Here is a 57671-nt window from a genome sequence, read left to right as displayed (position 1 = left end):
GTTGCTGATAGTAGCCTTAATCATCATTATTCCCCCATCTCACCCAGCTGCTTGCGGATTGAAACGCTTTCCGCACGGAGTTCATCTTGTTTTGCCAGCAGGAAACGTTTTACAAGCGCCATCGCGTCCAGAAATTCAGTGGGCTCACATTCAACCCGTTCGCACACGCTCTGAACGGCTTCCGTCACCAGCGGCATTACGTCCAGCGCTGTCTGCATTTCCGAAATCACAGAGGAGTTGCCTGCGTAACGGGTTGCCAGTGACAGAGTCTCTTTGCTCATGGATCGCTCCTTATGCCGAGACCGGACGGACAAACAAGTCATGCGCCCCATCTGCCAGCGGCTCGCAGTAATCACCGAAACCGTCTGGCACAATGCTGCCATCGGCCACGATGCAGGAAGCCACCGGTTTCTGTGCCCGGTACGCTGCCAGTTCGGCTGCGTCGACTTTCGCGCCATCGGTCAGGTCAAAATGCAGATCGTCATACGCAGAGCCGTTCAGCTCTTCTTCCAGACTGATAGCCGCATTCAAGGTAGCCAGCGCATCAGCGACGTCACGTGAGTTGATTTTTGCGTCGCGCAGCTCTAGCTCAAAGGCCAGTTGCAGGCGGCGTACAGCGACGATGTGGGACTTATGCTGGGACAGACGAATGAGGGTGTCGATATCGTGGGTCATGATGCTTACCTTATGCCCGGAAACGCCGGGGCGTTGGTGCGGATGCCGCGCCATGGGATTACTATGATCTTCTGAACTTCTATTGTCAATACAATAGAAAACAACGTTTTGAGGATTTTTTATACAGGACGGATGCTGCGGTAAATTCAGTTGCACACAGTCATTAGCCCCTGCATTTACAGAAGATGGAGGCGGTTTAATCCAGGAGCTGACATCTTGATATGGACGCCAGCCGTCACAGCATGATTCTGCCCGGGGACACCGCGCCGAGTGTGACCTCCCGCAGACGGAAGAAGAGCGGGGGAGAATGTGCCCCTTCTCCCTGCGGTGGTCGCTGGGTTCAATATAGGATTGAAATTCCCCGCTTATCGACCAGATGTGGCATGCGAACAGGGTAGAATACTATTCCGGATTCACGAATTATCAGCGCCAGCCGGTGACCCGCTGACGTACCCGCTGCAACCTGTGCCGAAGGTGTCGACATGATTAAAAAGGAATGTATGAAAGAACGTACACAATCCCCGGGTGAGTCGTTTGCTCACGCTGAGTTTATGGAGAAAGTCTTTACCAACTTACGGATGTTTTGTGACGCCGAATACCGACGGTTAGCCACAGGTGAGAAAGAAACCCAACAGTCGCAACCGGAAAAGACCATACATTCGCATTATCTCGTGTAAGACCCATGCCGCCGTATCCTTTCCCGATGGCCGGGCAGATTTAGCCTGGCCCGATTTTAATTCCCTCATTCTACCTGCCCCGCGTTGAGATGTTCGACAGTGATCCCGGTTATTCTTTTATAGCGATAGATAGATTGCCATTCCATATTTTGGAAAAGTAACTTTAGATGCCTTGTGACGCCGCAGTTCCCCTCTTACTCATCTTCCCTTCAGCGCATGTAACACCTTTCATGCTGACGGTTCTGCATTATTGTGGGTTCTTGCAGACGGAAAAGTAACTTTTTCGATAAATTCCGGCTTTTTGGTACCCGATTTCACACTAAAGTTAAATTTGGCCTCCTTAGCGAAAAATTAAAACGGACGGATCACGTACTATTACCACGGGAAAAAAAGTTACTTTTTTTTTCGCCTCAGGTTATTAGGAAATGAATCGAACCTGGTATTGTTGTGTTGTAGCGAACAACCACCCTAAACGAAAATTTAAAAGGAAGGCCACAATGTCCACTATCGAAAATGATGTAAAAACCGCTAACAACGATATCAGCCTGCGCACTTACCTGGAGCGTTCCGGTAACGGCGCACGCAAAAGCAATGGTCTGGTCATCAACCCGGCAGTGGTCGAAGAGGAAGAAGGTTTTAACACCCGTACCGCTGGCATGGGAGAAAGCTACTACTCCTTACCCCACGTGGTAGCCCACCTGAACAGTCTTAAAGAGTCCTATAAGTCTGAGCCTTTAAGCGTACCAGCTATCGTCGTGCAGGTTCTGAATGGTCGTCCTGTTCTGCGTCAGGGGGCATGTCGTATCCGCGCCGCCGCTATGGCAAACATCGAGCTGGCAGAGGAAGGGCGTGAACTGATTTCGTTAATTCGCTGCGAGGAGTTTCGCGGTAGCCGCGCCAGTGCCGAACAGTTTACGCTGGACGGTAACTCTAATCTGGCTCTGTCTGTCGTGGCTGAGGCGCTCTCCATCAAACGGATGGTCGAAGATGCTGAAGAACCTAAAACGTTCGCAGAACTGGCCAAGCGTCGCGGTAAAACAGAACAGCACCTGCGTCAGATGGTTCGCGTCCTGGACCTGCCTGAAGCCCTCCAGGTTATGCTGGTGACAGGGGAAGTGAGCATGTATGTCGCGCTGGATGAATATCTCTACAGCGGCGATAAGGCCGTGAATAATATCACCAAAGCCATCGACGTCTATGGCAAGGCTACGGCCAAAACCCTTAAATTCGTCAAAGCTGGCAACATTGATGCAGCCATGCAGCCGAAAGCGCCGGTCGTGCAGGAAACGAACGCAAACACCCCTGAAACCACCGTGACGGAACAAACATCCGTCGAAGGTACTACGGATGAGACCACCCCGCCGCAGCTGGTGGACGGGAATGTTGGGACCAACCCGGAGCCAACTCCGGAAAACACCCCGGAGCCGAAGGCGAAAGATCCGATCAAAACGCCAGAGCCTAAAACTGTATCGGTCTCCAGCGTACTCAACAAAAAGACCGTGACGACGATTGCGGACACGGCAATCCCGCTTTTTTCGCGTATTGCGGAAGAAGCAGAACAACGTGCCGCTAAGAACCTCAGCGACGATACGTACACCTTAGTGCTGACCAATGATGAGATGAATGCCATCTGTGAAGCCCACGGCAATCTCACGCAGTACCTGCGTAAGCATGCCGAAAAGCAGCAACAGGGCCAGGCATGATTTTCTGACCGACCCTCCACCCGGTAGGGTCGGTTACCACCACAGGTCAAGGAGAAACAGGGTAATGAAGAATATCGCGATCAACGTCAGCACGAAGGCACCATTGCAGACAGTTAAGGACCCTGTGACCCGGGTCAGCATTCAGTGTACGGCGAAGGATGAGAAGGGCGAAGACGTGGAAGTGAATATTCTCGATCTGGAGCAGCACCACACCACCAACGAAATTAAAGTGACTTTTGGCGGCTCCCCCTCCCAGGCGCTGACCATGCTCAGCCGGGTGATGGACGTGCTGCAACAGCAGGCGGACGCAGAGCTGCAACTGAATTCTTACGCTCGTTTGCAGTAAACGTAAAAGGTGAATGATCCGTTTTAATAAGTACCTGCAAACCCCATGGATACCGATTTGACGAATGGCACACCCATTTATAAATCTTAACCGCCACTGAACAGGCAATAAACAGAGTTATTGTGAACTTACATCCGAGGGAAAATAGGTGGCTACCAGCTTTTAGGATGGTGATATTCAAATAACTGCAAAATTACGAATTAGCAAGCGTATTGTAGGGAATACATAATGGTAGAATAAGATATGGTTTTAATAATTTACAACGCTTAAATCCACATTCGTCCATATTTAATATTTATGGGAATTTAAAAATATATTCAGTGTAGGTTATTAGCTAGCAGGTCGAATTTTATATAATACCAAAAAACAGGAGGTATTATGAAAACCAGTCTGGCTTACGCATCTAATTGTTCCGACGCTCTCTATTCCTTTATTTACAAGGCACTGCAACAACGCTCAGGTGCCGAAAATGAAAGTCTCTATCAGCAGGCTATTTCAGCGTGCCGTACTCCGAAGCAAAAAAAGAAAATGGCCGGTTACTACGCCGGTCCGTGGCAGATGCTGTTTAACGCCTGGTGTTACAACCGCCTACCCAACATTGCCGTACTGCCCGTGTTGGCACAGCAGTGCTTATCCTTTTTGCAGTGCGAAGAACTGATCGCCGACTGGCACTAATCACATTATGTCCTGCTGGTGGATGCTGGCAGGTCTGGAGTACCTTTAAATGTACAGATATGACAGGAACCGGCAGTCGTTCAACCTGGTCAATGCGCTTCAGCCGGTCTATCGCAACAACGGTGGCGGTTTGTTTGAGTTCGACCGCAGGAAGCAACATGAAACGGCTGATCTCATCTTCGAGGCACTGACGTTTTCCCAGGCGCCCGAACTGGAGCTGGCGAAATTTGTCCGTCTTAAATCTGTGCGCCGAATTGCACAGTTTGACGACGGTGAAGTGCGCTATGGCGTTCACGTTGAACTGGCCGACGCTGTTGATAATAATTCCTTCAGAATTTTCAAAGATGATAATACAGGTGGATTTGATTTTTATTTATTTTCTACTTCAAATAATGAAGCAGAGCTTGTCCGCTTTAATCTGGATGTCTGTGGTATTCATTTACAGGACATTTTTGAACGGTCAACCGGCTTGTGTCTGTCGTACTGAATTATTTATTAAATATTTCACTTCAGGTTATTAGCCACGAAACCGGTTGTGGAATAATAATAAAAAACGACGAGGTGAAATATGAAAAATCTTAATATTCAGATTAACGACATCGCAGCAATTAACACACTTGGTGGATCAATGCTGGCGGATATCATCGCCACCCAATATAAAGTAATTGGTGATAACAAAGACACTGCGGAAATGCCTATGCCGTGTATTGCTTACGGGCAGACCCCTGCAAATATCGACCCAGGCGTCTTCATCAACCGTGTGTACTGCTTGGACAGTCAATCGCTAAGTGCCAGCCTGCGTTACGAGCTGTTTAACGGACTTGCGAACCAGGCGTTTACCTTCTTCTGCCAGTCGGGCTGGTACGGTGCATTCCGGGTGGTGTCTTTCCGTGATAACGGACCTGCCGGACTCCTTAATATCGGCATTGTCCATGAGAAGGTGTTAAACGAATTTTGCGCCGATTTTCCCCGGGCTAATGTCAGCGAAACCGGCTTTAACTGCGGCATGACATTTGACCAGATCCGGATGTTTATTTCAGACCGGGCCTATCAGATGCCGCTCTACAACAACCAAGATCACTTCGTTAAACTCGCGAAACGCCTTGTGGCCTGACACCCAGTGCCAGGCTCAGGCCTGGCCATTATGAAGGAAATGCCCATGAGCGGATTTTTCAGCAACGAATCACCGTTATCACTGGCTCAAGCCCGCGCCGTTGCCGCCGGTTACCAGAACGTCTTTATCGAAAACCTCCAGCCAGCAGGCCATTTCCAGATTGCCATCCGTAATCATCGCGACCACGATCGCCAGCTGATCTGGCGTAACTGGAATTATGAACCCGATGCCTATGATGCGCTCAATAGCCACCTGCAAAGCCACGGACTGAAGGCCAGCTGATCAGCACAAGAACCCGGTAACTCCGGGTTTCTTTTTATGGACTCAGCTGTCAGTGCTGGCAAACGGGGAAGGGAGTCTGGGTCTGCCCGGGGCCCACAGCTGGTGGTATAAGTCTGACCCGCATGCAGATGGTTTCGCCCGGTGCCGAGATGGCGCCGGGGAACTGAAAAGGTATCTTGCATCCGGAAAGAAATCGTCGTGACCTCCCGACCTGCGTGTAGATATGCCTGGCGGATGCCTGCGGTGTGTCGTCTGTAACTGAACTGAGCCATCTTAATTCGCGATCGAGAGAAAAGGGACGTGCTAGCAAAAATTAAGCGCGAGGGACTTTGATATAAATACTCAGACAATTAACGATGACTCACAGGATTTCACTGGTGCTTATGATTCTCCATATTGTTTTAACCCTCTATGTGGTTGTATGTCTTTTCTGCTGTCTATTTTTGAGAGCCCGTAATAAAAAGGCACTTTGCCATTCCCAGACCGAAGGGCGTCGGTATACGCAGGATAGTAAGAGAGGGGGGATTGCCGACGGAAATGGTTCCTTCTTTACCCCCGATACCTCAGGCGGTGATGGTGGATGTGGGGGTGGTGGTGACGCTGGTGGCGGATGTGGGGGTGGTGGTGATTGATGCTGTTCGCAGGCGTCCGCTGGTGGGGAGCTATCGACATTGGTAATTTTGACGGTTTTTTTCGTAAAGGTTGCGGCCGTGGGCTCTGGCTGGTGGGGCGTGAAGTCAGAGAATCTAAATTAAATCCGTCGTGCAGAAAAGTACCTTTTCTGAATCTGTCAGACGCATCCGGAAAGAAAATATCTCTCGGGGCAGCAAAGGCACGCCGGAGGTGATTTGCAGATTCAAGCGGGAAAGTCTATTTTTCATGCACCGAACCTATTTGGGCTGGGACGGAACCTGGTATAATGGACACATACAAAGGAGGGCATTATGAATACTTTTCTTTACGTACTGGTAGGCTGGATTGTCGTGCTGTATCTGGTTAATAAAGTGCGCGAAAAACGCAGCAAAGCGAAAGCGGTTAAAATCCTGGTGAAACGCAATGGCGTTTATCAAGAAGTGGATGCCGTAATGTTGCCCAAATACCAAGGCAGCGATGTGAGTACAGTTAAGACAGGCAATGAATCAGCCTCGCAATGGTTGAATAAAGAGGATGATATTACTGAACCGGAGTACTACAGTGGCGCTTCATTATTGAAGGCAACGAGAGATTTTGAAGCTCAACAAATGGAACAAAAATTCTAGCTACACTAGCCAGTTTTCACGACTAGGAACTGTTAGTTGAACCCTATTCATTCAGATTTAATAGGGTTGGACGGGAGGAGTTTAATAATGACAACGGCCAACGTAACCACCACTACTATCTACCGCTCCGATGATATTGTGCCTTTTCGTCGGCCACAGGGCGTTCTGGATAATCGTTATATGCCGCAGGCTTATGCTCTGGTACGGAACTGGGCCAGCAAACCAGCGGAGTACGGTTCTGGTGTTCTGGCAACCTACAGACAGGCGGTAGTTAATCTTGCGTATCAGGTTAAAGGGACTCGTGTGATTTTAATTCTGGTTCCCATTGAATGTGAGCCGGTTGGCGTAATCATGACTGACACAGTCTTATGGCCGTCGCTACCCATTGGGGAGGTCATGCAAATTATGCAGGAAGCATGGCAAAATATTCCGGTGTTGAATCCATAAAAAAGCCCCGCATAAATTAGCAGGGCTTTTTTTTACTTTGTCGAACCGAATATTTTACCCGGTAGATTCCGAAGAAAGCGCAAAAGGTTATAGGTAATACGCTGCTCCAATCGCATAGTTGTTTTGTATCTGGTGGTAACGTTGTGGATATGGTCCAGATCAGTATAAAGGCCAGGAGGCTTTCTCTTTAACTTCAGCTCCCCACGGATATAACTTACTGCCTCAGGCTTGAATACAGTTAACTGGCGCCGCTCAGTGACTTTCCGAACAAAATCACCCATACCCATGCAAAGCCAGTCTGGCTTCTCACCTTCAAACTTGCAGGGCCCGTTAATGATGACAACATTGATACACTCCAGTTCGCTGGCGCGTAATGTAGACTGAATGGCCTTGATGTGACCGTAGTTTTGCCTGAACGGGTTTTGTAACTTTAGTGTCCCTGACGATTTCCATTTTCGCCAGTGGCTTTCATCCAGCTTCCCATAGAGCTTTCCAGCATAGTTCTTCTGCTCGATGACGTAGAGCCCATGAGAGGCGATAAGGACGTGATCAATCTGCGTGGTGCCAGTGGCACTAACCGGCAGAGTTAAATCGCTCAGAAGGCCTTCTGCATCATCAGGAAGGTACGCTTCAATTTGCTTGGCCGTCCTGCGTTCAGCAATGGCTGACGATACGAATCCCATCAAGCAATAAAGCACAATGAGTACCAGGGCAATAATACTTATTGCTATCACCCGCCACGCCATCAGGATCACGTCCATCTTATTTCACCGTCGGATAGCTGGTGGCCTGAACAGAATCAAGTAACCGGGAGGTTGTGCCCGCCAGCGTTTCGATGTTGGTTGACAGGCTCATTAACATACCGAGCGCGGAGCGAAGCGATCGTTGCGGCTCGTTGTACGTTTTGAATGTAGTGGTCGAATACATTTGAGACAGACGCGAACGGACCTCGACTGGTGTCAGGTCACCGTCGATGAGACCGTACTGGATTGCTTGCTGCGTTGTCCATACCCGGCCGGAATACAGAGCGACAGCATTTGCCTCCGGGCGGCTAATTAGTTTGTTACCCCGGCCTTGCTCAACGTCCGAAATAAATTTTTCATGCATGGAATCCAGGATTTGCTTCTGCATAAAATCCCGGGTGGCCTCGGAAAGCGGATGATAAGGGTCGAGTGCAGCTTTAAATTCCCCTGCTGTGAGCGGCTCATTTTTAACACCGACCGTATCCATGACGCGGGACAGGTTCCAGTGATCCATTCGTATGCCGATCGAGCCGGTCAGAGCGCTGCTATCTGCATAAATGGCGTCAGCAGGGGACACGGCGTAGTAGCACGCTGAAGCACAAATGCCTTTGACGCTAACGATAATAGGCTTATAGCTGGTTTCCATATCGGCAATGAAACGGCCACTCCCGGCGGAGAGGACCTCCAGGGTATTGCGTTTCGATTGTTCGGCATTGATATCGTCCTGCGAGCGTGAAGCACTGGTATCACCCGTATTACGGGTCTTGCTTGCGGATTCCGCATGTGAAATACGTTCAATCTTCTGCTGGTGGCTTCGAAGTGCATTAATCTGGCGATAAATAATAATCGCGTCTGAAGGTCCGCCACCACCTGACTCCGCCTCGATAATGACAGCTTTGGCATGCGGGTTGTTGTACGCTTTTGCCAGTGCTGCGGCTATCACAGAACCGTCACCGGCCTCTGACCCGGTGCCCATTTCTCCCGATATGCGCACGACGGCAATATGATCCATTCGTCCTTCTGATTCCTGATACTTATCGTAAATATTAAAGGCCGAAACCCCTGCTGCTGCTAATGCCAGAAGGGAAATAACCACTTTTGAGGTGGTATGGATTCGGAACATCTTATAAAAACGGTCAGCGTTCTCATCAAGCGATTCTTTGATATTGGCAGGTGACTTCTTATTTTTACGGTTAAACATCTGACCACCTTATTACATAAGTTTTTGAAAGTTAGACCACAAGCGGTTGAGTGCAATTCCCAATATCAGCAATGCGACAGGGGGGAACAGTTGAGCGATATTGTTAAAAAGAGACATATTAGGCATTGAGAGGTAAACAAAGGTTAATGCACCAATTATCCAGAAGGCTCTGAACCAGATCCTGTAAAACTGAACGGTTACATTACCGAAAACGTAACGTTTTAATTTCCATTGATACATGCCGTCAGCGAGCATAGCAATTAAGTAAGGTGAAAACACAATCAGCCAGCCGAGTATCAGATTCCAGCGGAAAATGGACTGATAAATGAGCAAGGGGAGATTCTTTGCCACAGTGTAGTTTACCGATGACATCTTCTCTGCAACGTAATTCAGCCCACGCGCAGGTTTCGTCGTTTCCGGGATCAGTATCGTATTCAGATATTCGATCAGCTTATAGTCATTAATCAGAGTCGACAAAGTAGCTTCACTATTTGCAATAACCGACAACCACCGGTCATTAGAAATGAGGCTACGACTGGCGTTCACCTCCTGAGTGATTTGTTGCTTTAGATCGTCAGTATTCTGGAAGCCCAGACTATAAATAAGATAAAGCATCATCCCTAAAAAAAGCAGTCCTCTGATGAATACTGCCCGTGCAGAATTATCCGCAGCCATTTGCGTCCCTCCACTCCCTGAATAAGTCTAATCGGTCGCCATGGTCACGGTAGTGGCTTCGCCAGATTGTTGGCACACCCAGCAACCAGTGGTATTGCTGCGGGATTATGTGGTTGATCAGGCTGAACTCAGCCAGTTCCTTATGCTCCGGACTTTTCCAATGAATTTGACCGGGTTCAGGAACATAGACACAGGCTTTTTCCTTTGCAGCCTGACGGCTAAACTCAACAAAATTAATCCCCCAGGGCGTCCAGTGTCGGTATCTCCCGGTGATCCCTGTATTAAATACCGGGAGCGTTAGCATGGTGTCTGCGTAGGTTGAGATGACCTTTTTGCACACACAAGGGCTATCAATTTGCTCCCGGTCGAGGTGTGTTAATAGTGCCCGGTCCATAATGTGGTTGAACATATTGGCATACAGCCCGGTCGGGTCGGGCAGGCGGTCAATCGCCGAGATTAGTTTAAATTTGATACGAGAGAGAAACGCCGAGTCTTCTATGGTAAGAATGTGACTTAATGTGGTTTCAGGGTGAATGAGTGGCTTATTGCGTTGTACTTGTTTAAACGTGACGCTGTCAGGCAGCGTAATAAACGCCGATGCAGCACTCGTAAAATTGACAAAATAGGGAAGTAAATAACTCCCCAGCATTTTTGAATTTTTATCAACAAGGCGGCGGCGCTCTTCAGAATTGTCGAATGTAATGCGAAAACCAATAAATTTTCGCTGTCCGTCTTCGCTCGTAAGAAGAGACTGAACCCATTCATCACAAGGTCCCTGAGCTACGGACCAGTAACTTGTTTCATGGTCACCGTATTCATTGCTGGTGGACAGTTCCCCTTGGAGCAGAAAAAGCTCGGAAAGGATAATAGCCAGCGCTGATAAAGACTCAGCATCGTTGTCATGGCAAAATTGCCCCACAGATTTCAAAGCACCTTTTTCAATCCCTGCCAGACGGTCACGAACATCCTGCGAATCGGCAAACTTCAGGCCTAATGACTGCATACGCCGTTTAACAAGCGAACGGCTTTTACTGACTTTCAGAGATGAACTGAAAATTTGATTTTGTGTCAGAGTAATTTGCTCGTCCATCAATGCAATTTCCTTAGATGTTTATTTAAATAGTCTAAACCCACATTCTGACGCAAAGTTACTTTTCCGGCTGGTTTCAGGAACATCTCCAATAATGTTGTATTGGGTCTCATCGAGTTTTCACTTACGGCAATCGGGATCTGCCCGACGACTTTACGACCATCCTGAAGTCTGGCCACAATATGAAATTTTGGAACCTGGCCTAAAAGCTCTTTCGGAATACTTTCTTCCAGCGTTGTTTGCTTTCTTTCTGATATCGAACCAGAGAAGTTATTATGCGGCAAAGTGGTTTCTGATCCTGTCGTATACGTGACCATATTTGTACTAATTGGACTTTTACCAAAGTTTTCTACAACCAGCGTTTGCGTTGGGGTGTCGTTTACCCGCAGGCTAATGTAATTGTTACACAGACCCGTAATACGATTTGCAGTCTCAACGTTTGCTGCTGCAATAAAATCGGAAATGGTTTGCGTGCAAATAAACAATGCAATTTGTGCGGCACGACCCTGAGCGAGTAAGTTTATCATTGAATTGTTGATTGCGGAGTGTGCTTCGTCGACGAAAATACTGATCCTTGAATGTGAGGACATATCACCATCATCAGAGTTATAGCGACTACCCGCGCAGGACGTCAGGTCTGACATTATCAACTGCGAAATAGCCCGGGCGGATTCCGGGTTGGAAAGACCATCGAGCGAGATATAGAGAACACCTCCGGTACTGAATATTCCATCTGAAGTGACTATTTCACGCGAAGTGAGTGAATTAGGTGACGGCGAAAGCAATTCATTCAGTGGTTGTTCGGTCAGACGACTGAACAGCGGCATAATACCCGCTGTCATTTTTGACATGTGCTCAGGATCAGACAAAGAATAATCTACTAACCGGCCGACGGTATCAATCCAATCAATGGGCTCGGCACCTTCATAATTCAAGAAGTGGGCAGAAAACCATTCAACAAGGCGCTTAAAGCGGACTTGTAGAGTATCATTCGAAGAATATTTCACCTTTTCCATCCATACATCGGGCCCGTAGTGCCGTGCATAACAGCATTCCAGAACTTTTACGGTGAGGTTCAGGATTGCCATGTGGCTTTTCATGTTTTTATGAATGAGATATATCGACGGTTTTTTATCCGTGTAAGACAGACCGGTGATCACAGTTGAAACGAGAGCCTCGGCATATTGTACGAATGGGTTAACTTCCCCGGGAACCGAAACCAGACTAAGAAGGCGTGAGGTGAGGTCCGAAACATTGGTATAAGCGTTGCAGACATCAATACACACTGAAGAAGAAGGCTGGGCAGGGTGAAACTTATAAAATGGCAACCCAAGTTCCGCCGCTTCATCCATAAGTGACTGCCGCCAATCTGCGTCGTTCTTTGGATCAATAACCACAATGACGTGGCCTAAATGCAGCATACTGATGCTCAATAACCGCTGAAGGACTGTTTTACCGGTACCGACGTTTCCGGTAATGAGGGTATGGCCGAACCAGTTATCTTCGGTAACAAAAATTGGCGCCCGTTTATCAACAGCAAAAATGGCGTTACTGCCACCCATGGATCTGGCCATCGCCTCAAAATGCCGCGCTATGGGGTTTAGGGCAAATGGCAGGGCTATCTCTCTTTTATCGCTTGAGAGATTGGCAATTTGATACGCGCGATCTGCATGCTCGGGACCCCATTCAAAGCCGTTACAGAAGTAGGTTTTTCTGTCCGGTACCTGACGGTTGGATTTTTTATACTCTTGTACCAGCTGGCGGTACTTTCGCTCGTTAGAGAAAAAGTTACTTTTGTTGATCGACCTGAGCGATTTAAGGCTAATAAACATAATCTGGCGCTGAAACACGCGCCAGTGCGCCATCAAATAAGGGTATGCCGTTTTACAGCGGTACAAACAAACCAAAAGCATGAAGGCAGCGGTATACAAAATGATGGGGGCAATATTCAACCCATCTGATCGAAACCCCATAAACAGCATTATTATGGCGCAAATTAAAAGTACTGAGGCACTTCTGTACTCCAATATCGGCCTGTAAAAGTTTTCCTGGGCGTGCAGGTTGGTCCTTTTTGATTTTGCCATTATAGATTCCCTACATCTTTAAGTGTGTTAATGATTAACTCAATATCGACCTTTGCCCGGTCGGATGCGGCTACCAGAGTTGGCATGTTGAATGCGAAACATTTTGTATTGACTATGGCGCCGGAGGTGACCTGGTATTGAGGAAGCTGGTTAAAAAGCTCAGGCGCATTTAACTGCGTCCCGTATTTTTCAACACATGACTGGGTCAGAAAAAAGGTGTTCTGGGTCAAAACCATGAATCGGTTTTTCCGCTTTCTTTTAAACGACCCAGATAACTTAGTCAGAATGTGGTGAAGCATTGTGGCAATTTCGACGTATTCAAGTTCTGTAACTTCACCGCCACTTAGCAGGGTAAAATCTTCCAGTGTCTCCTTTTCTTCTGCACCAGGTTGGTCAACGGCAATAGGAGCCTGAACTGTGGCAGAGTTGGATCGATTAAAGGCTTCTTTCACTGGAGTCGTGACCGGCGGATTTTCATGCTTCTTCTCTGCTTGAGTGTTTACCGCAAACAGACGAGCCAGGGCCGGAGATAGATGGTTCGCTTTCTCCCCGGCGGGTTCCGATTTTATAGGGTCCTGTGATGACACAGGACTTGTTAAAATTACTTCTTTCCCGGTTGTATTGGGAGCTGGTGGCTCTCTGGTATCCTCAGGATCATTCAATTTACCGGGCGCAACGACCTGGTCTGTTTCATCATGGAATTCGGCGACATCGCTATTTTTCGCCTCAGGCTGGGGGGGTTCAACCACAGAGTTGTCGGCGACTATAAAGTCAGAATATGCCTCACTATCGCTATCTAGGGTTTCTTCCAGCAGGTGGCCATATTGCTCATACTCAGAAGCAGTGACGGTCTCCGGTTCGGAGTGGGCGTTAATCTGTTCAGCTACCGAATTGGCCTCTACAGCCTGGGGGGTATTCAGTCGCGCCGGAGGGAGATCAAGCGGTGTTTGTGGGGGCGAAACCGCTTCGTTTAATGATGGACTTTCAGGGATATCCAACGGCTGGTACATTGACGTATCAAAAAGCGACTTCAGCGTAGAAGTGGTTCGGGGTTCCGAGGTGCTCACCTGAATACCAGCACAGTTATCCCCCAGTTGTATCAGGCGTAGATTGTTTACGTCACGGACTATCCACATACCATCCAGTGATCCATCACGGTACGTCAGCTGGAAAAAGGGCCCATCACAAAATGCCGCCTCATCAATACCAGGGATTAACGCAATAGCAGCATCGAGATTAAGGTAAGGTACGGAATCAATATTAATGACTGCGTTGTGGGGCAGTGGGGCGCTCAGAAGCATTTCATGCAGCTGCTCGACCAGACGCATCTGACTCTGCTCTTCATGTTCCTCTACCCGTTCCTTTTCATCCAAGCCGCCTGTTCCGGCTGTATCTGTTGGCGTAGTAACCTGCGGATCAATAATATCGGTTGCTTTATCCGTGCCAGCCGCCTCCACACTTTCTGTGATGGCTTCAGTATTTTCACTGCTTTTACCGTTGACACTGTCGGCATCAGGGCCGTTCACGAGTTTGAGTCCGTATTGTGGAGTATCTTCAATGGCGTCGCTTACGGTGTCCGTTACTCTGGTAACAGACTCACGACCCGGGACCGGCCTTCTGTATTCTGTTACAGTTTTCTGTTCATCAATATAGATGAAATCTTTATTTGCATTAACGCTGAAGAGGCCCGGAACAGAATCCGGGATTTTATATGAGTCAAAAATTAACCCGATCCAGCGAAGTTTCAGGAGATTATAAAATTCCAGCTTACCGATACCGTTTCGGAAGATGCTGGCTATTTCATTTTCCGAGTATGTCCCGGGAATAAAATAATGAACCACACGCTCATCATCGTAAGGCTCAACATAACCCCGTTGAACCAGCGACTCTACTAGTACAGTTTTACCTGCATCCCCCTGTGGGAAGTTGAACTTGTGGGCCGCAAAATCACTAAGTACAAAGTCGAGGAAGGCGTTTTCATTGAGGTAAACTTCACCGTTTACAATAATGATGTGCATGGGTTTGGATTTATAGTTATTAATATTAATACTGGTGAAGTTATGCTTAATGGTACCTATTGCTCTTGCCGCAGCATCATTCGACCGCAGACCCATTATCGGGTTCCTCAATACATTAAGGTCAGTTCCCGTTGAATAATAATCTGAGGTTCTTACACATTTGGACAGAAAGTCATTGCCATCGTTATAGACATTCAGTGCCGTAACCATTTTTGCATAGACGCGCTCCTTTTTGACACGGTCGAGGAATGACATACAGACCGGATCTAATATTCTCTCAAGGAAAACGCTTGACCATATATTATGTTGGTTATGAATGCGTTTTCGCCAATGTATTTCATATTCGACAACATTGTTTTCACGTGCCCAGTCAAGCAGGCTTTGCGAGCTTGGCGCCCATGTTAAAGTTTCATTCAGATTCAGACTTACTATATCGAGGTCATATACCTTTCCGGCATCATGCACAAGGCCACAGATAAAAGCGGCATAGAGATATACTTTTCGGCGAATGACTTCTTCATCCTGATACCCAATTGGGCGCAATTCAGAATGATTGGCATTTTTTAAAGAAATCATTGCAACTTCCAGGCTATGTGACAACAATCCGCCAATACCATTATGGTGGTGGTTTTCTGAAGCAGGAAGTAAATGAATCCAACGGATGTATTCAATCAATGGTTTTAAAACCAGATTGGTGAAGGTAAAGGCATCCTCACGGATGTCTCCATCACTTATTGCCAGCATCATAGAGATTGAGTGCAGTTTATCTCTGTAAAGAGAAAGAATAGACTGCTCATTAAACGTTTGTATCCCAGCTGGCCGAGTTGGGTACTCAATGAATTTCAGGACTTCAAGATTCGGGTGATCCGGTACAGTGTATTTCTGATCCCCTATAATCTGAGCAAATGGTGAAAGACTCGAAACATCCTTCATCATTAACTCAGCCACATCATTCTCCCTACTGGAGAAGATGCCTAAAACTCTTTGTATACTTAGGAATAGCGCCCTGAAATTCATCAAATAATCCTTATTGGCGTTTACCAGATAGTTCCGCAGCAATATATGCCTGCACGCTTTTGTACTGTTTTACCTTTTCGATAAACTCATCAGGACTGTAAGAACCTTTTACACGGCGCGACACGTTAAGTGTTTTTTTGACCCGTTCGATATACATGTTGAGACTTCGGATAATATTGTGCGCCATTACGTTGTAATCGCTAACCGGCAGCTGACCCAGAGAGTTGAATTTATACATCTGGGTCAGAAGGTTGTTCATTTCAAAGATGTGCTTATAAAATCGCATCGTGTTCTGGTTGTTGAAGTTTAACTGGACAGATTCAAATCTGAACGGAGAAAACTCAGTTGATGAGAAGAATGGATCACTTTCATCAACCTTAATAGTGGCGATGTGGGCCTCCAGATTCTGCTTCATCAAATTGTTTTCGTCGTGCAATTCATTAAACCAGTCCTGAATTGCCTGCACCAATTCAGGGTGTTTTACCGCATTAACCGTCCTGAATAATGATGAAATAGCAATGCTAACATCATTAAAGCCTCTTATTACGGAACGATTCCGTGCCGTAAGAAATCGGTTAAAGTCTGGCGTGCCTGGAGTAATAGTTACTGTTGCCATGCCGTAATGTTCATTTTTACTTTGCGTGGCTCTTCGGCTATCTTCAGGAGTCTGAGAGGAGCGGGCATTTACATCAGGTGTCTTCTGCTTGCTTTCATTAATTGTTACGTCGGTCATTGTGCCACCTCTGATTTTGAGTATTTACGGATTTTGCGTCCCAGTTCGATATACGCAGTATGATAGAACTCAAGTAATTCTCTGTAGGGTTCTAGTACTCCCTCCGTTTTTTCGATCATTTCATATTCCCAGAAGGCATGATTAACAAAGCAGCTTTTCGAATATTTTCCGCTTTTCATCGCAGAAATCCGTTTCGACATATGACTGGGAGACCTGGTTTTAAACGGGCTGAACTTATGCCAGGTGATTGTAACTTTTTTGGCATTACCGATTAATTCAATTTTCGGCGCATACGAACCCAGATACTCACGCTTTAGCGTATTGTTAGGCCGGGGTAAATTAATCTCCAGATGATTCCGTTCTTTCCACTCGATCCAGTAATTTGTGCAAAGGTCTTCAGCTGCCTCCCGCAGAACCTCGATTTGTGAACGCATCAAACTGCGTGATAATTCTAGTGACTTTATTAGTTTCGAATTAGACATGTGACCTCCTGATGTGAAATCACTATACCGAAGTGGTTTTTATTTTTTTTTCACAAACAGGACTTTTTTCCGTGATTTTTATCGAGAATTTTGAGGTGGGGCTTCGGAGGCGTGAGGAATACAGATAGTGCGCAGCTCCAGATGAACACGGGAACGGCTGAGATGGGCGCATTTAAGCGCGGCAGAAAAGTAACTTTTTCTGCCATGGGTATTTTGAGACCGTGATCTGAAAAGTGCTGTTTTACTTACTAAGTTATACATATATCTAGTGCCACTTTTTAAACAAAAGTGACCCTATGTTTTTTGCGCATAGTGCCACTTTTAAAAAAAGTGACCCTATGTCTTGGCTACATAGGGTCACTTTTCACAAAGAAGTGACCCTATGTCGAGGCTTCATAGGACCACTTTTCGGCAAGAAGTGACCCTATGTAGTAGTCATGTTAATCAATCGGAAAAATATTCATCCTGAATCGCTTTTTTCGCTAATGTTATTGCCGCTTAATGCCGATAACGATTCGGGCTTTGCTATTTTTTTAAGCGATTAAAATTTCGTTAGCAAGCGCAGGGTTTTTTGATAAAATTCTGGTTAGTTTGGTCAAAAAGTGTTACAAGTAAGGCCAATGGATGAATGGTTAGTTTTAAGACTCAAATAGGCAGTATTAAAATTCCAAAAGTTACTTTTCATCATTCAAAAACCAAACTTTAATTTCATGTAGAAGATTAGTACAATTGTATTGACGCAAGGACAATCCGCACATGTCAGAATCAGATAACATAACGCGTAACCTACTCGGTAAACTATTACGTACCGAGATTTCGATTATTCGTAGTTACCGTGCATTCCTAATGTTATTGCCTATTCACGGATCTTCTATGTATCAAACAGGGTCTCCACTCCTGCAACGCCGTCTATTTGGAACCGGGTTTGGGGCAATGGCTGATAATGCATTCGAAGTTGAAACACGTCCCGGAAGTTTCCTCGTTCCACGTTCTTTAGGTAAAGAGATCTCGTGGGATAAATTTTTTATGGCCGTTGTTGATGGTGACACTAACGTTATCCGTGAATATGACAGTGACGATACTGACTTCGGCATTTACAATGCAGGGGAAAAAGTTACTTTGTTGAATGGGCAGGAAGATTGTTATAATCCGAGCAAAATTCAGCAGTTACGCTCCAAGTGTGTAGACATACAAAATGATTATTTTATGCAGATCTTCTTTATGTCAATGCTTGCACCTGAGTTTGTCAGTATATTTTTTGGATTAAAGCCTGCTACCGTAGATGCAATAAAAGATGTTGGTGTGTCATCACTCAAAGCAATTAACGATGTCGTTCTATTCCCACGAATAATTGCCTTTACACCGGGGTTGGGGGATGATAGTGCAACATTAAAATCTAAGGTGTTTGCCTGGGCATACGAATTATCTGCCGACATTCGTTTGGGTAAAGTTAGTGACGACTTAATGGAACTATTGCGTTACGACACTATGTTTACATGCCACCGTCAGGATGTGTTCAACTCTTTGGCAAATAAAGTGCTCTTGAAGGATTAATAAAAATGGCTAAAGTCGATCAAACTAAAGCTAACATGTTGTTGAGCGCTACAAAAACGATGTCACTTGGTGCGAATAAAAACTCAATAAGAATTCTTTATGGAAGCCATGTTGCAGAAAATATTGATTTCAGATCGGAACCTCAACAAAACGTTAAAAAAGGTATTCGAGGGTGGAGTCGTCGTTCGGATAACCGCAGAGCATTTTCTGCGGTTATTGATGTCGCGGTAAATTACTTCGGTTTTGATCCTATTCATCCGGAATCCAGCTTCCGCAATATTGACTTCAACCGAATCATGAGCGTGCTGCATAACCTTGGGTATTTCGTCTGCGCCCCTGAGGTCAATAAAATCATTGAGATCCTCACGTCAATGAAAGAAATAGAGGAACTCGAAACTTGTGCGAAATGCAAGCGGCCTTACATTGTCCCGTATACCAATGATACTCATTGCCCTCGGTGCAGATTGTCGTCAACGGTCTCTGCAATAGCGAGATATTCTCAGGAGGAGTTAGATTAGCTATTACTTTATGTGAGTGGTTTTAAGCTGAGACCAAAAATCTAAAGACTGCGTCGTCTTTATCTATTAAATCTTTGGCTTGCATACCGTTACACATGGTTCCTCATGTTGCTGTTTATTTTCAGACGGCTTCCGTTCTGACGTATCTAAAACATACTGTGTTAAATATTACTACCATCCGTATTTTTTTGTCTGCTCTATCCTTCCAACGTTCATTTTCTGTAAGTATAACTAACATGAATTGCCATTCTTTGATTCATTACGGTCTTTGAAAAGTCCAGATTTTATGATGCGCCTGCCAATTTCGTTTCTTATAGGTATTCAATTAAGTATAAATTCCCTTATGCGTTAACCAGCAAAGTACGGGGATCGTTCATAATCTGGATAGTGTTGTCTGAATGACAACGCGAATTTGCATTACTGTACCGTCATATAATTAATCCATTTCTCTCTTACAGACCATGTCTTTACCGGGACACTGTGTTGAACTGTCGTTTTTGGGGCTTTGTCGGCGTCACATTTCTGGTTTTTTAACGCATGAAATCTACTCCGTTATCGAACTCCCGGTGATTTTTTTTATGCCATCATACCTCTATTCCATGAGGAGATCGGTGAATGACTCGATTAACGTTACTGCCTTCAAAGATGTTAGTGCTGATGTCTTTGTTTATAACTGGCGTCCATGCAAATGAAGACCAGACCCTTATCAAAGACACCCCATTTGTGTCAGGACAAGCCTTTAAGAAAGGTTTTTTCTGGTATGACGACCCAGCCCGGAAAACTGAGGAAGAAATTAATGAGACTACGCCTCCTGTTGCATCTTCGTCCCAGCCAGTACAAGAAGAAAAGATTGATCTTAATTCAAAGTGGCTAAAGGACAATATGCCCCGGCTTTTGACTCAGGCAATGGATAATCCGACCCCTGAAAACTTATCGAGGTTTTATACAGCGCAACGTTTAATGTTGGATATCGGTACGCGATTTTCGGATAAGTCGAAAGATTATTTTCTTAAAAATCCAATGATGTCTGAAAAACGAAGACAGCCGGTTGAGAAGGTTGCCTTGGATGCACATCGTACGGTTGTGGAAAAAAACCAGCAGACGGTAATGAAAGATATTTTCACAAGATCCGGGCTCTTTTTCTTTTTCCAGAGTACCTGTGAGTTCTGCCACGAAGAAAGTCAAATCCTCCAGTTTATGCAGAATTACTATTCGGTCGACATTCTCCCTGTCAGCATGGATGGCAGACCATTACAAAATGGGTTGTTCCAGGATTTCTCTGTCCCTAATGCGCAGATTATTGATCAATTCAAAATCCGCGAAGTGCCAACTATTTTCCTTGTGTCGAAAGACGGGTCATCAGCGCAACGAATTAGCGAAGGTATGATCACTGCTGAGGAGCTCAAGAATACTATTATTCTGGCTGCAAAGGGCATGAACCTGATTGATGATGCCTCATTCCAATCCACGTTAGATATTAAGCGCCAATATACCATTGGTGAGGATGGCGTAATTACAGTGAATAAATCAGAAATGGAATCTGACCCGTTCTTATTGCAACGAATAATGGACCAGAAGTTGGAAGGGTACGATATGCCTACAGCGGACCCTGTGAACTACTTGAATGTTGGTGGCAGTTTAGGAGGCCCATATGCGCGCTAACCTCCATGTTTGTGCAAAAAAGTTACTTTTGTCGTTAGCCGTTTGCACGGCGATGATTGCACCAAATGCCGGTGCCGATAACGCCATGCGTAATATTTTTAATGGAATGATGACGACAACCAGCCCGGCCAGTTTTGAAACGGCCACCCGTACCGGTGTGGTTGGCGGCTCTTTTTCCTACCGCACAACAAACGTGAATACCAATTTAGTTTCAATGTCTTTCCCCAAAGCTTCCGTCGGCTGTAACGGCATCGATGTTTTCCTCGGTTCATTCAGTATGATTAACGGAGATCAGTTGGTGCAGGTTGCTCGCGGTATCGCGCAGGGGGCCGCGATTTATGCATTTAATGTCGCGGTATCGGCAATCTGTGCTGACTGTGCTGCGACTATTAATGATATCCAGAACAAATTGCAGGCGTTGAACAAATTTGCCAAAGATTCCTGCAACGCTACTTACTCGTTTCTTTCTGAAAATGTTGGACCACCCAGCCAGTATGCGAATGCGGTCAGTTCCGGCCCAGCTTCAATGCTTGGTACTCTTAATGGATTGTTGCCTGATTTCGGTTCATCAATGACCAAGTCGCCAGAAACTGTGACCTCCCAGGTAAAAGCAAAAGACCCTGAAGAGTTTGCTGAAAAATTCAGTGGAAACCTTTTCTATATGTCATTTATGGACATCGATAAAGGTTCTATGAATATCGGTGGCGTGACTGAATTATCTGGCTACAAACTCGCAGAGCAGCTGATGTCGCTTGTCGGCACTGTGATTATCAACTGGGATGCTAAAGGTGAAAAAGCGGGGATGGAAGTTCGTCCATCGACGATGACGGTATCGGATTTCATCATGGGTCCTCCGGCTGGTGGCTCCATAAAAATGCTCAAATGTTCGCCTGTACCCGATCCTGCTTCAGCGAGAAAGTCGCAATGCCTGGTTATGTCTGAAGTGATGGATGGTGGTTTCAAAGGACTGAAGGATACGATTTCAGACCTCCTAATTCAGGTTCAAACAAAGGCAATCAGCGATGTCAGGATCTCTGATGATGAATTACGCATTATTTCTTATATCGGCATCCCAACAATTCTTGATTCTCTTCAGACTTTTGATGTCCCTGAAGGCTATGCCTATATCCAGGATATCAGTGCAATAGCGGCCACCAGCCTTGTCATTAACATGCTTCGGCAAGTTGAAGCAAAGATCAGCGCTATGAATATCCCCAGTGAATCACTTTCCGGACGGCGGCAGGACCTGACTCGGTTATCTGAAAACCTTAGCAATCAGGTAAAAGCAGCTTACGAGCTCACCCGTAGCCAGGTAGGTAACAGCTCTGATGTCATTTCAGCATGGGATGATCGCCGATTAAAGAGGAAGGCGTTCATGGAAAGTCTTCGTGGCACAGGTAACTGAGGTCTGATATGGATTACAACATCTATACAGTAGGTGATATCGAGTTCGTGTGGTCCGCCCTTAACGGGATTGCCCTGATTTTCTCACAATATACCGGTGTAAAAGCATTTCTCACCACGGCAGCGGTGCTGGCTGGAGCCAGCCTGTTTTATAAAACATGGCTTTGGCTGTTGAACCCGACAAAAGCAGAGGTGCCGATATTTTCATGGATTCTTGGGCTGATTCTTTTTTCGATGGCAATAGTACGCGTGGATGTGACTATTGAATCGGTTAAGTCTGGTGAAGTGAGAAATGTCGATGGTATTCCTGTTTTTATCGCGGCGATGGGAACTGTAACCACTAACCTTAGCCAGGGCCTACTCAAAGACTATAAAACGGCGTTTGATCCGCTGGCGCCGATCGACTTTGCCGCAACCACGCTTGATGATGACATTACTCTTGGCCCGATGATTCGCTTCGTTAAATTCTTACAATGGGGCGGGGACAGCCAGGGGTATTGTTCAGCGTTCCCCGAACCAGTTAGCGGATTAGGTGCGATGAACGTGTGTGCGACAGTGCAATCACTGGCCTATAACTGCCTCAAGGGAACACAAAACTCAAGCGCGAAAATCGCTGGGAAAGAAACCATTTTTAACGATATTTTCTCTTCAAATGTCGCGGAAAGCATGGAACGCATTAATCAGGCGATGAAAGGTTCGCTGAAGAACGCATCTGCTAACATCGTGGGTGTGAATAGTTCAAAGTCAGCGACTTGTGAAGAGGTCTGGTCGACCGTTAAACAGGTAACGAGCACCCCGGAGGCTCGACAGACGATTGCTTTGATTGGGCAAACAAACGGTATTCTTACCCCAGAAGAGGCGGGCGGTGCCGCATCCGGATCGAGCTTCACGGATGTAATGGCGTCGGCGAACGGCATGTATGGCAAGGCGATTGGCGCTTATGACGCGACGCTTTCTTTGTTCATCATGAATGAGCTACGTAATGGTGCCAGTAAATACAAAACCCCACTTGGTCTGGCCTCGGATATGCAACTGTTTGAGGCATCATTAAAACGTACGAATACCATGGCATCTCAGGGGCAGCTCTGGCTGCAATTATCTGGTGCGGCAATTGCGTTTCTTGAAATGTTTGCGTACATGGTTGCTCCGTTTGCATTGCTCATGCTGCTTGCACTCGGCGGAAACGGTGTTGCCGCAGCGGCAAAATATCTTCAGTTGATTCTCTTCGTTAATATGTGGCCGATTACTGCGGTGATGGTCAATGCCTACGTGAAGAAGGTGGCAACAGCGGATCTTGATACATGGAGCACACTGAATAGTCAGAGTAACGCGGTGACTTGGATGGGCTTACCAGGGCTTGCCGAAACATATAGTTCTTACTTATCAGTTGCATCAGCGCTCTATGCTCTTATCCCAGTCCTGACGCTGTTCCTGATGACGCAATCCATTCATCCAATGATGAATGCGATGAAAGGAGTTACGCCACCCGCACCTGTGGACTCCAGCCACCTCACGCCGAAAGTGTGGGATGCGCCAAATAGCGGAAAATCATCATTTGGGGATGTTAATCGTACAGCACTGACAAGCACCGGGCAGGGGTTCAGCGGTGGCGGGGCCATGGACTCCAGTAACTTCCGACTCGGTACGTGGAATGCAGGTTCAAGTATCGCGTCAAGCCAGGGACAAGGGGCGGCAATGACCTCATCAGTCATGAGTGCAGCAAGTAATTCATTCCAGCAGGCCTACAATCAGATGAGTGAAGTTGGTCGTTCGGGGCAATCGGGCCAGCAATTTTCCTCGAATCTGCAAAACTTGAAATCATATACAGACCAGGCCGGTGCAAACGTCGCTAATAGCGTAGGGGCGAAGCACGGAATTAATTCGCAGCAATTAGCTGGTGTGGTGTCAAACCTTCTCCTCAATGGAAGTTTGGGACTTGGTGGCGAGGAAAAACTTGGAAAAGGGGGGGCTGGGGGCATAGGTCAGAAAGTGATGGATTCACTAGGTCTGAAAGCATCGGGTACCGTTGGTTCAGGGATCTCAAAATCGAATTCAGGCAGTGATAGCCTCTTAACTGATTTGAATAAAGCTATTACGACTCAATTGTCAGAAAACTCAGGACTTTCTGAACAAATGAGTAAAGCGGCTTCTCAGGTAAACAGTGATCAGTTTGCACAGACCAATGCATTCAAAGAAGCTGCATCAAAAATGAACCAGGCAACACAGACAATGGCCGAAAATCTGTCGACGTCACTTTCAACGAACGCCAGCGCTAATACCGGCATGACACTCGACTCAAGACAGTCTGTCAACCTAGACAGATTCTCCGATTCTATTCGTAATAAAAACTTCAGCGATGATGATGTGCGTAATTTTGCACGGAAAAATGGTCTTGATGAGAATGCGTTTATGGATAAATTCAATTCTTACAATGACACATTTAAGGCCAGCACTCAGTTGGGATCACAACTCCAGCGAACTGATGCGCTGGTGGCAACGACACGCGACTTTAGTGAGCAAAAAATTGCGATTGATACTGCCAGGGGTGAAACGGCTGAGAGCAATAAGCAGGATCTGCGTGAGACCTCCAGCCTGCTTAAAGGGCTGGTTGCTGACTTCGGCGGTAACGCTCAACAGATGCTGCCAATTACCAATCAACTTGACCGAATCACTGGTGATGCATCGGGTATTAATACCATTGCACAGGCGCAGGAGCGCACACCAGACCATGTAGATACCTCCGGCGTAATGAGTGCCGATCGTGTTGCTGACGTAGGGCAAGGTCTGGATGCTCAGGCGAAAGCTGGATTGGCACAGAACCAGCAGAATGCTAATCAACATATTGGCGGACAAACCGAATCAGGTGTTACGCCGTACAATGTGGGCTCGGTCAGTAAAGAAGATATTCAGGGCATTCATAAAGGTAATGTAGCTAACTCCTATAGCGAAGAAAACCAAAGTGTTCTCTCGTCGTTGGATAAGAATACCCCTGTAGTGACTAATGAGACCGTGGGAAGAATTCAGGGGGCTGGGCAGGACGTTAAGAACGCCAACCAAACTTTCGACCAGCTTCAAACTGGTATAGGCGGCAAGCATGCTACTTCAGGCATGGGTAATACCAGCGAAAAACTGAATTCTATGTACGGAGATAGCCAGATACGCGGGATATCAAACAACCTCCCGAATTATTTTGACAGGGTTGCAAATGACCCAACCAAAAAGCCGGATGACAAACGGGCGGAGCTGGCCGCACAAGCCGTGTTTACCTATGGGGCCAGTACAATGGCAACCGGCGCTGAGAAAGAACAACTGAAAGCGGATACTCAAAGCCTCCTCACCGAGCTGGGTCACTACAACGTTAGCTGGGGGATGAATGATCTCCAGAGTATCCATGAAGGTTTCAACATGCACAACAAGGCTTCAGGCTCTCTTGATTCAGCAATAAGGGCGAATCTTGGTGAAGGCGGCTCTGGCGGCGGGATCGTTGGCCAACGAACCCAAACCACGATTGATACCCTTGCTGGTAATAAAATTGAGTCCAATACAGAACGTAGTGTGATTGGCAGTACGCTTTTATCGGGCCAGGAGAGTGTTGCCAGAGGGCTTGACGTTATCGGAGCAAAACCCGTAAACGACATGCTCTCAGGTATTGGGGTCCTGACTACGCCCGCATCTTTGGCAAACGATGCAACGAATCCGGTAAATATGCCGAGTTCGTTATTGGGCAAGGTTGGCAACCACCTGCAAATGTCAGATGGTCTGAGCGCGGTGACCAGCCGTTATAAGGATATGGGAAGTGATGGGATCAAGACGTATGAGAGTGCATCACAAAACTCAGAGCGTGCGATTCGTCAGCAACTGACCGATGATCCACGCTTCGGGTCGGATAAAGCAGATGCGTTCGTTAACTTTATGAAGTCAGACCTTAACAATACAAACGAACCGTATCAGTCGAGAATAGAGAGAGCTGAAAACTGGCTGAATGATAATAAGAAGTAGGAGTGAATACTGACTGATAAAAGCCGTGCTCTTTTTGGGCACGGCTTTTTTATGCCTGCATCCGGGGAAAATAACTATTCACGGCAGTGCTATTCAAGGTAAACCACGAATCTGAGAAAAGTACACCGGCTAACTGAGCATTGGATAAGGTTTGTTCAGTTTTAAAACAATGGTCAAACAGGATACTATCTTAATCACGATTCAAATTCTCTTTCCAAATCCAGTTCACTCGCCACCCTAAGAAACGTGAATGCTTACTGGCCTAAATTAAAGTTGAGGAAAAAGTTACTTTTCTGATCGACTGATGCAGTGTTTTTGGTAGATGGCGAATCATGGTTTTTTTTGACGGAGTGTGTGGAAAAGTTACTTTTTTAATAAAAACGGGCCATCAGTAGGTTATATCTGGCTATCAGATCCGTTATGTCCTTTTCTTTAACCCCCGTGTAATAATCCGTACGGATCAGGTGCGGATATTCTGGCGGAAACAGGGTCGTATCGTCATCAAGGCAGATAAAGGCTTTTACCTGGTGCCTGGCCACGAATTCTTCACATTCAGCTGCACGTACCCCTATTCCCCCCGAGGGTAGACACAGGGATGGGGTTGCGCCAATTACCCGGTCTCTGTACGGCGAGCGGAAAAGTGACTTTAGGTAGGTAATACTCCCGCATTCTCTCCATGAACTTGATATAACGATGAACATTGAAGGACTTGCATCAAGTAACTTCTCAATCAAATACATCCGTTCGAAAGATTCATTCTGACATTTGTGGATTACACCATCAAAATCCAGGAAAAGAACAATATGGATTAATGGCAGAGGTCCCCATAAGCCAGCTGTTGATTCATCCTGAGGCAAGATCCCGTCCAAGTCTTTATTTCTAAGCTTCTGTGGAGAACAGCGTATCTTGCACAGGAATTCGTATATTGATTGGAGCATACCTAACCTCTTTCACGGGACAGTTTCACTCGCTCAGTGATGAATTGTTCACAGCCACGTAAAACAACTAAACAATAAATTGGAGAGTAGGGGGGTAATTTACTCCGGAACATTTTTTACAATATGTCCGTTGTACTGGGTCTTTGGTTGCGTCCACTGATATAACTCGTCCATGCCATTCCGGCCCTGAATCCGGCGATTGTATTTGACCATGAAGTTAAAGATATACCTCGCCCGGACCTTAGGGGTTTTGCTGTTGTAATCGGCAATCCCTTCAAATACATTACCATTTCGGTCTACAATTTTCCGGTAAAGCCACCAGGTACCTACCCAGAAACTGGCACAGGCGTCATAGGCCAATACCCGCCAGGTAACAGACGGAAAGTGGCCACGTATTTCCGGCAGATTGGACGAATTGATCTGCATAGGTCCAATATCATAAGTGCCATTTTTATTCCGGCTGAACGTTCCCACTTTTCCGCCTTCATTATCAAAAAGCGTAAAGACCAATTCTGCATCAATCCCGAAAAAGCGGGAGGCATCGGTAATGCACTGTGTGTAGACTTCAACAGGAACGGGAATAGGTTTCACATCATCTGCTGGTGGTATAAACACGAGATAATCTCCACTGGAATTACATACTGGATATTCTCCCACATCGCGGGCTAAAAATTTTTACTATAGGGAGGGAATTTTGTCCCTTAAGCGAATTTGGAGGATTTTTTCGCATGATAGTATTAATGCTCCATTAAAGGAGCTGAAATGAATAAGACTATCAAGGCATCATTCTTATTACTGGCATCTTGTACGGCCTTTAGCATGAATGCCCAGACAGTGAAAACTGACGTGCTTCCTGATGCAGCACTGAAGAAATTAAAAGAAGTTGGGCTGTCCATCGAGCATATTGAACCATCCCCAGTAAAAGATATTTATACCGTGATTTCAAGAGAAGGCGTGAGTTACGTCAGCAAAGATGGTGATTACATTTTTACCGGGAGCTTGTTTCATGTTAACGGCAAAGATGTGGAGAATACAACGGAACAGGCGATACTGAAAGGCGTCAGGGAGTTTGCTGCTAAAACAAAATCCATAGAATATAAGTCGGCGAATGAAAAATATCGCCTGGCGGTGTTTACTGATATAACCTGCGGGTATTGCCAGAAACTACATCATGATCTTCAATCCTATCTCGATGCCGGGATCTCAATAAAATTCCTCACTTTTCCGCGTGCAGGCCTGAACTCCGTGGTCGCGGGGAATATGGCAAAAATCTGGTGTGCGGCCAAACCTAATGATGCGCTGGATGCTGCAATGAGCTCGATATCAATCATTCCGGAAGGACGGCCTGACGCGGCCTGCCTCGATATTATCAAATCGCATTTCCAGGTTGCTTCAACTATTCCGCTTCAGGGTACGCCAACCATGGTAACGCTGTCGGGTAAACCTCAGTTGTTCACCGGCTGGTTGAGCCCGGAAAATCTGGTGACCCGCATGGGCACCGCACAAAAGTGACTTTTCACGACTGCAAGAGGTGATTATGAAATCTGTAATACTGACAACGTTAATGCTCGTGGCGGTTGGCACTCAACCCGTCTTTGCGGCCCAATGCCAGTTCGGGTCCTGCAACGCAGACATTGAGGCCAGCAGTGAACTGCTGGTCTCTGCGGCTCAGACGGATAAAGACGCGGTTTTAAAAAAACTTAATGACGCATCATCCCCCAGCGACGCCATGTCTAAGCGGGTTGAATCGTATCTGAATAATGACAGGCTAAAGGTGAACACCGACAGTACCCGGAAAGGTCCGGGCAATGGAATCGTGAAGCCGACGGATGAGCTAGCGCCGGTAAGGCAGCTGAAAGCCATTCGCCCCGAGCTTGTACAAAACCCCATCACCCAGCCATTGGTTGCCTTTTATGAACGTATGGCCTGAGAGCGCCGTATATCCGCGATTTGGGGGTTAGAAAATGTCGCTCTGGCTCAGCATTGTCACCCGGGCAACGGGATTACCGGATAAGCGGTATTTAAATGATCCGGTGATCTTCCGTTATTACCAACAAAAGATCCAAAAGGCTCCTTTTGCCCTGGTCGGATGGACTCTCTGTTTCCTGGCAACCATCGGTGTGTCGCTGGGACTGGAGCTCTCCAACCAAATATTACTTCTCGTTCTGCTGATTCTGTTTTTACTAATGGTGGTTCTCCAGAGTCGGTACCAGTTCATGCATCCGGAGAGATGCATCAGTGCTCGATTTTACCAGGAGGTGCTGGACGATGCGTCAGTGTCAGATATTCAGAAAGCGCAGTTTGAGTATTTGTTCGTGTCCAAAGTGGATGCAATGACGATCGGTGATCTTTACCGGCTCTATGATTTCAACAGAGGAGGCCGGTAAAGGTGCGGCATGCAGGTGAGAAAAGTCACTTTGCGGTTGGGCGTTGCGGTGCTGGTCATTAGTTCCAGGGAACCGATGCGACATAGTTTCCGGAGCGTAGCGGGGCATCCAGTTTCCCGGCCAGAGCGTCGATCATTGCGGAATACGCAATGCTGTCCGATGGGATTGGCGCATTGCTCTGCATACTGACTTTAAGAACCTGTTGTGCCCCTTTCCCCGCAGGGTAGACTTCCACATCAAGGCGGCGCCAGAAATGCCTCTGTGATATCGTCTCTGACCCCACGATCCCGCTGACGGGTTTATAGTCATAGTCCGTCTGAGTCTGCCCGTGTTTATCTTTTTTCGTTGTCTTCTTCTCGACGACATATCCGGTTATGCCCGTCACCAGCTGTTCACTGTATTGCATATTTTCCTGGGTCTTACTGTAACTGAATCTGAGAATATAGTCGGGCAGATGGTTGGAAATATTAAACCCTATCCCCGTTAATCCACTCGCAAACCGGGCTGCAAACATGCGCGATTGTATACTGTCATCAGGCGCTACAATTTCAAATTTCTTGTTGCCTACCGGGCGTGACATTAAATCGTAAGCATCAACATCATTCCCGAAATGATAGCTGCACCCACATAAGAACGTTGTGGCGGTCAGTAAGAATAAATGCCGTAACATTCTAATTCCTCCAAAAAGGGTTCTTTAACGAATAATTCCGATGTGCTGTGACAGTATAATCGAACACAGGTTGATAACTAACAAGTTGAATTCGTAAAGGTGGCTATGACTAAATTAAATTATTTAAAACCCGTAGCGTCTGTTTTAATTTCTGTGTTGATTGCGACGGCTGGCTCTGTGTATATCACGTCGAAATATTTTAAAACTGAGCTCCCCAGTAACGATGAAGTAGGAAAGGTAGCGGCTACCTATCTGGTAAAAAATCCTCAGTATCTGCTTGAAGCGGGTAAGGCTCTTGAAAACCAAAATACCAACGCCTCCCTTGAGCGGATCATCCCTTACGCACCGGCTCTCTTCGAGACCAAAGAGACTCCCAACATTGGACCGGATAATGCGGCCGTCGCCGTCATCGAGTTTTTCGACTACCAGTGCCATTTCTGTATGAAGGTAGCGCCGGTCGTTGAATCCGTGTTGAGCCAGAGCAGCGATGTTAAATTCTTCTTTAAAGAATTTCCAATCTTCGCTGGTTCGAAACCCGTTTCTGCGATGGGGGCGGCGACAGGCCTGCATGTGTACCAGGCATTTGGCGCTGAAGCGTATCGTAAGTACCACAACAACCTGATGACCAGCGCGTATGTATTCTTCAACAACCAGCGAGGGTTTACGCTCAGTGATTTAGACATGGTGGTGAATAAATCCGGGTTCAACAGCTCATTCAGCGATCGAGAAAAAAGTCGCTATGAGAATGTCATTTCCGGAAATATGCAACTGGGGGAAGCTCTCGGGATCAGCGGAACGCCAGGGTTCATTATCATGAACATGCAAAAACCCGATGCTGCAACGACATCATTCATCCCGGGGGCTGTCGACGAAGCTACCCTGAAATACGCAATCCAGAAGGCCCGTGGTGGTTAAAGTAGCTTTTCATGCCAGAACTGACCATGCCGGGTAACACTGGCATGGATGTCAGGCTTTTACGACAAGTAGCTCATTCCAGCGAGTGGTATACCGTGGCGACATTGACAGTATGGTCTGCTACCCCCTGAAATCCTGCTGAATCCCTTCCCCAAGCAGGAACAGAGAGCTACGCAGCTCTTTGTTAAACCGATCCATCGCCTTCATAAGCGCTTCACAGCCTCGTTTGGCGGGCCGCTCATCGAATTAGTCGCGATGAGTGGCTCAATGCCGTAACAGCTAAAATCTGGTAAGAGATATTTGTTAGTTTTCTACTAATTGAACGACTACCAGCCTGCCACCTTCCTCTTTTGACAAAACAAATTGAGCGTTATTCTTCAGTTCTATTTTTTCCCCAACCATAATCTGCCGCTTATCCGGTAATGACATTAGTCCTGATATGCCTTCATTTACCAACCACCATTGATCGTTATGGTAAACAAAATAACCAACCCGTTTCCTTTGTGCATCCGTTGTACGTTCATTTGGCGCGATAAGACGATTCACATGCCACGCATAGATAGACTGCCCGCTCCAGACCATCAACCGGTGATCGTCAGGACGATAGCTGCCTTCTTTACGAGAAGAATAAAAATTAAGCACTGGCAACTTACCTTTATACGGCGTACCGCAGTAAGGACAGACCGGCTTTGTCTTACCCGAGAAAACGTACCACTTCTGTTCACATTTCGTGTTTTGGCAGGGCTGTATCAGGTCAACGGTCTTAACCAAGGCACTTTCCCACTCATCGGCGGTAGGGCGTTTTGTGGCATCATGTAAGCCATCGATGAAGGCTCGATCAAACAATGACGTCAGGTAGGGACCCATGATGGTGTAAGGAATTTTACCCGGGTCAGCCCAGGGAAGTGAAAAGGAGGATAACTGACTGATTTTGACTGCATTACTTTTGTCTGTCGGATGTTCAATGAAGAGCGCTTTCTCACCCATTGATAAGGTTTCATCACGCACTTCATCCGACATGTCATGTATTTTTCCGCCACGTAGCGGATGACGGAAAAACAGGTACATGTAGATAAGCACCGACAGTGCATGGCGGTCAGTAGTAATGCTTGGCAGTACGCGGTTCGGATCTTCTTTGGAAAGATGGCTGGTTTTCACCACCTCCGGAGCGATAAAATCCGGAGTGCCCACCACATCGGGAGGATACTTTCCAGGAACGACTAGGCCGTCTACGTCAATGATGCAGGCATGGCCCATTTCTGGATCAATCAGCACGTTTTTATAGCTGAGATCGCTGTGACAGAGGCCAGCTGCATGCATCCTTCTGACGGCTCTTGTCAGCAGCAGACAGACTTTGAGATAGGTAAGCGTATTGCCTCGTTCACGCGGATCGAGGAATTTATTCTGGTTGCTGGCGCTGGCAAACCATTTGCCTTCTTTCTCCCGGCCTTTAATATCCAGAAAATCATCGTTTTTGGAACCATATTTAAAGAAAAAATGGTTCTGGTAGGTTGGAACCACGATACCGATTTTATTCCCATGCTCAACAACGTGGGTCGGCCAACAAAACAGATCCTTCCAGTATTCGCCACCGGATTGTCCAAAAATGTTTTGCCTGTAGCGGCCGGTGATCATATCAATACGATCCCGGGCCTGCTCATTCTGCGGTTTTTGATAAAAAGCGACGACGTAAGATTTATCAGGCGAAAAGTAAACATCCTTCATCGAGCCTGAACCAATCACCTCGTCAACATACTGGACTGTTTCGCCGTTCTTTGTTTTACACGTAACGATATTTGCCATATTGATCACCGAAAAAGCGTATCCCTTACCACAACACCGCAATAGTGCGGTCATCATGGTTCCCAGTGGAGAAAAAGTTTAACCAGTCGCCTAACCCCTCAGACGCAATACTGGCGTCTGCGAGGATAGGGGAGATCTCATTAATGAGACGGGTCCATTTTTCGTCACTGCGAAGCCCGTTATCAGTCTCAAACAGAGGGTCTGATACGCCGTCGGTCATAAGGATCAAGTGAGATACGTCATTCCATTTGCCCACGCTGATGCGACCAGTAAATGATGGGTCTGCGATAATGCTCTGGTCAAGGAAGCGGGTTTGTCCTGCGTATTCTCCGCTATCGGGATTTCCAAGTATCCTGACTTTACCTGAAGGACTGTATGCACCTATCGCACCATCGCCAAGCCAGAAAGCAGCTGCAAACAGCTCGTTTTCAGTTCGCAGTGCTACAGTTGCAAGAAGGGTTGTTGAATAGGATTTCACAGGTTGTTCTGCACAAATGGCTTCGTTCTGGATGCTGTTGACCGCGAGCGTAGCTGCCTGTTTAAAATGATGAAGCATGGCGTTTATGGTTGCCTGCTGATCGCTCCCTTCCCAAGTCGTGATATGCTCTTTTAAACGGACGCCTTTCACTCCACTGAGCTGATTGAAAAGGTAATCGCCAGCCGTCATGACTGCAATTCGCGATCCCTCTCTGGAATTTACTGCACTACCGGCCCCGTCTGCGACCAGCATGACAGACCATCCTGTTTCCTGGCAGTGGTTGATATAGAAGTCATCATCTCTGAAGCTCCCGGCATGCTCATGAGAGCGGCCCCGGCGACTGGCGGCAGCAATACATATGTTATCTCTGACCAGGCCAGCAGAGTCCAGATGGGCCTTAGGGTAGGGAGCGTCTGCTGGTGGTTCTATTACCTTCCACAGGCTTCTCGGATCCGGGTTTACTACAAAAAGTAACTTTGTTTCGCATTCGTCGTGCGAAGTGTATGACCACAGTACTGAAAGCTCAATATCGCCAATTTCAGTGGGTATGCCAGTGAGCAACCCTTGTTCTTTTTTATACGACAAGCCAATGTCCCGGGGAAAGACAACGTCTCTTATCGTCGCCCGTCCACCCTCATCCAGTATGATGGCAACCGGCGAAGAGAAACGTTCGCCTGCGCGGGCGTTGGGTATGGTTATTCTCGCTGTCGGGGGCATTACACATTGCACTGCTGACCCGGTCCGATGCTGGCTTTCCGGTACCTGCCCAGGTTTTAGTATCGGAGACGGCTGGTTTTCAGTTTCATTTTTTCCTGGTTTCTGAAGTTCGTAAAAAGGCATCAATTTCCACAATGTAGGGCTGGTTTCGTTGACTGTGGCTGTTTGCGTCTCTTTTTTGTCAATAGCGTGGTTTCCCTGCATATCCTCATCAGTCCCGACCGGCTGTTGCTTTTCGGCAAGGCCTGGAGCAGGCGGGAGGGCAGTCACTGATTCGTTCTCACCTTCGTTAACCAGTGCAGAGGTACCTTTTGCAAGGTTCTCAATCCGCTTTATAAGCTGCATAACCTCGGCAGACAGGGCAGGATCCTGGGATGGAAGGGAAAGCCGCTCACCTTCTGCGGTGTGGCTGAGCTCAGACAGAACTAAGCGGATAATCTTTTCTTCAAGTGACGTATTTTGCGACATCAACCTCTCCCTCTGTTTACGTCGAAGTTAGTGTTTCCGCCATCATTGCTGAATGAAAGACCTTTTTCACACCATGGGCAGATCACGTCATCGGGGCCATCAATGCAGAGCAACTTCCCGCATGAGCACATGGCAAACGCACTGGCATTACCACAGTGGGGGCAACCCGGTACACCATGCAGTTCGCTTGTGTTTACCTGCAAATCGGTAGCGGTGGCATCTGACCACGCAAAATAGTCCTCATCAATGGGATAGCATCCGGCAATATTAAAGTTGTTCAGGTTCAGGTTGAAATCGAGCCCGGAAACCCTTGCTGGTGGCCGTTCATATTTCATCAGGTACGGTCGACGAGTCTTGCTGCAACGCCCGGTGAGCGTAACGCAGTTTTCGTCGTACGCTTTTACATACTCGTCTTTGGACAGGCGAACTATGTATTCAGTCTGGCTGAGCTCCGGTTGTTTTTCGTCCCCGACACTGCGGCTGTGAGCAGTAACCGAGGCCGTGATCCATTTGATGAAGCGGGTAAAGTCGCCTTCCTGTGACTCTGTGAATAGCATGACATTTTCTGTCAGCTGCCGCAGGATATTCAGGTCCGCTGACGGTCCCAGGCCAACGGCAATGAGATTCACCTTACTCGCGTAGTTATTTTTCCAGCGTTTCACTTCTAAGGTTGTGTCGTCAGTCGGACGTCCGTCGGTAAGGAGATACACTACGGGTTTCCAGTCGCCTTTAGTCTCATGAGTGGTTTTTCTTACCTGAGTATCAATTTGCACGGTCAACTCACGCAATGCAGCCCCAAGGCTCGTGCCGCCGCCAACGGGAAGGCGGGGAGGGTAGAACGAGGCAATTTCGTGCAGAGGTACAATCGTGCGGGCTATTCCGGCAAATGCGATTACCGAGACCCAGGCCGTTTCCAGTGCGTGTGGATCTTTTCTTAAATCTCCGACGATCATTTGCAGACCATCAGTCATTTTTTTCAGGTTTTCACCGATCATGGACTCTGAACAGTCCAGAACAAAAAAAACGGGAAGGCGTCTCATAATATCCCTCGTACGGCTGGTAACAGTCAGCAGAAAACGGTTCTGTAAAGGAAGGCGTTTGCCGGGTAAAGCAGCACCTTCCTGTCTGTCAGAGCACCAGCTGTATTTCTGGTGGAGGAGGTGGGAGGGTATCTGTTCCGGCATTGATCCCCGCGCTTGTGCTACCGGAAGAAACGCTGGCCGAAACCCATTTAAAGAAACCTGCAAAAGCGGTTGAGTCGAGAGTCTCCAGAGACACAACCTTATCAGTGAGCTGTTTTAAATGCTCGTGGCCTGCTTTAGGACCTACCGCACAGGCAATGATGGAGCCAAATCCCCGGCCACGAATAGCTTTTACCGCTTCACCGTACGCCATGGCATCAGAAGGCGTACCATCAGTCATCAGGAATACCAGGGGACGCCAGTCTCCTTTTGTATCACCATCTGAGCGACGCACATCCCGGTCTACACACTGCATCAGACATTCAAGGGCAGCGCCGGTGAACGTCCCGCCAGCGCTTGGCACAACGATGTCAGAAAACTGGAAGTCTTCCAGCGGCGTGAGAGGAATAAACTCACGCGCCTCATTGTCATAGGTGATAATGGAGACATGGACACTTTCGAGGGCGTATGGATCCTGGCGGAGTGCGTTTAGCATCGCCTGAATTCCAACGTTAACGGAATGGATGGACTCACCGCGCATTGAACCGGAGGTGTCGATAACAAGGTAAACAGGCAGGCGACGCATCAGATGTAATTCCTCAGGTGTGAGACAAACGAATCTGATTCTGAAGGCTCACCAATTGCCTTGAGTTTCCAGCCTGTAGGTTCGCGTATCAGCTCGGCAAAGACCATGGAGCGCTGGCTGGCAAAGGCGGGTCCGCCAGAAAGATCGAATCGTGCCATTTCAATATTACGGGCATCTACTGCCCGGATGAAGGCATTCTGAACTTTACCAAAGTGCTGCTGGAGCTTTTCACCATTGTAGATCTGAACGATGAACACAATTTTCTCGTACTGAGCGTCAAGGGAATTCAGGCGCACAATAATTTGCTCATCGTCACCGTCACCGGCTCCGGTTCGGTTATCGCCTGTCAGCCAGATATTGCCTGACTTATGGCGAAGGCTGTTGAAAAAGATGATATCGCCATTCACAAGCGTTGGTTTACCATTTTCCACATTGCCGAGATCGGTCACCTTTCCGGCTGAATTACACAGGAAAGCGATCACATCAAGGTCGTATTCTTCTTCTTTTTTACCAAAGATCCCGCCGAGGAAACCTTTCTTTTCCTCATTAATATCCCAACCCAGGCCGATAGTAACGGACGAGAGATCGTATTCATTTTTTTTCAGGCTTACGCCCTGGCCTTTGCTCAGACTGACAGACATGACATCCCCTTAATTAATAAAATTATAAGACCACATTTACTTCTGGCGGCGGCGGTGGCAGGTCTTCAAGACCGATCACTTCTTTTTTGCTGGACTCCACTTTCTGACTGCCTACCGAAATGCTCGCACTGACCCATTTAAAGAAAGCTTTAATCGTCGAACTGTCAGCTGTATCGAGCTGAACCACGATTTCAGTGATTTCTTTGAGGACGCTGGTATCGGCATCATGCCCGGCTGCACATGCCACAACAACGCCGGTTCTGGCGGCTTTAAAGTCATTCAGGCCTTTACGCCAGTCATCATTCGGACTTCCATCCGTCATCAGGAATACTAGGGGACGCCAGTCACCTTTAGTGTCAGCCGTCGTTTTCTGTACTTCTTTGGCAATGGAGCTGGCCGTCAGGGTAAGCGCTTCGCCAAGAGACGTGGTGCCGCTGGCTGTTAGTGCTGGCATCTGGAAACTCAGGAGGTCTGTCAGGGGGACTGCCTGTCGGGCTGAAGAATCAAAGGTGATCACTGACACGTAAGCCGTTTCGAGTGCATACGGATCCTGTTTCAGCGTGGTAAGCAGCGTCTGAACGCCATTCTTAACCGCTTCGATAGGCTCTCCGTGCATAGAGCCGGACGTGTCGAGTAGCAGATATACGGGTAAGCGTCTCAAATGTAATTCCTTCTTAAGAGATCGGAAGAGGAGAGTAGTTTCAGGAAGAGGCCAGAGTTTGTAGATTTGATAAAACGGCACGACATCTGTCGGGTGGAGATTAAATACTCAGAAGCGGCATTAAAGAAATAAGTTAACCACCATTGAATTACCGACATGTGAATGGCCTCTTATCAGAGAAAAAAATTCAGACCGTACTGGAATATAAGATTTCTGAAAAAAACTCCGGCAAAAATAAACTTTCTTATGTATGAAAATCATCATACATCACAGATCTGCATGAATGGAGTGTAAATCGCCCAAAGATTGATGTGTAGCACAAGAGGATGTCAAGACACCAGGTTTTGTAGGCAGAAAGGCGCTGCTGACATTGCGGGAGGAGAATAGATCAAAACTCCGTCACGCAGATACAGAGGTGAAATATGACAAAACCGGGGTTTTCACCCCGGTCTGAGATTTAGCGTCAGGACTTTTTAGCGCTGTATTCTTTTATCAGTTCATCAACGGAGTGCAGAGCCAGCTTCTCTACCGCTTCACTTCGGGTCGAGCCACTCAGCGCAGCCAGACGGTCAATTTTTCTTAAAATCCGCATGCGTAGCGATAATGACACGGCTGTTTTTTTATCCTTATCGAGTACGACCTTCCCTGTGGACTCACCGGTTTTCAGTTCAGCATTCTGTGCGAGCGCTTCATTCATCCGGCGAAGGGTCTTTTTATCCAGCTGGCCCGGATTAACGAGATGGTATGAATGACCTGCCTTGCTGTATTTGATCTCCGCAGAATATGACTCGCGTAGCTCTTTGAGTGCCCGGGTTAATGTCGGCTCTGAGCATTCCAGACTGGTTATAATGTCGGCAGCGGAAACGGGCTTGCCGGTGCCCAGTAAGTTGGCAAGCTTAAAAATCCGGGCCTGTCTGGTATTTAATTGCATCGTAAGATTTAGCCTGCTTAAAGGGTTAGTGGTTCAATAGGCTGAAAAATGAAGGTACTGCTCATCTTTCGAATAACCGGTTGATCGCCTAACGCTTCAACCGGATCAATGTGTTCTAAGCCTGCAAAATTTACTGACGACATCTGGCTGCGACTGCATTTGCAGGACAGGATATACTCATCCTCCAGATAGCCGGTCCGCTTACTGACCCGTTGCGTAAAGCCTGACACAATCACGTTGTCGAACGGTAGCGTATGTAAAACGATACCGACCAGGCGGAACAAGCAGCCATGGACGTGGCGGGCATAGTTTTCGCGTACGGCTTTTTGCGTCATGGCTTTTTCCGTCAGCTCCGTGCCCCGGGCATTAACGCCGTAAATCTTATCAGGGAAATCTTCAATCTCAGCTAAATCAACATCCAGCAGGACTGCTGATAGCTCCGGCTTTACTTCAAATGCAACAAGCGTTTCACGCGGCCATTCAGTTTCTGCCAGCACACCCGCCAGGTATGATTCGAAAAACGCGGCGTCTGTCCGGAACTGCTGCCGGGCATCTGCCTGAGCCGTGGCGAGCCGTTTTTCATGTTCTTCAGCCTCAAACTTCCAGTTTGCATACTGTTCGGCCCAGGCCGTCCGTTGTTGCTGGTACCGGTGCTGTCGAAGGGTATTCTCACGCTCCACATCAATCAGCTCCTGCTGCCACCGGCGAAGATTTTCGGCGTGGCGCTCAGCTTTAGCTGATTCCGATTCAAACCATTTACCCAGAAAACTAATGCCTTCGCTCTCGGCAGGCTTTTCCGGCAATGCAAGATAGTCTGGCTTTTCTGGACGCACCGGTGCCGGAACCTGAAAAGGCGACGTTCTGTTATGCAGGTATACTGCTTCCAGCTCTGCCCAGCTGATGCCTGTTTTAGGATCCGGCGTCAGCTCGTGAATATTACGGATTGCGGTCACCGCTGACATGAGATCAGCGGCTTCCTGCTCAAGCGCCTGTCTGAGCCCCGGGTCGGTAGCCGTCCGGTTCCCACCTCCGGAACGCGCGGCCCGGTCAAGCCGGGTACGGTAACTCAGCCCGGTACCGGGCAAGCCCAGATTGGCATAGGTCCCCCGGCTTCCAAAAGAAACGGAAGCACCTCTCGGCCCGACACTCAGGCTCGGTGCACCGTTACTCAGGTTGAGGCGAACACCAGGAATAATGTTGATCGACTTTCTGAACCTGAACCCCATTATGATTTCCTTAATGATGCTGGGTCACGGTAAGTAATCTGATTCCATCAGCGCTTTGCTCGTTCTGTAACCCATAAAAACGAGCTCTGTCCAGAATGCCAGCCGCCCAGCGGCGATGTGTGGCGGGTTCACACATTGCTCCCTGCGACTTAAACACGGCCTGGGTAGAGTTCAGGATCCGCAGAGCGTCAGAATGCTCACCCTGAGTGACCATCAGCGCGTTTTGAATGACCTCTATCTGACCCGGGTGAATGGCCGTTTTCCCAACAAGCCCATGTGCCATATCAAGAGCCAGCTCTCTGGCCATTACGGCATGATCGTCAATATGCTCACATACGGGCGCGGTCAGGGCAAAATCACGCGGGCCGAAGACCGAAACGAGCATTTTGATGACGTAGCCCATCGGGCTGTCATACAGCGTCAGGTCCCGGGGACGGCGAAGCGACACAACGTTCATAAGATCGTTGCCGCCGATTCGAAGCGCAATAATGCGGTCGTGGCAGGGATGTTCCACCAGACGGGTGGCCAGCTCCCGCATCTGAGCCACGTCAAAGACGTCTTCTGTTTCCAGCGTTGGCATCATGCACAGGTGAGTCCCGCCCATGATATCCCACCATTCAGCTAACGAACTGAGGGTAAATTTCGGCAACACAAACCCGTCGACAGCGGAAAGATCATAATGCGCTTTTAACCATCTGCCCATGTCGGCATGCCGGGGGCGAATGAACACCAGAGGCCAGTCATTTTTACCCAGGCTACGCATGCTGTTACTGAGCTCGTGCAGCAGGTGCTCCAGATTTATGAGGGCGATGGGGATGTCTGCTTCACTGACAGCATCCTCAAGGCAAATTACCAGAGAGCGCAAACCCGGGATTTTCCCATGCAGGACGGCATCAGCAATATCTTCCCGTGTTGCAGGCATGTATAGCGTGGCTCCCAGATTCCAGGGAGAAAGACGATTTTTCATCAGAGTACCTTCTTGATAATGGTTACAGCCCGATACTGGCCGAGGGTTCCCCCCATTTCTGTAACAACTATTCCCTTTTCACGAGCAAGCCCTACAAGCAAGGCAACGTCCGGGTCGTCAATAGAACGCACAAATATATGGTCCGGTACCCGACGCAATACAGCCCGGGTTGCTTCAGCAATACCGGGTTTAATACGATTGACGCTGTCCACTTTAAATTCATCGGCCAGGAACGCGATAACGTCGCGACTTGTCTGCCATAAGATCCGGGCTGACTCCGTATTCCAGCTCAGGGGAGCGAGGGATGTCGGTGTTAACTTCTTACGGAAATGAGCGACGGTATCGACAAGCATCCGGCTGCATTCGAATTCACTGAGATGCTCGCAAACCATGCACCCATGTAATCCTTCAGAGGACCATACTGACCGGGAGATCAGGCCTGATACCGGCGCACCCATGATGCCAAAAGGAATGAGCCAGTCATCATCACTGGCAGCAAGCCAGGAGCAGCCACAGGGATCCGCCAGGACAACCAGTCGCGGCTGCTCAGGATAGCCCGGGCGATCTTTCAGTGCGCGTACAAGCTCTCCGGTAATTGCACCTTTACCTGTCCATCCGTCAACAAACACAATACCGCTGGTACCGTGTCGCTCTTCAATGACGTCAAGTGCTGTACTGTCAATTCCGCGATCCCGGATGATACTGATGCCGTAATGCCATGAGGTTTTCCCCATATCACGCAGGGTCTGGTGCAGCATAACGCCGAGGGGCACACCTGCCCTGACAAGACTGGCCAGAACGATGGGCTCATCACCGAAGCGTTCGACCAGAGCAATAGCGAGCTGCGTGACTTCTTTTGCAAGCCGGTCTGCCCCCCGATCCAGCGCCCGGTGAAACAAATCAAGATGCCATTGTGTGGGTGCTGGCTCCTGGCTGAGCATGTCCGAATAATGTTTCTTTCCGGACTGAATCAGCTCTTCTTTTTGCTCAACCGGCGTCATCTCAATGACTACCGGCTTTAGCAGAAACTCCACGTCACCGGGCTGGTATGAGCCAGCGAATGTTTCATGTGGCTGCATTTTATTCTTCTCCAAAAATTCGCTGTGAAATGGCCTCTGCAAACTGACTCTGTCGCGGAATGCCAAACCAGCTGCACAGTTTCATAAAACGGTGATCGCTCAGGCTGTCACCCAGACCTATTACGGGGAAAACCCCGCGCTCAGCGCGAAGCTTTTCGAGCAGCCAACTGACAGCTCGCCCCTTCTCAACCGGCGTGGGGAGCCAGGCTACGTTATTACTGTTTCGATGGATGTAGAAACCTTCCGTTGAGAACACCTTTTCAATTTCATCAGCAATAGCAGTGAGCTCATCGAGGCGTGTGCTGTCCCGGTGTTTCATCACCATATAAACCGGAGTTTCATCATATTCATAGTTAAGCCTTGCCCAGGCCTTGATCCCCTTTGCGTCCATCATTTCAGTGATCAGACGTTGCATAGACTCTAACCTTTCCTGGTAGGGCGCTAACTGGTCGAGCATAAGGGCCTTCCATTCCTCGTCGGGCGTTCCCTCTGGCGTTAGAATGACGGCCCCATGCGTGGTGATTGCCCAGGAGCGGAAAGGGATCCTGACGCGGCTGATTTCTTCAGTTCCCCGAGCGGTAACAGGAATGAGTTCAGCCTGCTCAAGGAGCCAGTCCACCAGCATGGACTGTTCTTCTGTCATAAAACTTCGTGGATTCAGGGTGCGATCAACGGCACCGGTACGAAATGGCTCCAGGGCCAGCTCGTCTACCATTTTACGACGGGTCTGAAAGAGCGTGTCGTCAAGGTCGCTCAGAACAACGGGTTTATTCATAGGTAACAATCTCCACGACGGGCGCAACCTCAGCCAGCGCCTTAAGAAGCTGCGCGTCAATACTTTCTGCGGGTGTCTCAGTACACACAAGAATGCGGTCAAACTGCTGGTGGGCGACGTTATAGACAAAATTGGGGATGCCCAGCCCGTAGTTATCCGTAAAGGAAATGGCGGACTCAATGGCATAACCAACGGCGATAGGGGAGCGGGTGGTCGAACCGTAAAATGCCTTTGCCCCGGCAGCTTCGAGCCGTTCTGCAAGCAGGAACGGCTCCCAGACGAATTCCCCTGTCCCGAGAACCAGAACACGCTCCCCTTTGCGGACGGAAACCTCATGGCCGAGATCGGCCGCAGGTGCGAGCATCCCCAGTCGACCCCATGACTGTTTCCCCTGGATGTCCCATTCTCCGCGTGAAGTTACGTTGACTTTCGGCATGTCCGGGACCGGTGCATCTGGTAATGTGGTCCATCCCCACTGACCGCTTACAAGAGAAACAGAAGTGACGGGTAAGGTGCTGCGCTCGGACAAGGCTTTGCCACTCCAGTCGGTAAGCGTAACGGCGATAACCTGTTCAATATGTTGAAGCTTGCCGGTATTACGCAGGGCAGAAAGCAGGTTAATAAAGGTATTACCGGTGGTTGCCTCGTCATCAATCAAAACCAGCGTTCGCGCGTTGGTAACACGACGTCTTTTCTCTTCATCATCTGGCAGATAGATCAGATGATCAGTGGCGTGGCTGTGTTCTTCCTTGAACTCGCAAAGCAACGTGCCATCAACCGGGTGACGGGTAGAGGTCAGATATACAGATTCACGATGCTGGTGGCGCACTTCATCAAACACACCGGCCCCAAGCCCAACGGCGGTTTCAGCCATACCGATAAAGAGTACGGGCCCTGTCAGCGTTGCGGGGAACTGGCTGGCAAGCTGTCTATAGGCCTGCCGCATGACTGAGGGTGGCACGGGAATGTGTCTGCCGAGTACTTTGCTGACAAACAGAAAGGCGCGTTTCGGGTTACGTCTTTCAGCGATATCAAACAGGTCATCGAGCGAAACTTCACCCTGGTCGCGGGTTACCTGAATCGTACCGCATGAGAGGGTACGGCGATAAATCATATCTTCGAGGATGTCAGACATAAATACGCCTTAATTCAGAAGGTTAGAGAGTGATTCCGGGTATGCAATTACATCCGTAATGGATCTCACCGCAACCGGAGAAAAGGTGTTTTTAGCGCTCTGGCGCACCATATCTTCAGACATCAGACCGAGCTTAAAGGCAGCAAATAACCCAGGAAGGTTCACCCCGCTGTGAAGGGTATAACCCACCCCCCCTGACGGACGCATGTTGGTTTCAAGCAGCACCGGGTTGCCATTCACATCGTTTCGCGTCTGAACATTCACCAGCCCGTCGGCCTTCATAACACGGGCGCAGTCACACGCCAGTTCCCAGGCGCTTCCTTCGTTTACCAGATACTGGATAGCCCCTTCCTTACGGCGTCCCACGGCTGCGAGTATTTCGCCCTTATCCGCGAGGATATCGACGGAAAATTCCGGGCCTGGCAGGTACGGCATCAAAACAAGGGGTTTAAACGACTCAGCAGCTGATGCTGCTGCAATATACTGTTGCGGACTGACCAGACGATGTTCGGGATGATTAAAGACGGCCATAGGCGAAGCACTGTCATCAAAGCGCCAGAATCCCATGCCATAGATACCCGTCACCGGCTTCACGCATACCGGGCTGTCAGTGAACGGCGGGGCCGCGAGGTGTGTCTTTAATTCTGCCAGCGTATTCACCCGCCAGGATGGTACGACCGGGAGACCCTTTTGCTCCATAAACTGAGCAAAAGTAACTTTTTCGTCAGCCAGAGTTAACCAGTCGACGCCCGTTGCACCGGTAGTAAGGGTGGCACCGGTCGATTCAATGGCTGAACGGTGTTCTTCAAACCACTGGCTGTTACGGCCAGTATGAATATGGTGGATGCCGTAGGTCTGAATGGTTTCCTGAATAAACTGGAGACGTTTTTGAGGATCTTCAGGTTCAGTCAAAGAATAATCGGCAACGGAAAGGATTTCATTTCTTTCGTTACGGTGGGAGGCAAAAACGGTAATGGCAAAATTATTTTTTTGTGCAAATGATTTTACCCCCTGAATAATATCTCGCTGGGAGGACAAACCTTCCATAAACCAAATTTTTTTGTTCATTTTTTTTAATTATCCGGAACGCCATGCAAATTTATGATTGAGAAGTGAGTCTATGAGTGTCTACGCAACATGTCAATCATAATATGATTAATAACTCCTGAGGTTATGGAGTGTGCCAGTGTTTTTGTGTTCCCTGTTAAAGTATTGATATTTAATACAAGTCTAGAGATAAGGACATCCTAAAAAGGATTTCATTTTGTGTTTTTACAGAAAACTACCAAAATTTCCCTTGTCAGAGAACTTCATCATGATATGATTTTCTTCGTCAGTTAATAAACAACCCTTTGATTGTCTCGGTCATTACCATTTTAAGGAATAAAACATGGTTTCATTAAGTAAGAACCAGACGGTATCACTCAGCAAAGAATCTTCAGCATTAAGCCAGCTTCAATTCGGCCTCGGTTGGGATCCGATTAAGAAAAAAGGTTTTCTTGGCGGACTGTTAGGTGGCAACGACTCAATCGATCTCGATGCTGGCTGCGTATTAATGGACAGCACTGGTAAAACAATTGACACCATCTGGTTCCGCAAACTGGAATCCACCTGCAAAGCTGTTGTGCACAGTGGCGATAACCTGACCGGTGAGGGTGACGGCGACGATGAAGTGATTAAGGTCAACCTCTCCCGTCTGCCTGCAAACGTTGAATACCTGGCGTTTACGGTTAACAGCTTCCGTGGTCAGTCGTTCAATGACGTCGAAAACGCATTCTGCCGCGTGGTCGATCAAACCGGCAAAGAGCTGGCTCGCTACAAGCTGACTGAGCAGGGCTCACATACCGGGATCGTTATTTCTTCGCTGCGTCGTAATAACGGCAACTGGGACTTTACCGCCCTTGGCCATGCCTGTCGCGGCCGCACAATTGACGATATGCACTCCGATATCGTTTCAGCGGTTATTCGCTAATGAACCTGACGCCGGGGGGCAATGCCCCCGTTCCAGCCCAGGAGTTGCGGGTCCGGATCACCTCGGGCGGTCAGGTGGATGCTTCGGCGTTTCGCCTGTATGCCGACGGGAAGGTGCAGGGTGATGCGGACATGGTGTTCTATGGTCAGCCACGCAACGATGATGGTACCGTCAGCCTGGTCAGTGAAGGCCAGTACTCAACTTTTACTGTCGCGCTCAACCGGCTGAAATCTGATGTCCAGAAAATTGCGTTCACAGTGACCTGTGACGGTGGGCAGACGGTGTCCGGTCTTCGTAATCTTTCCATCGACGTGGAGCAGGGGGCTACCGGCCTGGTTAGCGGCATTGTCGAACTGAGCGGCCGTCAGGAAGCAGCCTTAATTCTGGGTGAGTTTTACCGTCGTAATAATGACTGGAAATTCCGCTTCGTTGCACAGGGGTTCAACGGTGGTCTTAAACCGCTGGCAGAGCATTTCGGCGTAAATATTGCCGACGAACCTGCTCCCGCCGCCCCGACCCCTCCGGTTGCAACCCCTCCGCCAGCTGAGACAAAAATCAGCCTGAGTAAGGTATCTCTGACAAAAGAGAAGCCAGCAATCAGCCTGACCAAACGGGATAACTTCGGTGAAATCCGGATCAACCTGAACTGGCACCGGGGCAGCGGCAAATCGGGTTTCGCAGGCATGTTCGGCTCCAAAGGAATCGACCTGGATCTTGGGGCATTTGTTGAGCTTCAGGACGGGTATAAATCGGTCATTCAGGCGCTGGGTAATGCATTCGGTAATTATCGCGATGAGCCTTATGTTCAGCTCAAGGGCGATGACCGGACGGGTGATGTATCAGACGGCGAGTGGCTGCATATCAATGGCCGGGAATGGAAGCATATCCGTGAAGTGCTGATTTACGCCTTTATTTATGAAGGTATTCCCAGCTGGGACAAGACTGATGGTGTGGTCACCATTCATGTGCCGGATCAGCCTCCCATTGAGACCCGCCTCACCGAAGGTGAAAACCGTCGCACATTGTGCGCCATTGCCAGACTCGTAAATGAAAACGGCGCGATTAAAGTCGAGCGTATCAACCAGTACTTCAAAGGCCAGGACGAAATGGACCGGGCATTTGGCTGGGGATTTCGCTGGAGCGCCGGTTCTAAATAACACAGCAACAAAGGAAACAGGTATGAGCTTTTTCGACAAGGTAAAAGGTGCCATAAACTCTGGCCGGGACGAACTGACCCGCCAGGTTGGTCGTTTCAAAAACAAAAAATTTATGCACGGCACCGTTGCTGTATGTGCCCGTATTGCCGTATCGAGTGACGGCGTGAGTTCGGAAGAAAAGCAGAAAATGATGGGCTTTCTTCGGTCTTCAGAAGAGCTGAAGGTCTTCGATACCAATGAGGTGATCGAGTTCTTCAATAAACTGGTTTCAAGCTTCGATTTCGATGTTGAAATCGGCAAGGGCGAAACCATGAAATACATCCTGGCGCTGAAAGATCAGCCTGAGGCCGCTCAGCTGGCCTTACGTGTTGGTATTGCCGTTGCGAAAAGTGACGGTAACTTCGATCAGGACGAGAAACTGGCCTCCCGCGAGATCGCTATCGCGTTGGGCTTCGACCCGGCTGAATTTGGCCTCTGATCCACATCCCTAAGGGTAAAATATGGTTTCCACACACATCGGCTTCCCGACTGAAACGGTCATTGTTTTCATTGCGCTTTCAGTCGGTGCCATCTTTATTGACCTGTTTATGCACCGTGATGACAAGCCCATTTCCCTGAAGAGTGCGGCGCTCTGGTCCGTATTCTGGGTTGTGGTTGCGATGGCATTTGCCGGTTTCCTCTACATCCACCACGGTGCTGAGGTTGCCAGCCTGTTTGTAACGGGTTATGCGCTGGAGAAAGTGCTGTCGGTCGACAACCTGTTTGTCATGATGGCCATCTTCTCCTGGTTCGCCGTTCCTGATCGTTACCGCCACCGTGTTCTCTACTGGGGGATCATTGGTGCCATCGTCTTCAGGGGCATCTTTGTCGCCATCGGTACGAGCCTGCTGAGTCTGGGGCCGTATGTTGAAGTTGTCTTCGCTATCATCGTCGCCTGGACGGCGGTCATGATGCTTAAAAGCGGTGATGACGATGATGAAATTGAGGATTATTCCCAGCATCTGGCTTACCGCATGGTTAAACGCTTCTTCCCTATCTGGCCGAAGCTCAGAGGTCATGCTTTCCTGCTTAACCAGAAGGAAGTGGATGCCGAACTGGCGAAACCAGAAAACAGCGATGTCACCATTGGCCGTGGTAAAAAGGCGGCGCTGTATGCGACCCCTCTGTTCCTGTGTGTGGCCGTGGTTGAACTATCGGATGTTATGTTTGCGTTTGACTCGGTACCGGCAATCATTGCCGTCAGTCGTGAACCGCTTATCGTCTATAGTGCCATGATGTTTGCTATCCTGGGCCTGCGTACTCTGTACTTTGTCCTTGAAGCACTGAAACAGTACCTGGTTCATCTGGAGAAGGCCGTTATCGTGCTGCTGTTCTTCATCGCGGCAAAACTGGGCCTGAATGCGACCGATCACATTTGGCATCATGGTTACAGCATCGCGGCCACAACCAGCCTGTATGTTGTACTGGGTGTTCTGGCGCTGGGCATTCTCGCAAGCGTCATGTTCCCGGGCAAACCTGAATCTGAGGAAAAGGGGAGCTGATCCCCTGAAGTGTTAACCTGAACAATTACTAATCGAAGAGGTTATTTTATGAGTGTTTCTCTTTCCAAAGGCGGGAACGTCTCCCTGAGTAAAGCAGCTCCGTCAATGAAAAACGTCCTGGTGGGCCTTGGCTGGGATGCGCGTTCAACAGACGGTCAGGACTTTGACCTGGATGCTTCAGCTTTCCTGCTGGCCGCAAATGGCAAAGTGCGCGGCGATTCAGATTTCATCTTCTATAACAACCTGACGTCATCGGACGGTTCCGTAACGCACACCGGCGATAATCGCACCGGTGAGGGCGATGGTGATGATGAATCGCTGAAAATTAAACTGGACGCCGTCCCGTCTGAAGTTGACAAGATCATTTTCGTTGTGACTATCCACGATGCTCAGGCTCGTCGCCAGAGCTTTGGTCAGGTATCCGGTGCGTTTATTCGCCTGGTAAATGACGATAACCAGACTGAAGTTGCTCGCTACGATCTGACCGAAGATGCGTCCACTGAAACCGCCATGCTGTTTGGCGAGCTGTATCGTCACAATGGTGAGTGGAAATTCCGCGCAGTAGGCCAGGGTTATGCTGGTGGTCTGGCATCTGTATGTGCTCAGTACGGTATTAACGCGTCCTGATCGAAAAGTTACTTTTCTTATCCGGGGCTGTTTATTCAGCCCTAATTCAACTGTTTGCAGGAGCTTAAAATGGCAGTTTCTCTCGTAAAAGGCGGCAACGTATCTCTGACCAAAGAAGCACCAACCATGAATGTCGCTATGGTTGGCCTGGGCTGGGATGCCCGTGTAACCGACGGTCAGGGTTTTGACCTGGACGCTTCCGTATTTGCAGTAGGCGAAGACGGTAAAGTGCTGTCAGATGCCCATTTCATTTTCTTCAATAACAAAACCAGTCCTGATGGCGCGGTAGAGCACCAGGGTGACAACCGTACCGGTGAAGGCGACGGCGACGATGAGCAGGTCAAAATCGATCTGACCAAAGTCTCAGCAGACATCAAAAAACTGGTGTTTGCCGTTACCATCTATGATGCAGAAGCGCGTAAACAAAACTTCGGCATGGTGAGCAACAGCTTCATGCGCGTGTACAACAACGACAACGGCGCGGAAATTGCTCGTTTCGATCTGTCTGAAGACGCCTCAACCGAAACTGCAATGGTCTTTGGCGAACTGTACCGCCATGGCGCTGAATGGAAGTTTAAAGCTGTCGGCCAGGGCTTTGCTGGCGGGTTATCTGCACTGGCAACCCAGCACGGCGTGAATATTTAATAATAAAAATAAACTCAACCCCGGTGCTGTCACCGGGGTTTTTTATAGGTGTTAGCACATGGCAAAGAAAAAAGATGATGGTTCAGCAGTAATACTACTTTTTATTGTGGCTTTTTTTGTGTTCCTGCCGTTTCTGATATTCGGGATGTTTTTCTACCGAAAGCTAAAAAGAAAATATTCAGCTATCCCCAACATTCAACGTGTATATGATATTGGCGTCATTTTTAAAACGTTAAGTGCCTCTATCGCAGTTATTGTGGTTTCAGCAGTGCTCGTTCTGCAACTCAGTGCGCTTCCCGTCAAATTTGTATCGCCAGAAATATCACATTATATAGCAAGAGTTATGTTCGTTCTCTATCCACTTGTAATGATCTGGCCAATGAAAAAAATGGCGGAACGCATCGCCATAGAATATTTCGGTATAATTTTTAACGACAATGACAGAACGATAATTCTTCCAGCAGATTTAGGCAATATGGGATTGGGTGACTGGCTTCGTCTCAAGTTTCTGAGCAGGATGGGTGAGCAAGACAGCATTGAGATTCGAAAAATATCGAATATCACACGCGAGAAAGGTGTCAACTTCTATATCCATGGTGATTTCGGATCCCGACGCATCAACTTTTCGAACAAGCAAAAGCGCGATGAGTGTATTTCAGCACTTCAGGCCAGAACCCGGGTAAAGGGTGGCAGAGACTACGGTTACTAAACAAGGAACAGAGTCATGCAATTACAGTCAGGTCAAAATATCCTTCTATCTTCATCATCAGTCACTCTTAATTTGCGATACCCGGTACGTCCCGGTTTTAACGGCGAACCCGACACCTGCGTTTTCATGCTCAACGCACAAGGTAAGGTGAGCGGTGATAACGATTTCATCTTTTTCAATAACCTGAGTTCACCGGAGGGGGCTTTAAAACTGACGGCAGGGACGCAGCAATCAAGCGTACATATTGATCTTAACCGCGTTTCCTCGGCTGTTCAGAAAATCGCCATAACCCTCGTGATAGACGGAAGCGATACTATTACAGGCTTGCAGAATCTGAATTTGCAGGCCTCCGGTATTGCATCGTTTGATCCCGAAACAGCAGGGCGCAGCGAGAAAGCTATTATCGTGGCGGAGGTGTATCGCCATAACGGCAGTTGGAAGCTACGGGCGCTTGGCCTCGGTTTCAACGGTGGGCTTGAGCCCCTGGCGATGAGTTATGGTGTTGATGTTGCACAGACAGCTCCGCAGCCAGCACAACCTGCTCGTATCAGTCTGGAAAAGAAGCTCGAAACAAAATCTCCGCGACTTATAAGTCTCGCTAAAAAGGCCTCAGTCAGCCTCACTAAAAATAAACTGGAAACCCTGGAGGCAGCAGTTGCGTTTGTTCTTGACGCGTCCGGCTCAATGAGTGGCCAGTTCAGTAAGGGTAACGTTCAGTCCGTGCTGGATCGCATCGCCGTCCTTGCCGCCCAGTTCGATGACGATGGCGAAATGGATGTCTGGGGCTTTGGAGAGAAGCATAAGAAGTATCCAAATGTCACTCTGGATAACCTTGACGATTACATTCAGACCATTCGTGGATCCGGAAAGCGTTCAGCCTGGGAAAATTTGCCGGGGCTTGGTGGGACTAACAATGAACCACCGGTAATGGAAGAAATTGTCGACTACTTCAAAGACTCAAAAATCCCGGTTTACATAGTGTTTATTACCGATGGCGGGATAAGCAAGACCGGAGCAATTAAGAATGCTATCCGGCGCTCAGCCAACTTCCCGATCTTCTGGAAATTTGTCGGCCTCGGTGGATCTAGCTACGGAATCCTGAAAAACCTGGATGATTTTACAGACCGCCGCGTTGATAACACCCATTTCTTTGCAATGGATGACTTCGGCTCTATCAGCGATGAAAAATTATACGATAACTTACTGGAAGAATTTAGACCGTGGATAGATGAAACAAAAAGGTTAAATATCCTTTAGCTTGCTTCCTGATAAAGCTTAATTAGAGGGCTCTGGCGAGAGACCCAGCCAGCTGGGTCTTAAAGGTATCAACGGCCAAACACTGGTCATGGACAACTGTGAAAGCTAGCCCCGGTATATTATTTAAAACGTTCATGTTGTGCGATTTTAGACCCTGAACGACTCCTTTTTTAAGCGGTGTATAAAAGCTTTTTTTCTGTCCCAACGAGGATGGAAGTGCCGCCAGTGGGCATCTTTGGCGGCTGCCAGCAATTCATAATCGCCCCGAGTGTCCCCCCAGGCTCGAAGATGATACTGATCTAATGGTCCGTAAATAGACTCCAGCCGGTTAATTTTCTGTATGCAACGACAATTGTGCCCTGTAATGCGCCCGGTCAGGATACCATTAACGCTTTCCAGCTCTGTACCGATGAGCTTGATCCCCAGTCGTTCAGCAAACGGAGCAAGTACAAGCCTCGGTGAGGCTGAGCAGAGTGTCACCTCAACATTGTTAGAAACTTCCGTTGCCACGGCCAATAGGCCTGATGCTCTCATCAGACGCCCCCAATAAAGGTTGCAATAGGCTTCAGCTTTCTCCTTGACCCACTTTTCCTCGATACCAGTGAGAAACGTTGATATTAAAATTTCTTTGAGTTCATCACGAGTTAGTTTGCGACTCAAACACCGCAGGGTAGGAAGAGCGAGTTTAACCAACCGGCGGGTGAAGACACTGTTACCGAAGGCAAAGCGCAAAAAGGGGATAAAGCTGTCATGTCGGGTAAGAGTTCCATCAAAGTCGAAAACGGAAAGAACCTTTATTTCTGCACGAAATGAATTATCCACAAGCAGCCCTTTTTGAATTAGATAAATTTTCCATATTTTATCATCTGACGAGGGTGACTCAAAGCATGTCAGAATTGGATTGGACCATGAAGATCTCGCAGTCTTACACTGCATCTTGTTATCCATGCCGTGGTCAACTAATTGTGGCCCACAACCTGGCTGTTCGTGGAACAGTTGTTCTGATTCATTTGGCGTTTAGCAACTGTTCTCTCTGGCGCTGCATTTAGGAAAGATATAATGGCGCTAAGCCATATTTTATGTAAGGGTATGATATGGTTCAGCGGATTTTCATTCACGATACTGACAACAGGATTTACCTATGACTATCGATACCGACGATTTCGATCCGGTAGATGTAGATGTAGAGGTTGCAGAGGCGTTAGAGAAGCACATGGCACAGTTACGGGACCTGGAAGCATACTGGCCGTACAGCACGACAGCCGTTATTGATTGTTTTTTTGACCAGGCTACCCGGGCAACTCACGCTGAATTGTGGTTGGCTGCCTGTACAACTTTCCTGAACGGGATTGAAACCTCACTGAGGGTGACGCTTGAACTGATGGAGTCACAGGCGCATTCGCAGCCAGCCGCAACGCTGGTGGATTTAAGTGATATGGCCACACTCAGTAATGCCCTAATGAGAAGGGCGCACATGGCTGGTATGCCGGTGACGCTGCTGGCGTTTCCCGAGGAGCAGGATCTGCTGACCAAGATTGCTGAAGGTGCCCCGAAAAGGCCCTATGCGGAAATCGTGAGGGTTCGTCACAATTTATGTCACGGGAACATCCTGGAGCACATCATCACTGTGAGTGACGATTTGGGGGAGCCAGTCCGGTTATTCACACCTGAATGTATGCGTGTCCTGGCAGAGACGATGTCGGCAATCTCGAAACAATGGGTTGCAGGCATGCATCAATATTGGCGTGATAACAATTTATCTATGCCTTGAAAATTCCGGCCGGATTCTGTTCCCGGCGTCAGTTTAACGCCGGGATGAAATAATTATGATCCACAACCAGAAATAGCTGTTTATGGTTGAGAAAATATTGTGGTATAAAAATTATGTTTTTAACTTGGTGATAGTCATGGAGAAACAAATGAAAATTAAATGCATCGTATTGGCAGGAATATTTTCACTGGTATTTTCTGTTCATGCCAGCGAAACACAGAATAAAAAAAGTGATCCAGTACCTGTCTTTGGGCACGCAACAGCTGTTTCAAAAATGTGTGGTGAACTTCTCGGAGAAACTAATCCAGTTAAGATGAGAGATGGGGCTACTAAGATACTAAACGAGACTCTTAGAAGATTACCTGATGCCGAAGTGTCAGATGAAGGGAAAAATGTAATCGAGGCATTTGTTACTCGATCAAGATCCCCGTCTGACATACCTTCTCGCTGTGAAACCAGTGTTAACGAGAGATACTGGGAAATCGTTCAGTCCAAAAAATGATCTGACGTTGGTTGACTGTAAAAAAACATTTCGCCCGTTAAGCTTCTGTCTCTAAAATATATGACTTAATGGGCTATTCAACTCCTTCCTATGTAATATATGAAGTCATTCCCCGATGATTTAATTAACGAAGGTTTAATCCACATGTTCAAAACTGATAAATTGGACAGGCTCAATTTTAATTATTTTACCTCTTCCCGTACTTCAGGTTATTTGGCTGACAATCCAATCTGGTATGATGCTTATAACAAACAAATTCGGAGGGTATAGTGAATGGGTGGCCTGGTCAGCAAAACTAACATTGATCGCCTTGAACGTTTTCATTCTCTGCTGGCGGGGCAATACTGGTCCGCCCTCGTCGATATTCCGGCAGAGGCGATTGCGGCCGGGGATACACTCCTCATCAACTCGTTGCGGTACGTGGATGACAATCTGCATACCGTCATCCTTCGTGCCCACCCTCGGCACTACGGGGAATGGGTAAACGTTGAAGTCGTTGCTGAGAACGGCTCAAAATCAACGAAAGACAAGAAACTGAATGAACATCGGTTTCTGACGGCCGATTTTCTCGCCTTGTTTGAATATCAGCCCGACCATGAATCGATCCGTCAGTCAGAGCTCAAAGGCATTCAGGACGAGGTTGCTGACCTGCAAATGCGTCTCACCGAAACACTGAAAAATCCCTCAGATCTCCGGGAACTGGCTATGAAAAGGATCGAAGACGAAGAGGCCAGTAAAAGGGGGGGCGAGTCAGACGACAGAATGCTTCCGGTCGTCAGAAATGCAGAAGATGCCGCAGTTACCATGGCGCTGGGTACGGTGCAGAATGCCCTTTCTCAGGGAATTTCCGAAGCTCAGGTTTCTCTGATGGCGAAAGTCGCGGAACGGGAAGGGAAGATTGCCGGTGCCGTAGCTAACATTATTACGTCGCGTACCGGTGCTATTACCCGGGCGCTGGAGAAAATGCATCCGTATTATGCGGAGCTGGCCGCTGCCAAGTTGGCCGGAACGCAGGAGGGCATTGAGCAGGCTAACAAAATTCAGGCCGGTGTTCTCACGCTGGAATTATTCGTCGGCAAAAACGTGACGGTAGTCGATATTGCTGAAGGCGAGCCAGCTGACAGCAGCATTCCGCTGACGCTGTGTCAGAAGAAGCTCGTAGTGGATGAGGAACTTTCAGCCTGGTGTGACATCGACGAACACTTTGATTTCAGGAGTCTTTCCGCATTCCACAAGGCGCTAAAAGATAACCCTGGGCTGGTGGAGCAAATTTTTCCGACTGAGCGATGTGTACTCGTCATGGTAACCACCCGCAGATTTATTGACTATGGTGATACCTGGGCGAATTCAGAATACAATGAAAAGAACAGCATCGTGTTTCTGATGGTCCGCAACGGGCAAAACATCAAACAAATCTATTCCCCGGTGGAAAGCCATCTTGGAGCATCACGGTTATTTCCGTCTGAAGATGAGCAGCAGGGCCACTTTCGTGGGTTTGACGGTACCACCATCAAATTTGAAGATGTGGCCTATACCGATCGTCTCAAATCCCATGACCTGATGGCTCTGCATTACCGACGTCTGCTTATCATGCTGTTTGGTCTTGACCAGCGGCTGGCTCTCTTTGGTCAGTTCTATCCCAAGCATGAAAAGGCTAATTTCCTGAATCTGAGCTTCCAGGAGCGGTACTTCCATTTTCTGCACGATGAAGACGGCACAGGGCTGCTGGCATCACCAGACTCGCAGACGCTCGATGAATTTATTAGTGAAAAAAACTCCTATATGCAACCGGGCTCGCGGCTGCTCTGCAACTGGCGTGAGCTTATGACCCCCAGAACAGCACCTGGTGCCGTCAAAGAGGACAGCAGCTATTCAGGGTACTCCTTCATCGCTGAACCAGAGAATAATGTCTCTGCTGCGGTTGTGTATCGTCAGGGAGATAGTCTGGCAGTTGATGTGGCGGTGAAGCGCTACAGAACAGATAAGATGTTTAACTGTAAGGTAAACGTTTCTGGCTACAGGCCGTGGCGCCGGGGAGAAGCAGAGCTTGCATATCTGTGCCTGGATGCAGTGGGCCCGGAGGAACTGAACCGTTTTATCCAGCAGCGCAAATTCCGGAGTAACCACCTTTTTTACATTCGATTTTTTAAGGCCGCAATCAAATTCCTGGAGCAGGAACGTGAAAGAGAATTGCCGCACCGGCAATATCTGCTGACTGCAATGCAGGATTCGGGGTTGCGCCTGCCGGTGAACATTCATGAACTGATTCATCAGTGCATTGCTTCATGGAAGACCGGTAACCGTGGCGTTTCGCTTGATGATGGAATGCGTTTCGAAAAAGGGCGCCAGGCCCTGCTGAATCAACTTTACAGGCTCACTCAGGGTGCAAGCGAAATGGCATCGGTCATTCAGGAGCAGGTAACTGCGTCCGGATCGCAACTGCTTCGGGCCGGGGTCAACTCGTCAGGGAATTACGTCGCGTTTATCGCGCCTAAACCCTATGAGTGTGATAACAGACTTGAAGCTCATGCGTGGGTCCATCGTGTTGTCTATGCAACCGGAAAACGAAACATTCGGGAAACCAGCAGATCCTGGGTCTCTATGCCGGAGCGTTCGGCATCCGAAATTACCCTTTGGGAAGATGAGGAGCAGTCTAGGAAATGGTACTCCATGAAACCGGTATTCAGTTCGTGGGCCGAAAAACAAAAGCTATTTGAAATGTGCGAAAAAGGTGCGGAATTACTGAAAGGGGCCATGGGCAAGTCGGGACATGAGGAATATAGCGATCTTTTTGAGATGTGGGGAGATGCTTATATTGCATGCAACTCCAACTCTGGCGCGGAATACGTAACAACCCCGGATATGTTCCTCCCGGTTGGCTTGATTAAGTCACGAAACTCATTACAGCTAATTGCATTAGGGACATGCTCAACGGAGCAATGGATGTATGCCCGGGCAGGGGATGATGACACACGGGAGCTGTTGCTGGAGTTGTATACCAGTTGGTATGAATGCCCGGATAAAGCGCGAGCAAGGGTCCTGTCGATGGCAGAGAAAAACTCAGGTCTGAGGTTTGTGTTGCTTGAAGGAAAGGCAAAGAAACTGGAGCGGTTTGTTGTCAAACGGCCAGAAGAGATTGTTAACTGGCATGCCGGTGATTTAAAGGAATTCCCGACAATGCTGAATGATCAATGGGCATGTCACATGGCAATGGTCAGTCGGAATGATAAAGTTTATCTGACGCCGGATTTGCTGGATGATGATGGCCTACCAAATTTTAATGAAGTCACAAGGCAGGAGCCCGGAGACGGTTATCAACCCGTCAATGTCTATGAATTTGAGAGTGATTATTTTAACGCGATCTATGATGCAGACGGTAAGAAAGTGGTACTTTGTGATGTAGCCCCCTGAAACACCAGACAGTAGCTGTATCTCCAGATAAGAGATAGGCTTGAATATATGTCTAACACTAACACCAATTTTGAGATGACCGGGATCCTGTTAGGGCAAGAAGTCCGTAAACGTAAAACTCCTCAGGAGAAGATCGCCATTATCCAGCAGACGATGGAGCCGG

General features: G+C 48.1%; 58 protein-coding genes and 1 pseudogene (1 of these 59 running past the window's edge). 30 read left to right on the top strand and 29 right to left on the bottom strand.

The window, feature by feature from the left end:
* The 3 genes in view from ACMWLG_RS21320 to ACMWLG_RS21310 are tightly spaced (at most 10 nt apart) and all read right to left on the bottom strand, a layout consistent with a single transcriptional unit that may run on beyond the window.
* A protein-coding gene (locus tag ACMWLG_RS21320) for a hypothetical protein (protein ID WP_032610480.1) crosses the window boundary here: on the bottom strand, positions 1–27 show its start. 390 nt of this gene lie to the left of the window's left edge; the window shows 27 of its 417 coding nt (coding positions 1–27); the start codon lies at positions 25–27; its stop codon lies beyond the left edge, outside the window.
* Entirely contained in the window at positions 27–281 is a 255-nt protein-coding gene (locus ACMWLG_RS21315) for a hypothetical protein (protein WP_032610479.1), read from the bottom strand. Before ACMWLG_RS21315 ends, ACMWLG_RS21320 begins: the two co-directional genes overlap by 1 nt.
* 10 nt (positions 282–291) lie before the next feature.
* Positions 292–675 (bottom strand): hypothetical protein, encoded by a 384-nt coding sequence (locus ACMWLG_RS21310; protein WP_050596975.1) that lies wholly within the window; start codon positions 673–675, stop codon positions 292–294.
* Between the two features lie 1174 nt (positions 676–1849).
* On the opposite strand from ACMWLG_RS21310, the gene ACMWLG_RS21305 reads away from it, so the two are divergent.
* From ACMWLG_RS21305 to ACMWLG_RS21265, 9 genes are all read left to right on the top strand, one after another.
* A complete protein-coding gene (locus ACMWLG_RS21305; RefSeq protein ID WP_032610476.1) occupies positions 1850–3055 on the top strand; it encodes a DNA-binding protein in 1206 nt (401 codons plus the stop codon).
* 64 nt (positions 3056–3119) lie between these two features.
* Positions 3120–3401 (top strand): hypothetical protein, encoded by a 282-nt coding sequence (locus tag ACMWLG_RS21300; protein ID WP_032610475.1) that lies wholly within the window; start codon positions 3120–3122, stop codon positions 3399–3401.
* 378 nt (positions 3402–3779) lie between these two features.
* Positions 3780–4076: a hypothetical protein gene (locus ACMWLG_RS21295; RefSeq protein WP_032610474.1), complete on the top strand. Its 297-nt coding sequence runs from the start codon at positions 3780–3782 to the stop codon at positions 4074–4076.
* A gap of 49 nt (positions 4077–4125) precedes the next feature.
* Entirely contained in the window at positions 4126–4563 is a 438-nt protein-coding gene (locus ACMWLG_RS21290; RefSeq protein WP_015063013.1) for a hypothetical protein, read from the top strand.
* A gap of 81 nt (positions 4564–4644) precedes the next feature.
* Complete coding sequence (locus ACMWLG_RS21285; protein ID WP_032610473.1) at positions 4645–5190, top strand: hypothetical protein; 546 nt, start codon at positions 4645–4647, stop codon at positions 5188–5190.
* A 45-nt stretch (positions 5191–5235) separates the two neighbouring features.
* Positions 5236–5472, top strand: a complete 237-nt coding sequence (locus tag ACMWLG_RS21280) for a DUF905 family protein (RefSeq protein ID WP_032610472.1) — start codon at positions 5236–5238, stop codon at positions 5470–5472.
* 537 nt (positions 5473–6009) lie between these two features.
* The gene (locus tag ACMWLG_RS21275; protein WP_154591402.1) at positions 6010–6150 is read left to right on the top strand and encodes a hypothetical protein; all 141 of its coding nucleotides are present in this window, start codon (positions 6010–6012) and stop codon (positions 6148–6150) included.
* Positions 6151–6416: 266 nt separating this feature from the next.
* Positions 6417–6731 (top strand): hypothetical protein, encoded by a 315-nt coding sequence (locus ACMWLG_RS21270; protein WP_015063011.1) that lies wholly within the window; start codon positions 6417–6419, stop codon positions 6729–6731.
* A gap of 87 nt (positions 6732–6818) precedes the next feature.
* Entirely contained in the window at positions 6819–7178 is a 360-nt protein-coding gene (locus ACMWLG_RS21265; protein WP_015063010.1) for a hypothetical protein, read from the top strand.
* Between the two features lie 32 nt (positions 7179–7210).
* Here ACMWLG_RS21265 and ACMWLG_RS21260 read toward each other — a convergent pair whose 3' ends face one another.
* The 8 genes from ACMWLG_RS21260 to mobI are packed head-to-tail and all read right to left on the bottom strand — an operon-like array spanning position 7211 to position 17221.
* Positions 7211–7939, bottom strand: a complete 729-nt coding sequence (locus tag ACMWLG_RS21260) for a nuclease-related domain-containing protein (protein ID WP_015063009.1) — start codon at positions 7937–7939, stop codon at positions 7211–7213.
* 1 nt (position 7940) lies between these two features.
* A complete protein-coding gene (locus ACMWLG_RS21255; RefSeq protein ID WP_032610470.1) occupies positions 7941–9122 on the bottom strand; it encodes a S49 family peptidase in 1182 nt (393 codons plus the stop codon).
* Positions 9123–9134: 12 nt separating this feature from the next.
* Positions 9135–9797 carry a DUF4400 domain-containing protein gene (locus ACMWLG_RS21250; protein WP_015063007.1) on the bottom strand — a complete coding sequence of 221 codons (663 nt, stop codon included), beginning with the start codon at positions 9795–9797 and terminating at the stop codon, positions 9135–9137.
* On the bottom strand, positions 9784–10887 hold the full coding sequence (locus tag ACMWLG_RS21245) for a hypothetical protein (RefSeq protein WP_015063006.1): 1104 nt from the start codon (positions 10885–10887) through the stop codon (positions 9784–9786). Before ACMWLG_RS21245 ends, ACMWLG_RS21250 begins: the two co-directional genes overlap by 14 nt.
* Positions 10887–12971, bottom strand: a complete 2085-nt coding sequence (gene traD / locus ACMWLG_RS21240) for a conjugative transfer system coupling protein TraD (protein ID WP_015063005.1) — start codon at positions 12969–12971, stop codon at positions 10887–10889. The genes ACMWLG_RS21245 and traD overlap by 1 nt, the downstream gene beginning before the upstream one ends.
* Positions 12971–16006, bottom strand: a complete 3036-nt coding sequence (mobH, locus tag ACMWLG_RS21235; RefSeq protein ID WP_414763027.1) for a MobH family relaxase — start codon at positions 16004–16006, stop codon at positions 12971–12973. The genes traD and mobH overlap by 1 nt, the downstream gene beginning before the upstream one ends.
* A gap of 10 nt (positions 16007–16016) precedes the next feature.
* Positions 16017–16739: a hypothetical protein gene (locus ACMWLG_RS21230; protein ID WP_015063003.1), complete on the bottom strand. Its 723-nt coding sequence runs from the start codon at positions 16737–16739 to the stop codon at positions 16017–16019.
* Complete coding sequence (gene mobI, locus ACMWLG_RS21225; RefSeq protein ID WP_015063002.1) at positions 16736–17221, bottom strand: conjugative transfer protein MobI(A/C); 486 nt, start codon at positions 17219–17221, stop codon at positions 16736–16738. Before mobI ends, ACMWLG_RS21230 begins: the two co-directional genes overlap by 4 nt.
* 756 nt (positions 17222–17977) lie before the next feature.
* Between mobI and ACMWLG_RS21220 the strand changes: the two genes are divergently transcribed.
* The 5 genes from ACMWLG_RS21220 (at position 17978) to ACMWLG_RS21200 (ending at position 26358) form a co-directional block, all read left to right on the top strand.
* A complete protein-coding gene (locus tag ACMWLG_RS21220; RefSeq protein ID WP_015063001.1) occupies positions 17978–18775 on the top strand; it encodes a hypothetical protein in 798 nt (265 codons plus the stop codon).
* 5 nt (positions 18776–18780) lie between these two features.
* Complete coding sequence (locus tag ACMWLG_RS21215) at positions 18781–19293, top strand: hypothetical protein (protein ID WP_015063000.1); 513 nt, start codon at positions 18781–18783, stop codon at positions 19291–19293.
* A gap of 615 nt (positions 19294–19908) precedes the next feature.
* Entirely contained in the window at positions 19909–20955 is a 1047-nt protein-coding gene (locus ACMWLG_RS21210) for a thioredoxin family protein (RefSeq protein ID WP_015062999.1), read from the top strand.
* Entirely contained in the window at positions 20945–22360 is a 1416-nt protein-coding gene (trhH, locus tag ACMWLG_RS21205; RefSeq protein ID WP_015062998.1) for an IncHI-type conjugal transfer protein TrhH, read from the top strand. The genes ACMWLG_RS21210 and trhH overlap by 11 nt, the downstream gene beginning before the upstream one ends.
* Before the next feature lie 8 nt (positions 22361–22368).
* The gene (locus ACMWLG_RS21200; protein ID WP_015062997.1) at positions 22369–26358 is read left to right on the top strand and encodes a conjugal transfer protein TraG N-terminal domain-containing protein; all 3990 of its coding nucleotides are present in this window, start codon (positions 22369–22371) and stop codon (positions 26356–26358) included.
* Between the two features lie 371 nt (positions 26359–26729).
* On the opposite strand, the gene ACMWLG_RS21195 is transcribed toward ACMWLG_RS21200, so the two are convergent.
* A complete protein-coding gene (locus tag ACMWLG_RS21195) occupies positions 26730–27296 on the bottom strand; it encodes an HAD domain-containing protein (RefSeq protein ID WP_015062996.1) in 567 nt (188 codons plus the stop codon).
* Positions 27297–27395: 99 nt separating this feature from the next.
* On the bottom strand, positions 27396–27911 hold the full coding sequence (locus tag ACMWLG_RS21190; RefSeq protein WP_032610469.1) for a lytic transglycosylase domain-containing protein: 516 nt from the start codon (positions 27909–27911) through the stop codon (positions 27396–27398).
* Between the two features lie 147 nt (positions 27912–28058).
* On the opposite strand from ACMWLG_RS21190, the gene ACMWLG_RS21185 reads away from it, so the two are divergent.
* The 3 genes from ACMWLG_RS21185 to ACMWLG_RS21175 are packed head-to-tail and all read left to right on the top strand — an operon-like array spanning position 28059 to position 29683.
* Positions 28059–28808 carry a thioredoxin fold domain-containing protein gene (locus ACMWLG_RS21185; RefSeq protein WP_032610468.1) on the top strand — a complete coding sequence of 250 codons (750 nt, stop codon included), beginning with the start codon at positions 28059–28061 and terminating at the stop codon, positions 28806–28808.
* Positions 28809–28833: 25 nt separating this feature from the next.
* A complete protein-coding gene (locus ACMWLG_RS21180; protein WP_032610466.1) occupies positions 28834–29226 on the top strand; it encodes a hypothetical protein in 393 nt (130 codons plus the stop codon).
* A 34-nt stretch (positions 29227–29260) separates the two neighbouring features.
* Positions 29261–29683 (top strand): hypothetical protein, encoded by a 423-nt coding sequence (locus tag ACMWLG_RS21175; RefSeq protein WP_015062992.1) that lies wholly within the window; start codon positions 29261–29263, stop codon positions 29681–29683.
* 58 nt (positions 29684–29741) lie between these two features.
* Here the strand turns inward: ACMWLG_RS21175 and ACMWLG_RS21170 are convergent, their stop codons facing one another.
* Positions 29742–30353: a hypothetical protein gene (locus ACMWLG_RS21170; protein WP_015062991.1), complete on the bottom strand. Its 612-nt coding sequence runs from the start codon at positions 30351–30353 to the stop codon at positions 29742–29744.
* 105 nt (positions 30354–30458) lie between these two features.
* Here ACMWLG_RS21170 and ACMWLG_RS21165 point away from each other — a divergent pair, with 105 nt between their 5' ends.
* Positions 30459–31268: a DsbA family protein gene (locus ACMWLG_RS21165; RefSeq protein ID WP_015062990.1), complete on the top strand. Its 810-nt coding sequence runs from the start codon at positions 30459–30461 to the stop codon at positions 31266–31268.
* Between the two features lie 51 nt (positions 31269–31319).
* Here the strand turns inward: ACMWLG_RS21165 and ACMWLG_RS21160 are convergent, their stop codons facing one another.
* The 14 genes from ACMWLG_RS21160 to ACMWLG_RS21095 form a co-directional block, all read right to left on the bottom strand.
* Positions 31320–31373 (bottom strand): DUF4113 domain-containing protein, encoded by a 54-nt coding sequence (locus tag ACMWLG_RS21160; protein ID WP_223203177.1) that lies wholly within the window; start codon positions 31371–31373, stop codon positions 31320–31322.
* A gap of 198 nt (positions 31374–31571) precedes the next feature.
* A complete protein-coding gene (locus ACMWLG_RS21155) occupies positions 31572–33071 on the bottom strand; it encodes a helix-hairpin-helix domain-containing protein (RefSeq protein ID WP_032610464.1) in 1500 nt (499 codons plus the stop codon).
* 25 nt (positions 33072–33096) lie between these two features.
* The gene (locus ACMWLG_RS21150) at positions 33097–34734 is read right to left on the bottom strand and encodes a PP2C family serine/threonine-protein phosphatase (protein WP_015062988.1); all 1638 of its coding nucleotides are present in this window, start codon (positions 34732–34734) and stop codon (positions 33097–33099) included.
* Entirely contained in the window at positions 34734–35774 is a 1041-nt protein-coding gene (locus ACMWLG_RS21145; protein WP_015062987.1) for a TerY-C metal binding domain-containing protein, read from the bottom strand. The genes ACMWLG_RS21150 and ACMWLG_RS21145 overlap by 1 nt, the downstream gene beginning before the upstream one ends.
* 88 nt (positions 35775–35862) lie before the next feature.
* The gene (locus ACMWLG_RS21140; RefSeq protein ID WP_015062986.1) at positions 35863–36501 is read right to left on the bottom strand and encodes a vWA domain-containing protein; all 639 of its coding nucleotides are present in this window, start codon (positions 36499–36501) and stop codon (positions 35863–35865) included.
* On the bottom strand, positions 36501–37142 hold the full coding sequence (locus tag ACMWLG_RS21135) for a TerD family protein (protein ID WP_032610462.1): 642 nt from the start codon (positions 37140–37142) through the stop codon (positions 36501–36503). Before ACMWLG_RS21135 ends, ACMWLG_RS21140 begins: the two co-directional genes overlap by 1 nt.
* Positions 37143–37164: 22 nt before the next feature.
* The gene (locus tag ACMWLG_RS21130; RefSeq protein ID WP_001388628.1) at positions 37165–37803 is read right to left on the bottom strand and encodes a vWA domain-containing protein; all 639 of its coding nucleotides are present in this window, start codon (positions 37801–37803) and stop codon (positions 37165–37167) included.
* 463 nt (positions 37804–38266) lie between these two features.
* Complete coding sequence (gene terW, locus ACMWLG_RS21125; RefSeq protein ID WP_001176767.1) at positions 38267–38734, bottom strand: tellurium resistance protein TerW; 468 nt, start codon at positions 38732–38734, stop codon at positions 38267–38269.
* Positions 38735–38751: 17 nt separating this feature from the next.
* A complete protein-coding gene (locus ACMWLG_RS21120; protein ID WP_000506888.1) occupies positions 38752–39960 on the bottom strand; it encodes a DUF4236 domain-containing protein in 1209 nt (402 codons plus the stop codon).
* Positions 39961–39970: 10 nt separating this feature from the next.
* Complete coding sequence (locus tag ACMWLG_RS21115) at positions 39971–40927, bottom strand: HpcH/HpaI aldolase/citrate lyase family protein (RefSeq protein WP_032610458.1); 957 nt, start codon at positions 40925–40927, stop codon at positions 39971–39973.
* Positions 40927–42006, bottom strand: a complete 1080-nt coding sequence (locus ACMWLG_RS21110; protein ID WP_032610457.1) for a cysteine protease StiP family protein — start codon at positions 42004–42006, stop codon at positions 40927–40929. Before ACMWLG_RS21110 ends, ACMWLG_RS21115 begins: the two co-directional genes overlap by 1 nt.
* A 1-nt stretch (position 42007) precedes the next feature.
* Positions 42008–42781 (bottom strand): hypothetical protein, encoded by a 774-nt coding sequence (locus tag ACMWLG_RS21105; protein WP_032610456.1) that lies wholly within the window; start codon positions 42779–42781, stop codon positions 42008–42010.
* A complete protein-coding gene (locus ACMWLG_RS21100; RefSeq protein ID WP_032610455.1) occupies positions 42774–43916 on the bottom strand; it encodes a phosphoribosyltransferase domain-containing protein in 1143 nt (380 codons plus the stop codon). The genes ACMWLG_RS21105 and ACMWLG_RS21100 overlap by 8 nt, the downstream gene beginning before the upstream one ends.
* 9 nt (positions 43917–43925) lie before the next feature.
* Positions 43926–44984 carry an ATP-grasp domain-containing protein gene (locus ACMWLG_RS21095; protein ID WP_015062980.1) on the bottom strand — a complete coding sequence of 353 codons (1059 nt, stop codon included), beginning with the start codon at positions 44982–44984 and terminating at the stop codon, positions 43926–43928.
* A 322-nt stretch (positions 44985–45306) separates the two neighbouring features.
* Here ACMWLG_RS21095 and ACMWLG_RS21090 point away from each other — a divergent pair, with 322 nt between their 5' ends.
* From ACMWLG_RS21090 to ACMWLG_RS21055, 8 genes are all read left to right on the top strand, one after another.
* Positions 45307–45888 (top strand): TerD family protein, encoded by a 582-nt coding sequence (locus ACMWLG_RS21090; protein ID WP_015062979.1) that lies wholly within the window; start codon positions 45307–45309, stop codon positions 45886–45888.
* Positions 45888–47045, top strand: a complete 1158-nt coding sequence (locus ACMWLG_RS21085) for a TerD family protein (protein ID WP_015062978.1) — start codon at positions 45888–45890, stop codon at positions 47043–47045. Before ACMWLG_RS21090 ends, ACMWLG_RS21085 begins: the two co-directional genes overlap by 1 nt.
* Positions 47046–47067: 22 nt before the next feature.
* Positions 47068–47523, top strand: a complete 456-nt coding sequence (locus ACMWLG_RS21080; protein ID WP_000007448.1) for a tellurite resistance TerB family protein — start codon at positions 47068–47070, stop codon at positions 47521–47523.
* A gap of 22 nt (positions 47524–47545) precedes the next feature.
* On the top strand, positions 47546–48586 hold the full coding sequence (gene terC / locus ACMWLG_RS21075) for a tellurium resistance membrane protein TerC (RefSeq protein ID WP_000255079.1): 1041 nt from the start codon (positions 47546–47548) through the stop codon (positions 48584–48586).
* Positions 48587–48634: 48 nt separating this feature from the next.
* Positions 48635–49213, top strand: coding sequence for a tellurium resistance membrane protein TerD (gene terD, locus ACMWLG_RS21070; RefSeq protein ID WP_015062976.1), 579 nt, complete (start codon positions 48635–48637; stop codon positions 49211–49213).
* Positions 49214–49282: 69 nt separating this feature from the next.
* The gene (locus ACMWLG_RS21065) at positions 49283–49858 is read left to right on the top strand and encodes a TerD family protein (protein ID WP_015062975.1); all 576 of its coding nucleotides are present in this window, start codon (positions 49283–49285) and stop codon (positions 49856–49858) included.
* A 58-nt stretch (positions 49859–49916) separates the two neighbouring features.
* The gene (locus tag ACMWLG_RS21060) at positions 49917–50567 is read left to right on the top strand and encodes a hypothetical protein (RefSeq protein WP_032610453.1); all 651 of its coding nucleotides are present in this window, start codon (positions 49917–49919) and stop codon (positions 50565–50567) included.
* Between the two features lie 15 nt (positions 50568–50582).
* A complete protein-coding gene (locus ACMWLG_RS21055) occupies positions 50583–51824 on the top strand; it encodes a vWA domain-containing protein (RefSeq protein ID WP_032610451.1) in 1242 nt (413 codons plus the stop codon).
* Between the two features lie 147 nt (positions 51825–51971).
* On the opposite strand, the gene ACMWLG_RS21050 is transcribed toward ACMWLG_RS21055, so the two are convergent.
* Positions 51972–52652, bottom strand: a complete 681-nt coding sequence (locus ACMWLG_RS21050) for an HAD family hydrolase (RefSeq protein ID WP_032610522.1) — start codon at positions 52650–52652, stop codon at positions 51972–51974.
* 313 nt (positions 52653–52965) lie between these two features.
* On the opposite strand from ACMWLG_RS21050, the gene ACMWLG_RS21045 reads away from it, so the two are divergent.
* The 4 genes and pseudogenes from ACMWLG_RS21045 to ACMWLG_RS21030 all read left to right on the top strand — a co-directional run.
* The gene (locus tag ACMWLG_RS21045; RefSeq protein ID WP_032610449.1) at positions 52966–53595 is read left to right on the top strand and encodes a hypothetical protein; all 630 of its coding nucleotides are present in this window, start codon (positions 52966–52968) and stop codon (positions 53593–53595) included.
* 82 nt (positions 53596–53677) lie between these two features.
* Positions 53678–54097: a hypothetical protein gene (locus tag ACMWLG_RS21040; protein ID WP_015062971.1), complete on the top strand. Its 420-nt coding sequence runs from the start codon at positions 53678–53680 to the stop codon at positions 54095–54097.
* 273 nt (positions 54098–54370) lie between these two features.
* The gene (locus ACMWLG_RS21035; protein ID WP_259409758.1) at positions 54371–57508 is read left to right on the top strand and encodes a hypothetical protein; all 3138 of its coding nucleotides are present in this window, start codon (positions 54371–54373) and stop codon (positions 57506–57508) included.
* 75 nt (positions 57509–57583) lie between these two features.
* Positions 57584–57671 (top strand): annotated as a pseudogene (locus ACMWLG_RS21030) (tpnC protein); the annotation flags it as partial.

The sequence above is a fragment of the Enterobacter sp. 01-M-02-SI-ECC genome (assembly GCF_047530595.1).
Lineage (GTDB): Bacteria > Pseudomonadota > Gammaproteobacteria > Enterobacterales > Enterobacteriaceae > Enterobacter > Enterobacter cloacae_M.
Note: the sequence above shows the minus strand (reverse complement) of the source record. Positions and strands in the feature narration are given on the sequence as shown.

Excerpts from the sequence above, each read along its gene's own strand:
- ACMWLG_RS21315 (WP_032610479.1), bottom strand. The coding sequence starts at position 281 with ATGAGCAAAGAGACTCTGTCACTGGCAACCCGTTACGCAGGCAACTCC.
- ACMWLG_RS21310 (WP_050596975.1), bottom strand. The coding sequence starts at position 675 with ATGACCCACGATATCGACACCCTCATTCGTCTGTCCCAGCATAAGTCC.
- ACMWLG_RS21305 (WP_032610476.1), top strand. The coding sequence starts at position 1,850 with ATGTCCACTATCGAAAATGATGTAAAAACCGCTAACAACGATATCAGC.
- ACMWLG_RS21300 (WP_032610475.1), top strand. The coding sequence starts at position 3,120 with ATGAAGAATATCGCGATCAACGTCAGCACGAAGGCACCATTGCAGACA.
- ACMWLG_RS21295 (WP_032610474.1), top strand. The coding sequence starts at position 3,780 with ATGAAAACCAGTCTGGCTTACGCATCTAATTGTTCCGACGCTCTCTAT.
- ACMWLG_RS21290 (WP_015063013.1), top strand. The coding sequence starts at position 4,126 with ATGTACAGATATGACAGGAACCGGCAGTCGTTCAACCTGGTCAATGCG.
- ACMWLG_RS21285 (WP_032610473.1), top strand. The coding sequence starts at position 4,645 with ATGAAAAATCTTAATATTCAGATTAACGACATCGCAGCAATTAACACA.
- ACMWLG_RS21280 (WP_032610472.1), top strand. The coding sequence starts at position 5,236 with ATGAGCGGATTTTTCAGCAACGAATCACCGTTATCACTGGCTCAAGCC.
- ACMWLG_RS21275 (WP_154591402.1), top strand. The coding sequence starts at position 6,010 with ATGGTTCCTTCTTTACCCCCGATACCTCAGGCGGTGATGGTGGATGTG.
- ACMWLG_RS21270 (WP_015063011.1), top strand. The coding sequence starts at position 6,417 with ATGAATACTTTTCTTTACGTACTGGTAGGCTGGATTGTCGTGCTGTAT.
- ACMWLG_RS21265 (WP_015063010.1), top strand. The coding sequence starts at position 6,819 with ATGACAACGGCCAACGTAACCACCACTACTATCTACCGCTCCGATGAT.
- ACMWLG_RS21260 (WP_015063009.1), bottom strand. The coding sequence starts at position 7,939 with ATGGACGTGATCCTGATGGCGTGGCGGGTGATAGCAATAAGTATTATT.
- ACMWLG_RS21255 (WP_032610470.1), bottom strand. The coding sequence starts at position 9,122 with ATGTTTAACCGTAAAAATAAGAAGTCACCTGCCAATATCAAAGAATCG.
- ACMWLG_RS21250 (WP_015063007.1), bottom strand. The coding sequence starts at position 9,797 with ATGGCTGCGGATAATTCTGCACGGGCAGTATTCATCAGAGGACTGCTT.
- ACMWLG_RS21245 (WP_015063006.1), bottom strand. The coding sequence starts at position 10,887 with ATGGACGAGCAAATTACTCTGACACAAAATCAAATTTTCAGTTCATCT.
- traD (WP_015063005.1), bottom strand. The coding sequence starts at position 12,971 with ATGGCAAAATCAAAAAGGACCAACCTGCACGCCCAGGAAAACTTTTAC.
- mobH (WP_414763027.1), bottom strand. The coding sequence starts at position 16,006 with ATGAATTTCAGGGCGCTATTCCTAAGTATACAAAGAGTTTTAGGCATC.
- ACMWLG_RS21230 (WP_015063003.1), bottom strand. The coding sequence starts at position 16,739 with ATGACCGACGTAACAATTAATGAAAGCAAGCAGAAGACACCTGATGTA.
- mobI (WP_015063002.1), bottom strand. The coding sequence starts at position 17,221 with ATGTCTAATTCGAAACTAATAAAGTCACTAGAATTATCACGCAGTTTG.
- ACMWLG_RS21220 (WP_015063001.1), top strand. The coding sequence starts at position 17,978 with ATGTCAGAATCAGATAACATAACGCGTAACCTACTCGGTAAACTATTA.
- ACMWLG_RS21215 (WP_015063000.1), top strand. The coding sequence starts at position 18,781 with ATGGCTAAAGTCGATCAAACTAAAGCTAACATGTTGTTGAGCGCTACA.
- ACMWLG_RS21210 (WP_015062999.1), top strand. The coding sequence starts at position 19,909 with ATGACTCGATTAACGTTACTGCCTTCAAAGATGTTAGTGCTGATGTCT.
- trhH (WP_015062998.1), top strand. The coding sequence starts at position 20,945 with ATGCGCGCTAACCTCCATGTTTGTGCAAAAAAGTTACTTTTGTCGTTA.
- ACMWLG_RS21200 (WP_015062997.1), top strand. The coding sequence starts at position 22,369 with ATGGATTACAACATCTATACAGTAGGTGATATCGAGTTCGTGTGGTCC.
- ACMWLG_RS21195 (WP_015062996.1), bottom strand. The coding sequence starts at position 27,296 with ATGCTCCAATCAATATACGAATTCCTGTGCAAGATACGCTGTTCTCCA.
- ACMWLG_RS21185 (WP_032610468.1), top strand. The coding sequence starts at position 28,059 with ATGAATAAGACTATCAAGGCATCATTCTTATTACTGGCATCTTGTACG.
- ACMWLG_RS21180 (WP_032610466.1), top strand. The coding sequence starts at position 28,834 with ATGAAATCTGTAATACTGACAACGTTAATGCTCGTGGCGGTTGGCACT.
- ACMWLG_RS21175 (WP_015062992.1), top strand. The coding sequence starts at position 29,261 with ATGTCGCTCTGGCTCAGCATTGTCACCCGGGCAACGGGATTACCGGAT.
- ACMWLG_RS21170 (WP_015062991.1), bottom strand. The coding sequence starts at position 30,353 with ATGTTACGGCATTTATTCTTACTGACCGCCACAACGTTCTTATGTGGG.
- ACMWLG_RS21165 (WP_015062990.1), top strand. The coding sequence starts at position 30,459 with ATGACTAAATTAAATTATTTAAAACCCGTAGCGTCTGTTTTAATTTCT.
- ACMWLG_RS21155 (WP_032610464.1), bottom strand. The coding sequence starts at position 33,071 with ATGGCAAATATCGTTACGTGTAAAACAAAGAACGGCGAAACAGTCCAG.
- ACMWLG_RS21150 (WP_015062988.1), bottom strand. The coding sequence starts at position 34,734 with ATGTCGCAAAATACGTCACTTGAAGAAAAGATTATCCGCTTAGTTCTG.
- ACMWLG_RS21145 (WP_015062987.1), bottom strand. The coding sequence starts at position 35,774 with ATGAGACGCCTTCCCGTTTTTTTTGTTCTGGACTGTTCAGAGTCCATG.
- ACMWLG_RS21140 (WP_015062986.1), bottom strand. The coding sequence starts at position 36,501 with ATGCGTCGCCTGCCTGTTTACCTTGTTATCGACACCTCCGGTTCAATG.
- ACMWLG_RS21135 (WP_032610462.1), bottom strand. The coding sequence starts at position 37,142 with ATGTCTGTCAGTCTGAGCAAAGGCCAGGGCGTAAGCCTGAAAAAAAAT.
- terW (WP_001176767.1), bottom strand. The coding sequence starts at position 38,734 with ATGCAATTAAATACCAGACAGGCCCGGATTTTTAAGCTTGCCAACTTA.
- ACMWLG_RS21120 (WP_000506888.1), bottom strand. The coding sequence starts at position 39,960 with ATGGGGTTCAGGTTCAGAAAGTCGATCAACATTATTCCTGGTGTTCGC.
- ACMWLG_RS21115 (WP_032610458.1), bottom strand. The coding sequence starts at position 40,927 with ATGAAAAATCGTCTTTCTCCCTGGAATCTGGGAGCCACGCTATACATG.
- ACMWLG_RS21110 (WP_032610457.1), bottom strand. The coding sequence starts at position 42,006 with ATGCAGCCACATGAAACATTCGCTGGCTCATACCAGCCCGGTGACGTG.
- ACMWLG_RS21105 (WP_032610456.1), bottom strand. The coding sequence starts at position 42,781 with ATGAATAAACCCGTTGTTCTGAGCGACCTTGACGACACGCTCTTTCAG.
- ACMWLG_RS21100 (WP_032610455.1), bottom strand. The coding sequence starts at position 43,916 with ATGTCTGACATCCTCGAAGATATGATTTATCGCCGTACCCTCTCATGC.
- ACMWLG_RS21095 (WP_015062980.1), bottom strand. The coding sequence starts at position 44,984 with ATGAACAAAAAAATTTGGTTTATGGAAGGTTTGTCCTCCCAGCGAGAT.
- ACMWLG_RS21090 (WP_015062979.1), top strand. The coding sequence starts at position 45,307 with ATGGTTTCATTAAGTAAGAACCAGACGGTATCACTCAGCAAAGAATCT.
- ACMWLG_RS21085 (WP_015062978.1), top strand. The coding sequence starts at position 45,888 with ATGAACCTGACGCCGGGGGGCAATGCCCCCGTTCCAGCCCAGGAGTTG.
- ACMWLG_RS21080 (WP_000007448.1), top strand. The coding sequence starts at position 47,068 with ATGAGCTTTTTCGACAAGGTAAAAGGTGCCATAAACTCTGGCCGGGAC.
- terC (WP_000255079.1), top strand. The coding sequence starts at position 47,546 with ATGGTTTCCACACACATCGGCTTCCCGACTGAAACGGTCATTGTTTTC.
- terD (WP_015062976.1), top strand. The coding sequence starts at position 48,635 with ATGAGTGTTTCTCTTTCCAAAGGCGGGAACGTCTCCCTGAGTAAAGCA.
- ACMWLG_RS21065 (WP_015062975.1), top strand. The coding sequence starts at position 49,283 with ATGGCAGTTTCTCTCGTAAAAGGCGGCAACGTATCTCTGACCAAAGAA.
- ACMWLG_RS21060 (WP_032610453.1), top strand. The coding sequence starts at position 49,917 with ATGGCAAAGAAAAAAGATGATGGTTCAGCAGTAATACTACTTTTTATT.
- ACMWLG_RS21055 (WP_032610451.1), top strand. The coding sequence starts at position 50,583 with ATGCAATTACAGTCAGGTCAAAATATCCTTCTATCTTCATCATCAGTC.
- ACMWLG_RS21045 (WP_032610449.1), top strand. The coding sequence starts at position 52,966 with ATGACTATCGATACCGACGATTTCGATCCGGTAGATGTAGATGTAGAG.
- ACMWLG_RS21040 (WP_015062971.1), top strand. The coding sequence starts at position 53,678 with ATGGTTGAGAAAATATTGTGGTATAAAAATTATGTTTTTAACTTGGTG.
- ACMWLG_RS21035 (WP_259409758.1), top strand. The coding sequence starts at position 54,371 with ATGGGTGGCCTGGTCAGCAAAACTAACATTGATCGCCTTGAACGTTTT.